General features: G+C 59.5%; 38 protein-coding genes and 1 tRNA gene (1 of these 39 running past the window's edge). 15 read left to right on the forward strand and 24 right to left on the reverse strand.

Going from position 1 to position 57671, the window contains the following annotated elements:
• Positions 1–22: 22 nt before the first annotated feature.
• Positions 23–97: transfer RNA gene (locus ACR0NJ_RS11890), tRNA-Lys, on the forward strand.
• 8 nt (positions 98–105) lie between these two features.
• Here the strand turns inward: ACR0NJ_RS11890 and ACR0NJ_RS11895 are convergent.
• The 8 genes from ACR0NJ_RS11895 to ACR0NJ_RS11930 all read right to left on the reverse strand — a co-directional run bounded on the left by ACR0NJ_RS11895 (position 106) and on the right by ACR0NJ_RS11930 (position 9074).
• A complete protein-coding gene (locus ACR0NJ_RS11895; protein WP_480817347.1) occupies positions 106–1947 on the reverse strand; it encodes a V-type ATP synthase subunit A in 1842 nt (613 codons plus the stop codon).
• Positions 1944–2636 carry a hypothetical protein gene (locus ACR0NJ_RS11900; RefSeq protein WP_480817348.1) on the reverse strand — a complete coding sequence of 231 codons (693 nt, stop codon included), beginning with the start codon at positions 2634–2636 and terminating at the stop codon, positions 1944–1946. The genes ACR0NJ_RS11895 and ACR0NJ_RS11900 overlap by 4 nt, the downstream gene beginning before the upstream one ends.
• 1 nt (position 2637) lies before the next feature.
• The gene (locus ACR0NJ_RS11905) at positions 2638–3315 is read right to left on the reverse strand and encodes a hypothetical protein (RefSeq protein ID WP_480817349.1); all 678 of its coding nucleotides are present in this window, start codon (positions 3313–3315) and stop codon (positions 2638–2640) included.
• On the reverse strand, positions 3315–3758 hold the full coding sequence (locus ACR0NJ_RS11910) for an ATP synthase subunit C (protein ID WP_480817350.1): 444 nt from the start codon (positions 3756–3758) through the stop codon (positions 3315–3317). The genes ACR0NJ_RS11905 and ACR0NJ_RS11910 overlap by 1 nt, the downstream gene beginning before the upstream one ends.
• Complete coding sequence (locus tag ACR0NJ_RS11915) at positions 3755–5551, reverse strand: V-type ATP synthase subunit I (RefSeq protein ID WP_480817351.1); 1797 nt, start codon at positions 5549–5551, stop codon at positions 3755–3757. Before ACR0NJ_RS11915 ends, ACR0NJ_RS11910 begins: the two co-directional genes overlap by 4 nt.
• A complete protein-coding gene (locus tag ACR0NJ_RS11920; protein ID WP_480817352.1) occupies positions 5548–6153 on the reverse strand; it encodes a V-type ATP synthase subunit D in 606 nt (201 codons plus the stop codon). Before ACR0NJ_RS11920 ends, ACR0NJ_RS11915 begins: the two co-directional genes overlap by 4 nt.
• On the reverse strand, positions 6131–7492 hold the full coding sequence (locus ACR0NJ_RS11925) for a V-type ATP synthase subunit B (RefSeq protein ID WP_480817353.1): 1362 nt from the start codon (positions 7490–7492) through the stop codon (positions 6131–6133). The genes ACR0NJ_RS11920 and ACR0NJ_RS11925 overlap by 23 nt, the downstream gene beginning before the upstream one ends.
• Before the next feature lie 178 nt (positions 7493–7670).
• Positions 7671–9074: an MATE family efflux transporter gene (locus ACR0NJ_RS11930; protein WP_480817354.1), complete on the reverse strand. Its 1404-nt coding sequence runs from the start codon at positions 9072–9074 to the stop codon at positions 7671–7673.
• Between the two features lie 291 nt (positions 9075–9365).
• On the opposite strand from ACR0NJ_RS11930, the gene ACR0NJ_RS11935 reads away from it, so the two are divergent.
• The 5 genes from ACR0NJ_RS11935 (at position 9366) to trhA (ending at position 15556) form a co-directional block, all read left to right on the forward strand.
• Complete coding sequence (locus ACR0NJ_RS11935) at positions 9366–9935, forward strand: TRAP transporter small permease subunit (RefSeq protein ID WP_480817536.1); 570 nt, start codon at positions 9366–9368, stop codon at positions 9933–9935.
• Entirely contained in the window at positions 9932–11260 is a 1329-nt protein-coding gene (locus ACR0NJ_RS11940; RefSeq protein WP_480817355.1) for a TRAP transporter large permease, read from the forward strand. The genes ACR0NJ_RS11935 and ACR0NJ_RS11940 overlap by 4 nt, the downstream gene beginning before the upstream one ends.
• 67 nt (positions 11261–11327) lie before the next feature.
• Positions 11328–12368 (forward strand): TRAP transporter substrate-binding protein, encoded by a 1041-nt coding sequence (locus ACR0NJ_RS11945; RefSeq protein ID WP_480817356.1) that lies wholly within the window; start codon positions 11328–11330, stop codon positions 12366–12368.
• A gap of 74 nt (positions 12369–12442) precedes the next feature.
• On the forward strand, positions 12443–14824 hold the full coding sequence (locus ACR0NJ_RS11950) for a fatty acid cis/trans isomerase (protein WP_480817357.1): 2382 nt from the start codon (positions 12443–12445) through the stop codon (positions 14822–14824).
• Positions 14825–14887: 63 nt separating this feature from the next.
• The gene (gene trhA / locus ACR0NJ_RS11955) at positions 14888–15556 is read left to right on the forward strand and encodes a PAQR family membrane homeostasis protein TrhA (RefSeq protein WP_480817358.1); all 669 of its coding nucleotides are present in this window, start codon (positions 14888–14890) and stop codon (positions 15554–15556) included.
• Positions 15557–15586: 30 nt separating this feature from the next.
• Here trhA and ACR0NJ_RS11960 read toward each other — a convergent pair whose 3' ends face one another.
• A complete protein-coding gene (locus ACR0NJ_RS11960; protein WP_480817359.1) occupies positions 15587–16531 on the reverse strand; it encodes an aldose epimerase family protein in 945 nt (314 codons plus the stop codon).
• Entirely contained in the window at positions 16528–17985 is a 1458-nt protein-coding gene (xylB, locus tag ACR0NJ_RS11965) for a xylulokinase (protein WP_480817360.1), read from the reverse strand. Before xylB ends, ACR0NJ_RS11960 begins: the two co-directional genes overlap by 4 nt.
• Positions 17986–18132: 147 nt before the next feature.
• On the opposite strand from xylB, the gene ACR0NJ_RS11970 reads away from it, so the two are divergent.
• The 3 genes from ACR0NJ_RS11970 (at position 18133) to ACR0NJ_RS11980 (ending at position 23908) form a co-directional block, all read left to right on the forward strand.
• Positions 18133–19782 carry a tetratricopeptide repeat protein gene (locus ACR0NJ_RS11970; RefSeq protein WP_480817361.1) on the forward strand — a complete coding sequence of 550 codons (1650 nt, stop codon included), beginning with the start codon at positions 18133–18135 and terminating at the stop codon, positions 19780–19782.
• A gap of 292 nt (positions 19783–20074) precedes the next feature.
• A complete protein-coding gene (locus ACR0NJ_RS11975; RefSeq protein WP_480817362.1) occupies positions 20075–22822 on the forward strand; it encodes a coiled-coil domain-containing protein in 2748 nt (915 codons plus the stop codon).
• Positions 22823–22849: 27 nt separating this feature from the next.
• Positions 22850–23908 carry a TAXI family TRAP transporter solute-binding subunit gene (locus ACR0NJ_RS11980; protein ID WP_480817363.1) on the forward strand — a complete coding sequence of 353 codons (1059 nt, stop codon included), beginning with the start codon at positions 22850–22852 and terminating at the stop codon, positions 23906–23908.
• Between the two features lie 23 nt (positions 23909–23931).
• On the opposite strand, the gene ACR0NJ_RS11985 is transcribed toward ACR0NJ_RS11980, so the two are convergent.
• From ACR0NJ_RS11985 to ACR0NJ_RS12000, 4 genes are all read right to left on the reverse strand, one after another.
• Complete coding sequence (locus ACR0NJ_RS11985) at positions 23932–25698, reverse strand: AAA family ATPase (RefSeq protein ID WP_480817364.1); 1767 nt, start codon at positions 25696–25698, stop codon at positions 23932–23934.
• Between the two features lie 227 nt (positions 25699–25925).
• Positions 25926–27944: a tetratricopeptide repeat-containing protein gene (locus ACR0NJ_RS11990; RefSeq protein WP_480817365.1), complete on the reverse strand. Its 2019-nt coding sequence runs from the start codon at positions 27942–27944 to the stop codon at positions 25926–25928.
• Between the two features lie 12 nt (positions 27945–27956).
• Positions 27957–29144, reverse strand: coding sequence for a patatin-like phospholipase family protein (locus ACR0NJ_RS11995; RefSeq protein ID WP_480817366.1), 1188 nt, complete (start codon positions 29142–29144; stop codon positions 27957–27959).
• 64 nt (positions 29145–29208) lie between these two features.
• The gene (locus ACR0NJ_RS12000) at positions 29209–30750 is read right to left on the reverse strand and encodes an N-acetylmuramoyl-L-alanine amidase (RefSeq protein WP_480817367.1); all 1542 of its coding nucleotides are present in this window, start codon (positions 30748–30750) and stop codon (positions 29209–29211) included.
• 485 nt (positions 30751–31235) lie between these two features.
• On the opposite strand from ACR0NJ_RS12000, the gene ACR0NJ_RS12005 reads away from it, so the two are divergent.
• The 3 genes from ACR0NJ_RS12005 to tssM are packed head-to-tail and all read left to right on the forward strand — an operon-like array spanning position 31236 to position 37122.
• The gene (locus ACR0NJ_RS12005) at positions 31236–32735 is read left to right on the forward strand and encodes an SIR2 family protein (RefSeq protein WP_480817368.1); all 1500 of its coding nucleotides are present in this window, start codon (positions 31236–31238) and stop codon (positions 32733–32735) included.
• Entirely contained in the window at positions 32732–34690 is a 1959-nt protein-coding gene (locus ACR0NJ_RS12010) for an nSTAND1 domain-containing NTPase (RefSeq protein ID WP_480817369.1), read from the forward strand. The genes ACR0NJ_RS12005 and ACR0NJ_RS12010 overlap by 4 nt, the downstream gene beginning before the upstream one ends.
• 2 nt (positions 34691–34692) lie before the next feature.
• Positions 34693–37122 carry a type VI secretion system membrane subunit TssM gene (gene tssM / locus ACR0NJ_RS12015; protein ID WP_480817370.1) on the forward strand — a complete coding sequence of 810 codons (2430 nt, stop codon included), beginning with the start codon at positions 34693–34695 and terminating at the stop codon, positions 37120–37122.
• 25 nt (positions 37123–37147) lie between these two features.
• Here tssM and ACR0NJ_RS12020 read toward each other — a convergent pair whose 3' ends face one another.
• The 4 genes from ACR0NJ_RS12020 to ACR0NJ_RS12035 are packed head-to-tail and all read right to left on the reverse strand — an operon-like array spanning position 37148 to position 41557.
• Positions 37148–38290 (reverse strand): hypothetical protein, encoded by a 1143-nt coding sequence (locus ACR0NJ_RS12020; RefSeq protein ID WP_480817371.1) that lies wholly within the window; start codon positions 38288–38290, stop codon positions 37148–37150.
• Positions 38287–38883 carry a hypothetical protein gene (locus tag ACR0NJ_RS12025; protein ID WP_480817372.1) on the reverse strand — a complete coding sequence of 199 codons (597 nt, stop codon included), beginning with the start codon at positions 38881–38883 and terminating at the stop codon, positions 38287–38289. Before ACR0NJ_RS12025 ends, ACR0NJ_RS12020 begins: the two co-directional genes overlap by 4 nt.
• On the reverse strand, positions 38876–40246 hold the full coding sequence (locus ACR0NJ_RS12030; protein WP_480817373.1) for a toll/interleukin-1 receptor domain-containing protein: 1371 nt from the start codon (positions 40244–40246) through the stop codon (positions 38876–38878). Before ACR0NJ_RS12030 ends, ACR0NJ_RS12025 begins: the two co-directional genes overlap by 8 nt.
• Positions 40247–40261: 15 nt before the next feature.
• Positions 40262–41557 carry a hypothetical protein gene (locus tag ACR0NJ_RS12035; RefSeq protein WP_480817374.1) on the reverse strand — a complete coding sequence of 432 codons (1296 nt, stop codon included), beginning with the start codon at positions 41555–41557 and terminating at the stop codon, positions 40262–40264.
• 431 nt (positions 41558–41988) lie between these two features.
• Here ACR0NJ_RS12035 and ACR0NJ_RS12040 point away from each other — a divergent pair, with 431 nt between their 5' ends.
• Entirely contained in the window at positions 41989–43758 is a 1770-nt protein-coding gene (locus tag ACR0NJ_RS12040) for an adenylate/guanylate cyclase domain-containing protein (protein WP_480817375.1), read from the forward strand.
• 2 nt (positions 43759–43760) lie between these two features.
• Here ACR0NJ_RS12040 and ACR0NJ_RS12045 read toward each other — a convergent pair whose 3' ends face one another.
• Genes ACR0NJ_RS12045 through ACR0NJ_RS12055 form a run of 3 tightly spaced genes read right to left on the reverse strand, consistent with a single transcriptional unit; the run spans position 43761 to position 49719 of the window.
• Positions 43761–45137, reverse strand: coding sequence for a hypothetical protein (locus tag ACR0NJ_RS12045; protein WP_480817376.1), 1377 nt, complete (start codon positions 45135–45137; stop codon positions 43761–43763).
• Between the two features lie 3 nt (positions 45138–45140).
• Entirely contained in the window at positions 45141–47975 is a 2835-nt protein-coding gene (locus ACR0NJ_RS12050) for a peroxidase family protein (RefSeq protein ID WP_480817377.1), read from the reverse strand.
• 13 nt (positions 47976–47988) lie between these two features.
• A complete protein-coding gene (locus ACR0NJ_RS12055; protein ID WP_480817378.1) occupies positions 47989–49719 on the reverse strand; it encodes a thiamine pyrophosphate-binding protein in 1731 nt (576 codons plus the stop codon).
• 221 nt (positions 49720–49940) lie between these two features.
• Between ACR0NJ_RS12055 and ACR0NJ_RS12060 the strand changes: the two genes are divergently transcribed.
• The gene (locus tag ACR0NJ_RS12060) at positions 49941–51512 is read left to right on the forward strand and encodes a formylglycine-generating enzyme family protein (RefSeq protein ID WP_480817379.1); all 1572 of its coding nucleotides are present in this window, start codon (positions 49941–49943) and stop codon (positions 51510–51512) included.
• A gap of 359 nt (positions 51513–51871) precedes the next feature.
• Positions 51872–53287, forward strand: a complete 1416-nt coding sequence (locus ACR0NJ_RS12065) for a peptidoglycan-binding domain-containing protein (RefSeq protein WP_480817380.1) — start codon at positions 51872–51874, stop codon at positions 53285–53287.
• Between the two features lie 65 nt (positions 53288–53352).
• On the opposite strand, the gene ACR0NJ_RS12070 is transcribed toward ACR0NJ_RS12065, so the two are convergent.
• The 3 genes in view from ACR0NJ_RS12070 to ACR0NJ_RS12080 are tightly spaced (at most 52 nt apart) and all read right to left on the reverse strand, a layout consistent with a single transcriptional unit that may run on beyond the window.
• On the reverse strand, positions 53353–56694 hold the full coding sequence (locus ACR0NJ_RS12070; RefSeq protein ID WP_480817381.1) for a CHAT domain-containing protein: 3342 nt from the start codon (positions 56692–56694) through the stop codon (positions 53353–53355).
• On the reverse strand, positions 56691–57266 hold the full coding sequence (locus ACR0NJ_RS12075; protein ID WP_480817382.1) for a hypothetical protein: 576 nt from the start codon (positions 57264–57266) through the stop codon (positions 56691–56693). Before ACR0NJ_RS12075 ends, ACR0NJ_RS12070 begins: the two co-directional genes overlap by 4 nt.
• A 52-nt stretch (positions 57267–57318) precedes the next feature.
• Positions 57319–57671 carry the end of a caspase family protein gene (locus ACR0NJ_RS12080; RefSeq protein ID WP_480817383.1) on the reverse strand. The gene runs 1789 nt beyond the window's last position, so only the last 353 of its 2142 coding nucleotides appear in the window; its start codon lies off the right edge, out of view; its stop codon occupies positions 57319–57321.

A 57671-nucleotide genomic window follows, 5' to 3' on the forward strand; every position in this document is an offset into this window, starting at 1 on the left:
CCTGCGCTTGTCTGGCTTAAATGGCCCGTTCGTCTATCGGTTAGGACGACAGGTTTTTAACCTGGAAAGAGGGGTTCGATTCCCCTACGGGCTACCATTTTTCTCTTACACACCGAACTTTTCGCTGCACAGGCCTTCGATCTGACCCCAGAGCGACTTGTATTCCGGCGTGTTTTCAGCCGCATAGTGGAAGTTCTTCATCAGCCCAGTCAGTTGCGTAAAGACCTGCCGAACCTCGGCCTTTTCCGCGAATTGCGCAGTGGATTGCGTGACATCATAGACCAGCTTGAAGGTCATCTTTTGCCGCTCTAGCGGGACGGTTGCATCGACTTTGTCAAAGGCGTCCTGCTGCAGGTAGACCATATCGACGAACAGCGCCTTTTGCTGGGTCACGAAGTCTTCGATGGTCACGCCCTCTTCGCCTGTGACCTGCATCATCTGATCGACCTGTTCGCCCTTTTCGATCAACGCCAGCAGATCGCGGACTTTCCCGGTCCAGCCCGGTTCGGCGTTTTTGTCGTACCAGGCCGATAGCTGATCCAGATAGCGCGACCAGCTGAGCATTGGATCGACCGCAGGGTAGAAGCGTTTATATGCGCGTTCCGACGACAAGCCGAGGAAGCATTTCACCGTAGAAAGGGTCGACTGCGTGACCGGTTCGTCAAAGTTCCCGCCTGCGGGTGAGACTGTGCCGATCAGGGTCAGGCTGCCCAAGTCTCCGTCGTTGGTTTTGACCGCCCCTGCCCGCTCGTAAAGCCCCTTGATCGAGCTTTCGAGGTAAGCCGGAAAGCCCTCTTCGCCCGGGATTTCTTCCAACTTGCCAGAGGTTTCACGCATCGCCTGCGCCCAGCGGCTAGTGCTGTCGGCAATCAGCAGCACATCGTAGCCCATTTGGCGGTAATACTCGCCTAGCGTGATGCCGGTGAAGATCGAAGCCTCGCGCGCGGCGACTGGCATCGAGGACGTGTTGCAGATGATGATGGTCCGGTCCATCAGGCTACTGCCCGTGGAAGGGTCGGTCATCTTGGGGAACTCGGCGATGGTCTCGACCACCTCCCCGGCGCGTTCGCCGCAGGCCACGACGATCACGATATCGACCTTGGCGTTCCGGGCGACCAGGTTCTGCAGCACGGTCTTGCCCGCCCCGAACGGCCCCGGAATACAGGCGGTACCGCCGCGCGCGATCGGGAAGAACGTGTCGATCAGGCGCTGCGAGGTCAGCACCGGTTCTGTCGGGTACAGCCGTTCCGACAAGGCGCGTTTCAGGATGCTTTCGGGCAGCGGTCTGCGCACCGGCCATTTCTGCGACAGGGTCAGGGTATGTTCGCCGCCCTGCTCATCCTCCAGCCGTGCGACGATATCGTGGATCGTAGCCGCGCCCTTTTGAACCCAGACCACTTTGTAATCGCCGACCCAATTGAACGGTAGCATGATCTTGTGGCTGAAATGCCCCTCTGGCACGGTGCCGATACTGTCGCCTGCGGTCACCGTATCGCCCACTTTCACGGTTGGCGAAAAGGACCACTTTGCTTGATCATCCAATGGAGCGACATCCGCGCCGCGGGGCAGGAAGGTGCCGAACTCGGCCGCCACTTTCGGCAGCGGCGATTGCAACCCGTCAAAGACCTGCCCCAACAGGCCCGGCCCCAACTCGACCGACAGCAACTGGCCGGATTGCTCGACCGGATCGCCGACGGCGACGCCATCCGTGCTTTCATAGACCTGCACATCCGCCGTGTCGCCGCGCACGCGCAGCACCTCGGCCTTGAGCCGTTCCTGACGCCCGCGTGGGCCGGGGCGGGATGGCAGTATGTAGACAACCTCATTCTTGACCAGTTGGCCGGGGTGGCCCGAGGCGTCGGGGTTGGCCTGAATTTGCACCAGCCCCTCCTGCACCGAGACGACTTGGGCCGTGGCTGTTTGGGCGGATGAGGTTGGGGCTGTCATGCGTATGCTCCCTCAAAATCGACTTCGGCGATGCCGGACATGGCCTGCTGCGCCAGGGCCTCGAACCGCGTGGCCGCCGCTTGTGCGCTGCTTTGCGCCCAGCGGTCAAAGATGTTCCAGATCAGGACGTATATCGCCACCGCTTCGAAATCGAACATATGGCGCGCGGCGTGGCGTTTGAGTTGCTTGTGACTGACCGACAGCAGCAGCCGTTCCAGACCCAGCGGATCATCGCTGTCCAAAAGCTGTTGCGCCTCTTTCACCCATGGCAGAGCCGTTTCCAGACCGAACACCGAATCGCCCCAGTGGGCAGGGATATGCCTGCTCCAGCGCCCGACGCCGATTGGACCGGACGGCGCACCTTCGCCGCGTTTGCGCAGACGCAGGGCGGCAATGACCGAGCGCAGTTCCATCCGCTCTAGAAACAGTCTCTTTAACGTTGGCTGAGGGATATCCTGCAGTGCCTGCTTACACCGATGAACCGCCTGCGCATCGGTGACGTCCATGTCGTAAGCACTCCAACTCAGGGTGTGTTCCAGAGTGTGTAACACCTGCGCGTCCTCTCGCGTAAGCGCCTTCAGGCGACGATCGAGCCGGATTCGCGACAGGGGCGGTTGTTTGGCGACGAACAACCGCTCGGACCCCGGCAGGCTGCAGATCAGCGCGATATAGGCGTCGGCGTCGGGCATCCTACCGGATCACTCCTTCCAGAACGGAGCGGAACCGGGGTTGCAAATGCTCCATCAGCAATGAGGCAACGGCCTTGTCCGTCAGGTCCAGCACCACGCCCTGATCTTCGGCGCGAACCCGGATTCCGTCCTGAATGTCGTCCGAACTGTGCAGTTCCACATTCTCCCGCAGCATTTTCGCTGTCAGCCCCAGAACATATTTCGTCAGCCTGCCTGACTGAATGTCATCGGCGTTTTGCTTGATATCTTCCTGCGTGGCGACCTTGGCGGGCAGGATGACCTGCACCTTGCCGTCCAGACTGGCTCCCTCTGCCGCGCGGCCAACCACTTCGAGGATCATCTGTTTCAACAGATCGGGATCGGCCATTTCCTTGGTCACAAGCCGTTCGACATCCTGTTTGAACCGATCTGTCAGCCCGGCCTTCATCGTCAATACCGCATCCCGCATGGCAGTGTTCAGCGCCTCTTCCCCAGCCGCGCGGTAGTTATCGGTATCTGTCCGGGCCTTTTTCTGAAACGCCTCGGCCTCGCGCTTGGCGTCAGCCAGAATGCGCGCGGCGTCGGCCTTGGCCTCGGCCAGCAGCTTTTCGGCCTCGGCCTGACCCGCCGCGACTCCGTCCTCCCGCAGCTTGTCGATCAGAGCGTCCACGCCATGGGAAATCGTGCTGTCCTGTGCCATCAGCTAATCCCCGCGCTGATGACCAGGGCAAAGACGAAGGCAAAGACCCCGAAGCCCTCAATAATAGCTGCAGGGGCCAGTGCGAGGCCGAAAATCTCGGGCTTTTCCTTGGTCGCATTGATTGCCGCCGCACAGGCCCGGCCCTGCCAGATGCCGCAATACATCAGCGCGATACCCGACAGGATGCCGATACCAAACAAGCCGCCTGCATTCTCGGGCGTCACCTCGCGGTTCAGGGTGAACATGATGACGATGCCGTAAATCACCATCGTCGACGGAAAGGCCGAGACGCCCACGAAACGGCCATATCCGCCTTCGGTCTCGGTCATCGCGCCGATACTGGCCATCCCGGCGATCGAGCAGCCAATGGCGCTGGCCGCCGCGCCCAGCGCCATCGGCGCATAGATGCCCAGCCAGCCCAATGTAAGAACAAGATCATTCATTCCTGAACCTCCTTGCGGGCGAACGGGCGAAAGACTGTGCCTTCGTCCGGCAGACCCCATTTAAAGAATTCGATGTAATTGAGGCGTAAGCCGTGAACGACGCCACTCATGATCGCGAGGGCGAAGTTCAGGACGTGGCCAACGATCAGGATCAGCAGCCCGAACAGGATGCCCGGCCCTTTCAGCGCGTGCATCACCTGCACCGCCAGATCGTTGAACGTGATCGCCAGCGAGGCCGAGGCCAGACCCAGCGCAAACAGGCGCATATAGCTGAGCACGTCGCCGAACGCGCCCATGGCCCCGGCGAGGCTTTGCAGCCCGTCGATAAACCGCCACAGCCAGTCGGTGGGTTTGGTGATCACCCGTTCGCTGGAGAACAGCACGATGGCCAGAACGCCTGCGCCGATAACCGCCGCACCCGGCGCCGGTGATTTGTCGTTCATATGGCTGAGCCACAGAACGAACCCGCCTGTCAGCGCCGCGATCCAGCCCAGATTGGCAATGGCTTTGCGCCGCCCCCACGCCGCCCGCGCCGCCAGAGCGTTTGCGAGAATCAGATGCAGCACACCCACCACGATGGACAACATCATCATCGCGTTGAAATTGTTGATATCCAGCACTTTGACCTTCGCCCAGACCGACCCGTCCGGCGGCGCGACGCCGAAATAGCTGCCGACCAGAACGCCATACAGGATCGTCGCGCCCGAGATGATCAGGCCGTAGCGCCGCCATGATCTTTGATCCGCCGAGCCGCCAAGTTTCTTCCAAAAGATCAGCAGGCCCAGCAGAATGACCGCGCCGTACCCCGCATCCGCAATGATCATTGCAAAGAAGATCGCGAACGAGGCCGCGACAATGACGCTCGGGTCCCAGTCCCGATAGCCGGGCACCTGATAGAACAGTGCCAGATCGACCGCGGCGCGACGGTTTTCAGGCTGTTCCAACAAGGTGGGCGGGGCGTCGTCCGGCCCCGGTTCCTCGATCAACGCGGCTGCGCCCTTCGCGTCCGCCATCTCCAGAACCGCATCGATGCGATCTTCGGGCACCCAGCCTTGCACGGCGAACACCTCCTCGGCGTCTCGTACCTTTTGCGTCGCATGGGCCAGTTCCGCAGCGCTTTCGGCAACCGACAGGTTGCGCCGCATCAGGGTCAGGTAGCGCGTCTGGGCGACCCGTTCGGCCTCCAGCGCTTCCAATTCGATTTCCGCATCTTCCAATTGCGCTTCCAACTCGTGAATGGGCAGCGAGCCGGTATGGGTGCGCGGGACCGGCAGAATGTCATCATCGGGCTCGTCCGGTGCGATCAGAACGGCGTAGAGATAACGGTGATCCTCTTCCAGAATCGCCCAGGGCTGCGTCAATTCGGACAGCGAAGCGCGATGTTTGACGGGCAGTTGGTAGAACCACAGCCGGTTGCCGGCTAAAGCGTCCGTCGGCGGGAAATCCAGATCACCCCAAGGGCGCACCTGTTCAATGCGATGCGCCAGAAAATCCCGGCGGTCCATGGTGTCGCGGGTGCGCTGCATCAGGTCGATCACCTTGGGCACGAACCGGTCCATGTCAAAATCGGGGTCGCGCTGTATCTGACGCCGGGGATCGGAGATTTCCGCAAGGAAACGCAGGGCCTTATAGGCGTCTCTTGCCGTGCGGTCGCTGATCTTTTCCGGCTCATCCGGCGGCGGCACCAGCGGCAGAACGTGCATGCAACCCAAATCCTGCAACGCCGTCAGCGTATCCCCCTTATGCGCAGCGGGCCCGACCAGAGACATCTTCTTGAGCCGCGCGACGGTCATGTCACCGCCTCCAGCGCATGTTTGCGTTTCGAGATTTTCGAGCGCACCACCGCCTGTATCTGCTCATCGCTCAGATAGATGCGGATTTTCTTGATGTTGGCCTTGGCGCGCGGAATCAGAACCTTTTCGAACAGGTTGACCCGTTGCGTGATCGTGGCCACCGCCTTGTCGAAAATCCGCACCCGTTCCTCGGCCACTTTGACGCGCAGGCGGGCTTCGATCATGTCGTGCAGAAGGCTTGCGGCGGCATCGACCCAATGCGGTTTGGCCAGCACCGAATAGGGGCGCACCGCAACCTCGATCCGGTCGAGATCGGGCATTTTGACGCCCACTACGTTGACCTCTTTGACCTTGTAGTCCTTGAGTTCGACCAGACCGTCCAGATCAATCCCCTGCTGCGCCAGCATGGGCAGCTTTTCCCCAACCTGCTGGGCCAGCGCATGCACCTCATCTTGCAGACGCTGCACATCCTTGCGCGCCTTGACCCGCTCGGCCATCAACTGCTGGCGCTTGAGGTCCAGCGACGGCAAGAACCGCTCATAGCTTTTCAGCTGCGTCTGCTCGCGCGCGAGCGACGATTTATTCAGCTGCAACCGCGCCATTGGCATCCTTGGGGAAATACTTGTCGATCAGGGTTTGCTTCATCAGCAGTTGTTCGGGCGCAAAACACTCGGCCAGAGTTTTCCAGCCCAGATCCAGCGCCTCCTCCAACGGGATCGAGACGTTGATGTCCATGAACCGCGTGCGGAACAGCCCGCCGAACTTGAGCAACTGATGATCGTAATCCGACAGATCAAAGGCCATCGCCTGTTTCTGCGCGGCATCACGGCTTTCGGAATAGAACCGGATCATCGTGTTCATGATCTGCCCGTGATCTTCACGCGTGGTCTTGCCGATCACATTTTGCTTGAGGCGCGAGAGGCTGCCAAACGGATCGATCACGCCGGAATGCAGGTAGAACTGGCCTTCGGTGATATAGCCGGTGTTATCCGGCACCGGATGGGTCACGTCATTGCCGGGCATCGTGGTCACAGTCAGCACCGTGACCGAGCCGCCCTTGGCATAATCACACGCTTTCTCATACCGGCGCGCCAGTTGCGAATAGAGGTCCCCCATATAGCCCCGCTGCGATGGCACGCGTTCCTGACTGATCCCCACCTCTTTCATCGCGTCGGCATAGGCTGTCATGTCGGTCAGCAGGACTAGCACGCGCTTGCCCTCCTCGACCGCGAATTTCTCGGCCACGGCCAGCGCCATGTCGGGGACCAGCAGGCGTTCCACCAGAGGGTCCATCGCCTGATTTACAAACATCACTGTGCGCGCGAACACGCCTGCGTCTTCGAAGGACGTACGGAACGTGTGATAATCGTCAAAGATCAGGCCCAGCCCGCCGAACACCACGATATCGGCATCCGCCTGAATTCCGATGCGGCTTAGGAAGGCGTTAAACGGCTCGCCCGAGACCGAAAAGATCGGGATTTTCTGGCTTTCGACCAGCGTGTTGAACACGTCGATCATCGGCACATCGGTGCGGATCATCTTGTTAGGCACCGCGCGTTCAACCGGGTTCACGGTCGGGCCGCCGATGTCGATGCGAGGCTCGGACGACAGGTCCGGCCCGCCGTCAATCGCCACACCTGCCCCGTCAAACACCCGGCCCAGAATATTTGCCGAATAGGGCGTCTGCATCGGATGGCCAAGGAAGGTCGCAGTCGCCTCGGTCGAAATGCCCTTGGTGCCGGAAAACACCTGCAGCGTGACCACATCCCGGTCGATAAAGATCACCTGCGCCAGTGTTTTGCGGCCATCTATCGCCTCAATCACCGCCAGATCGTTGAACCGGACCGCCGCGTCTTCTGCGCCGTCAAACGGCACGCGGACCTTGATCGTGTCCCCGACGATTTCCAGAATACGGGTGAATTTCAAAAGACTCCGGGACATTATCTATCCTCATGCGCCTAAGTGATTTTCTGAATGACACTGCGCAAATCAGCAGCGATTTTTGCAATCTTACGTGCAGCTTACAACGAATTCATGAATTGGCAAATGAAGATGGTCGGAGGCCGCCGGACCGCCCGATGATTAGCCTTTTGGATGCACGATCTACCCCGGCTGCGGTCTACCACCCTCGACGCCCGAACAGCGAATGAAGCCGGTTCTGATCCTCGAACGGATCAACCGCCTGCGCCCGTTCCATCCGGGACACAACCCGCCTGACCAGCACCCAGCTGATCACTGCAAAGACGACACCACCGAAGGCCTGCCCCAACAACACGCCCGAGGCCCCCGCCAGGTTCGAGCCGATCACTGCAAACACCCACGTCCCGACGGTGTGGCGGCCCCAGTTGACCCATGTGGAATACACCGGGTGGCCAAGGTTGTTGAAACTGGCGTTTGACACGAAGATGACCCCGTTGAAAAACGAGGCCAACGCCAGTGGTCCGCAGAACAGGTAGATCAGCACCCGCGTCTCACCTTGTGCCTGAAACAGATCGGCAATCGGCGCGCGCAGCAGGAACAGGATCGCGGCCATGCCCAGAACGTAGATGGCGGTGAATTTGATGCCCGCCAGAAAGGCGGCGCGGACGCGGCTGAATTGCTCGGCCCCGTAGTTTTGGCCGATGATCGGACCAATCGCACCGGAAAGCGCAAAGATGACCGAAAACGCCACGGGCATCAGCCGCCCGATCACGGCCATGCCCGCGACCGCATCTGTGCCGTATTGGGCAATCTCGCGCACCACGATGGCGTTGCCGATGGGGGTGGCGACATTGGTCAGCACGGCGGGAATTGCAATCGCGCGCACAGGCTTGAGGTCCTGCCGCACCTGCCGCAAAGACGGACGCGTGAACCCTTTGTGGACCCGCAAAGCCGGCCACAGCGCGGCGGCCAGCATGCAGATGCGCGCCAGAACCGAGGCAATCGCGGCCCCATCCAACCCCAGCCCGACCGCAAAGATCAGGATCGGGTCCAGCACCGCATTCACCACGCCGCCATAAATCGTCGCCATCATCGACCGCCGCGCGTCCCCATGTGCGCGCAGGACGGCCATCGCGACCATGGCGAGGGACATGACCCACATCGTCGGCACGATGATCGAGGCATATCGGGTCGCGAGCCGCAAAACCTCGCCCTCGGCCCCAAGTAGGGACAGAAGGAAGCTCAGGTTGAGCAGCACCAGAACCGGCGTGACAAGCCCGACGATGACACCCAGAACAGCGACGCTGGACGCGAAGTGTCGCGCTTGATCTGCCCGTCCTCCCCCAAGTTCGCGAGCTACCAGCGCCCCGGCGGCGATCGACAGGCCGATGTTGATGGCGTTGGTAAAGAACAGCAGCGTCGCGGAATACCCGACGGCTGCGGCCAGCGCGTCATTGCCCAGCATCGAGATGAAAACCATGTCGATGAAGTCGACGGCAAAGATCGCCATCAGCCCAGCGCTGGTTGTCAGGGACATACGCGTCACATGGCCCATCAGGCTGCCGCTGAGGAAAACCGCCTTTTCCGGTGACTGATTGGCCATTGCCCTGCCCGCTCTTTCCATGGCCCGCTTGGCCCAAGTTCTAGCCAGCACGTCAATCCATCAGCCGTCAACCGGGATTTCAGGAGGACCCTGCGCATTTCCCCGAAATACACTTTTTGGGGCATTCGCAAGAATTCCGTGACCTCTCAAGGTGTTCCAAGACCTCGTCGTTCTTGACAGACGCAAAACCTGCCGTTCTGATGCCGGGGTGAGCTACAAGATTCCAATCCGTGATCCGATGGCCGAAGCCGTGTTCCCAAGCGCGTATCCTGCAAAGGTTGCCGTCTCGTGATCGCTGCGATGAAGGCCTATATCCGGTTCGTGGACCGCTCGAACCGCATTCTGGGGCGGATCATCATGTACGGCATCTTCGTGATGATGGCGATCCTGCTATATTCCTCGGTGTCCAAAACTTTTTTTGTTCCGTCGCTGTGGACGCTGGAAATGGCGCAGTTTGCGATGGTTGCCTATTACATCCTTGGCGGGCCCTATGCGATGCAGATGGGCGCGAATGTGCGGATGGATCTGCTTTATGGGGAGTGGGCCGACCGGCGGAAAAGTCAGGTGGATGCGATCACTGTGCTGTTCCTGATGGTCTATCTGGGCTTTCTGCTATGGGGCGGCTGGGACAGTCTGATGTATTCGTTCCAGTATGGGGGCGAACGGTCGTCTTCAGCGTGGCGGCCCTATATATGGCCGATCAAGACGATCATGGTGATCGGCATTTTCCTGATGCTGCTGCAGACGATCTCGGAACTGTTCAAGGACATCTTGCGCCTGAAGGGCCACGATATGGGCCCGAAGGATGATGAGCCGGTGCACATGGCCCCCGAGGACCTTGAAGGAGGGCATCGCGGGTGAGTTACGAAGTGATCGCCGCGCTCATGTTCTCGACCATGATGCTGATGCTTCTGACCGGGCAGCGCGTCTTTGGGGCCATCGGTTTCGTTGCCGTCATCGCCGCGTTTTTCCTGTGGGGGGACCGGGGCGGGTATGATCTGGGTTTTGCCGCCGCGATCAAGGTGATGCGCTGGTATCCCCTGCTGACGCTGCCGATGTTCATCTTCATGGGCTACATCCTTTCGGAATCCCGGATCGCAGATGATCTCTACCGCATGTTCCACGTTTGGATGGGCGGGCTGTCCGGGGGGCTGGCTATCGGAACCATCGGGCTGATGGTTCTGATCTCGGCCATGAACGGGCTTTCGGTTGCGGGGATGGCGATTGGCGCGACAATCGCCCTGCCCGAACTGCTGCGGCGGAACTACGACAAGATCATGGTGACTGGGGTGATACAGGCCGGATCCTCGCTTGGGATTCTTGTGCCCCCGTCCGTTGTGCTGGTTCTCTACGCCATGATCGCGCGCCAACCCGTCGGGCAGCTTTGGCTGGCTGGCGTTGTGCCGGGTCTGATGATGGCGACCCTGTTCATCATCTACATCGCCATCCGCTGCCGCCTGAATCCCTCGCTCGGCCCCGCGATGAGCGAAGACGAGCGCGCGCAGGTCAGTCCCGGCGAAAAGATGCGGTTGCTGGGCGCCGGGCTGTTACCGCTAGGTATCTTCGCGGTGATGATGGTGCCTTTTGTCAACGGCTGGACCTCGCTCGTGGAAAGTTCGGCGCTGGGGGCCATCGCTGCCTTTCTGGCCGCCGTTCTGAAACGCCGGATGACATGGCAGGTGTTCGAGACCTCGGTCAAGCAGACGCTTGGGATCACCTGCATGTTCATGTGGATCATCCTAGCCGCGCTTGCCTTTGGCGCTGTCTTCGATGGTCTGGGCGCGGTGAAGGCGATTGAGAACCTGTTTACCGTTCAGCTGGGCCTGAACCCGTGGATCATCCTGATCCTGATGCAGCTTAGCTTTCTTCTTATGGGCACGTTTCTGGACGACACCGCCATGCTGGTGATCGTAGCCCCGCTTTACGTGCCGCTGGTTGGTGCGCTTGGATTTGACCTGATCTGGTACGGCGTCCTCTACACGATCACCTGCCAGATCGCCTATATGACCCCTCCGTTCGGATATAACCTGTTCCTGATGCGGGCGATGGCCCCGCCGGAAGTAACTATTGGAGATATTTATCGTTCCATCATACCTTTCGTATGTGTGATGGCTTTGGCTTTGGGGCTGGTTATGACCTTCCCCGAGATCGCATTGTGGCTTCCGGGCGTCGTCTACGGAAACTGAGCAAACAAGAACGAGAAACCGGAGCAACCGGATCGAAGTTCAACGAAAAGCACAGGAGAGGAAGACAATGACCACAACAAGACGCAGTTTCCTGCGGACCGCTGCCATAGCGGCCCCCGCAACGCTCGCCGCGCCCGCAATCGTCAAAGCGCAGGCGCCGATCAAATGGCGGTTCCAGACCTATGCTGGCGGAGCGTTGGGCGAACATGTGACCAAACCGGCCATCGACTACATCAACGCCAATGCCAATGGCGAATTGGAGATCGAGCTGTTCTTCGCCGACCAGATCGTACCGACCGGTGAGTTGTTCCAGGCGCTGCAGCGCGGGACCATTGACGGGGTGCATTCCGACGATGACTCGATGGCGTCTCCCACGCCGCTGCGCGTATTTGGCGGCTATTTCCCCTTTGCAACCAAGCATATTCTGGACGTCCCGGTGCTGTTCAACCAATACGGGCTGGCCGATATCTGGCGAGATGAATACGCCAAGGTCGGGGTTCAGTGGCTGTCGGCGGCGGGGCAGGACCCGTGCAACTTCAACACCAAGAAAGAGATCACCTCGGTCGCCGATCTTGATGGCCTGAAGCTTTACACCTTCCCCACCGCTGGTCGTTTCCTCGCCAAGTTCGGCGTGGTGCCGGTGAACATCCCCTACGAAGACGCCGAGGTCGCCGTACAGACCGGCGAGCTTGACGGTATGGCCTGGTCGGGCATCACCGAGGATTACACCGTTGGCTGGGCCGATGTGACCGATTACTTCCTGACCAACAACATCTCGGGCGCGTGGATCGGATCGTGGTTCGCAAATCAGGAACGCTGGAATGAACTGCCCGATCACCTCAAATCCATCGTGATGGCGGGGATTGAGGCGGGCCACACCTATCGCAACCAGTGGTATTGGGGCGGCGAAGCGGCCCTGCGTGCAAATGGCGACAAGCTGGAACTACGGTCAGTGCCGCCCGCCGAATGGGCCGAGGTCGAAAACGCGGCCAAGGAGTTCTGGAACGAGATCGCGCAGGAAGGAGAAGTGCACAAGAAAATCGTGGGCATCTTCCGCGAGTATAACAGCGTGATCAATCAGGCTGGCGTGCCCTACAACTTCGAATAACTAAAAGCCGGGGCGGCTTGCACGCGTTGGCCGCCCCAATGGCAGCACTCCAGCAGGTTTGGAGGAAGCGGATATTGAAAACGCGACCGTCGATCATCCGGGCAATTCCAAAAGGCTTTGCCGCTGCGTTCTTTCTACTGTGCTGCACGCCTGTTTGGTCGCAGTCGGATGGCAGCAATTCTGAATCCGAAGGTTTCATCACACCCGCCCCTTTGCCCGAAACGGATTGGGCCAAAGTCAAAGGGGTTTTGGATCAGCGCTGCGTGGTCTGCCACAGTTGCTATGACGCGCCTTGCCAGCTAAAACTGACATCCTCCGCAGGGCTGCTGCGTGGCGGCTCAAAAGAGGCGGTCTATCACACGCAACGCCTGAATGACGCGCAGCCGACGCGGCTGGGGACTGATGCTCAATCGGTGACGGAATGGCGCGATTTTGGTTTCCACACTGTTTTGCCGGGACCCGGAGCACCAACGGGTGTTGCGAACCTGCTTGAGCGCTATCTCAATCTAGGTCGCGACAAGCCCTTGGAACCCAACGCCCCTGTTCCCGACGAACTTGCCCTTGCCCTCGACCGCCCCCTCTCCTGTCCCACTCCCCAGGAGTTCGAGGCGTTTCGAGACAGTCACCCGCTTGCCGGGATGCCTTATGCCACCGCACCACTTTCGGACAGCGAGTTTCAGACCCTGATCACCTGGCTGCGCGACGGGGCATCGCTGCCCGCTGCCTCAGCCGATCTTCCCGGCGACATCACCGAACAGATCGCCGCGTGGGAGGGATTTCTGAACACGCCCGCCCCCCGCAACCAGTTGATGAGCCGGTACCTGTACGAGCATCTATTCCTCGCCCGGCTTCACTTTCCGGGCGACGACCCGCGCCGGTTCTTCCAACTCGTCCGCTCAGCGACCCCGCAAGGCGAAGCGGTCGAAGTGATCGCCACGCGCCGTCCCTTTGACGATCCGGGCAACGCCCCGTTCTACTATCGCCTGCAGCCTGTGGACGAGACCATCGTGCATAAAGAACATCTCGTCTACAGCCTCGGCCCGGACCGGATGGCGCGCTTTCAGGACTTGTTCCTGACCCCCGACTGGGCATTGACGGACCTGCCGCCCTACGGCGACGCCGAAGGCGGCAACCCGTTCAGCACCTTCGCGCCTATTCCGCCTCGTAGCCGCTATCAGTTCATGCTGGACGACGCCCTGTTCTTTGTTCGCAGCTTCATCCGGGGACCGGTCTGCCACGGCGAAACCGCCGTTGACGTGATCGAAGACCGGTTCTGGGTCAGCTTCCTTGATCCGGACTTCGATCTGTCGATTACGGACCCAGACTATTTAGATGATGGTGCGGTGCATCTTGAACTGCCTGTTGCACAGGTCGAGCGTGGGCTATTGGGCAACCTTCAGGGGGTCTCTCACAAAAACCAGATCCGGTATCTCGAATTCCGAGATCTGCGGTATCGGGACACTCCGCTGCACGACGCGGGCTTCGAATATGATGCCATCTGGGACGGTAACGGAATAAACCCCAACGCGTTGATCACCGTGTTTCGCCACTTTGACAACGCCTCGGCCATGACCGGGTTTCATGGCGGCATCCCCGAAACGGCGTGGGTTATCGACTACCCGATTTTCGAGCGGATTTACTACGATCTTGTCGCCGGATATGACGTGTTCGGACGTGTGGAACACCAGCTTGCCACTCGGCTTTACATGGACGAGCTGCGCATGGAGAGCGAGGATTTGTTCCTGACCTTCCTGCCGCGCGAGGTCCGGCCCGCACTGCACGCAAGCTGGTACAAAGGCCTTTTGGCCGAGATCCACACCTACTGGCACCAACGCCGCGTCGATGACAGTTTTGCCACCGGGATCGACTTCGCGACAGAGACCCCGAAACAAGAGTTCCTGTTGGCCCTGCTTGAACGCGGCAACGGGCTATGGGCGACCACGGACCCAATCAACCGATGCCCGGACGGCAACTGTCGGCCTGACCAGACCGGTCGCGTTCTAAGCACACTGGCCAACAAACCCGGAGATTGGGTGAAGTTCCTGCCGGACCTCTCTGTTCTTGTTGTGGAAACCGACGGCCCTGCCGAGATATTTACGCTCGCCCATGACAAGGCGCATGACAACGTGGCCTTTCTGTTCAACGAACAGGCCCGCCGGACGCCCGACGAAGACACTTTGACCATTCTCCCCGGGATAATCGGCAGTTATCCGAACTTCTTTTTCAAAATTCAGGACAATCAACTGAAACCGTTCGCAGAGGTCCTGACGTCGATGCGCACGCCAAAAGACTGGATAGATGTGGTCGCCGAATACGGCGTGCGCCGGACCAGCCCCGATTTCTGGGCCGTAAGTGATCAGATAAACGCAAGTTTTTTACAGAACGACACCATTCAGGCGGGGATTCTGGACCTCAACCGTTATAAGGATCCCAAACCAGACGACGATCCAACCTGATCCCTACGGCACGATTTCGTTATTGTTATTGAAGCGTTAGGTCTTCCGCCTTACCTTATACATATGTGGTCAGTTGCGCACATCCGACCGGCATACAGCCGGGCCGAGCGCCTGAGTGACGGTGTCGTCCATGTTTTGGGCATAGGCCTTGCCTTGGTCGCCGTCCCGGCGTTGATTGCGCTGACTGTTGCCTACCGAACCGAGACAACCGCCATCCTCAGCGCCAATATCTATGGCGTCTCACTCCTGTTGATGCTGGTCTTTTCCGCCCTTTACAACATGGTCGAAAACGACCGGTGGAGCGGGCTTTTGCGGCGGCTGGATCACTCGGCAATCTACGTCAAGATCGCGGGCACCTATACGCCGTTCATCATGCTGTCCAGCGTGCCCGCGCCGGGCTTTCTGGCGTGGCTCTGGGGGTCGGCCATCATCGGTACTGCGCTCAAAATGGTGGACCCCGGCCGCTTTCAGTGGTTCGCACTGTTTCTCTATCTTGCGATGGGCTGGGCCGCCGTTTGGGCGGGCAGTTCGATCCTGACCGAACTGCCCCTGACGGTTGTGGGCTTCATGCTGGCCGGCGGCGGAATGTACACCACCGGCGTGGTCTTTTACCTGATGGACCGGATGCCGTTTCACAACACCATCTGGCACGTCTTTGTTCTGATCGGCAGCGTTCTGTTTTTTGTCGCGGTCTCAATGCACATCTCGAACCTGCCCGCCCCGAGCGGTTAGGGCGCGCCACACTGGCCTGCCCTTTCCTCCTCAGCTTTTACCGGAAATCTCCAGCGTGAGCGTCTGGCGATACGGGTGATCCGGAGAATAGATAATCGACGGAAACGCAGGGATGTTCGGCGCATTGATATAGCCCGAGGGCTCGACACACAGGCCGGCTCCACTGTGGAACGGAACCGACAGATGCGCCGAGGAATACACCTGTGCGCCCGGTTGGTCGGAATAGACGGTCATGCTAAGGCCGGACGGAGCGTGGACGTCTGCGACCGGATCGCGATGATCTCGGTCGGGGACGAAGACAAAGTAATGGTCCAGATCCGTTGCCGCCTCGCCAACAGGTTTCGAGTGAGTGAAATCCAGCGCTCTTCCCTTCACCTCTCGCAGCGCGCCCGACGGTATCCCTTGATCGTCAACCTCTAGGAAGCGGTCCGAGGCCAGTTTCAGCCTGAACTCTGACACGGTGCGCCCACGACCCAACGTATAGTAATTGTGCTGCGCAATACTGATTGGCGTCGGACGATCCGGCTGCGCGGAGATCGAATAGGTCAGACGCGGATGTTTCAGTTGAACGCGCAGGTCAAACCGGACCTCGCCGGGGAAGCCGTTCTCTCCGTCGGGTGAGGTGAGGTTCAACACAGCCTCAGTCAGCGAGGTTTGTTCAAGGGTCCAGTACCGATGCGAAAGGCCAACCGTCCCGCCATGCAGCGTGTTCTCGCCCTCATTCGCTGTCAGGTTACACTGGGCACCCTCCAACTCGAACCGCGCGCCGCTGATCCGGTTGGCGACCCGGCCGACGATTGCGCCCATATAGTACGGGTCTGTCAGATAGTCTTCGGGTGTCTCATAGCCTAGGATCAGCGGCGTCTCCCCCAGCCACCACCCTTGGGTGATCGCGCCGTAGTTCAGAAGGGCCACGGACATGTCACCGTCTTCCAGCACAACCCTTTTGATCTCCGCGCCCTGTCCCATCGTCATCGTACCGCCAGAGGCGATAGCGCGGCGTAAAACTGCCTGAAACGCTGATACTCGGCTTCATATGCGGTAACCAGATCGTCACGCGGCTCAATGAGTTCGGCAATATCGGGCGGTGTCATGATGTCGTCCACATCCGCCCCGCTCGCGGCGCAGGCGGCGAGTTTGGCGGCTCCGATGGCCGCTCCGAATGCGCTGCCTTTGGGCAGGGCCAGCGGTGTATTCAACACGGTCGCCAAGGTTTCCAGCCAAAATCGGGATCGCGCCCCGCCGCCCACTGCCAGCAGACTGCCCGGCGCGGTTCCGGTGCTTTTCAACGCGTCGAGGCAATCGCGCATGGCGAACGCAACGCCCTCCATCACCGCGCGGGTCAGATCGGCGGGCTCGGATGAGACATCCAGCCCCAGAAAAGCACCCCGGATGTCGCTGTCGTTATGCGGAGTCCTCTCGCCCGACAGATAGGGCAGAAAGGTGATCGCAGACGGCCCGCCAACCTTGTCCGGCAGAGCCGAGGCCAGCGTGCCTACCGGCTGCCCAAGATTGCGCGACAGCCAGTTCATGCTGTTTGTCGCCGACAGAATAACGCCCATCTGTATCCAGCGCTCGGGCACTGCGTGGCAAAAGCAGTGCACGGCGGTCTCCGGCGCGGGCGCGTAGCGGTCTTTCGAAACCAGCAGAACGCCCGAAGTGCCCAAAGACAGAATTCCGGTGCCCTCATTGACACTTCCGATCCCGCAGGCTGCCGCTGCATTGTCCCCGGCCCCGCCTGCAACAACGACCGGTCCGGGCAGACCCCATTCCTGCAAAAGTTCGGGCCTCAGCTCTCCGCCCGGTGCGCTGCCTTCGACCAGACGCGGCATCTGATCTGTGGTCATGTGGCTCAGCCCAAGTGCCGTGTCCGACCATTTCCGCTGCCCGACATCCAGCCATGCGGTGCCGGCGCTGTCGGATAAGTCGCTGATGTAGTCACCGGTCAGCCAGAACCTTAGATAGTCTTTCGGAAGCAGAACTTTTGAGACCCTGGCAAAGATATTCGGTTCGTTCGCGCGCACCCATTCCAACTTGGGGGCGGTGAAGCCGGGGAAGACGATATTGCCGGTCACCGCGCGCATCTCAGGAATCCGGTCAAGCGCGGCGGCTTCCTGCGCTGACCTCGTGTCGTTCCACAGAATGCAGGGCCGCAGGACCGTCCCGGCTTCATCGAGCAAGGTCGCCCCGTGCATATGACCGCTCAGCCCGATACCGCGCAGGGCGGAAAACGCTGCTGGGCTGGTATCCCGCAGGACCGCGACAACATATTTGCAAGCCTCGATCCAATCATTCGGGGATTGCTCGGACCAACCGGGATGCGGAGTCGAGGTTTCAATGGCCGCTTCAGCCTCGGCTTCAACCTGACCGGCCTCATCGACCAGAATGGCCCGAAGACCTGACGTTCCCAAATCCAAACCCAGATACACGCGCGTCTTTCCTTTTTGACCGTGCAGCAGCCCCTAAGCTCAGGGCGCATAGTACTCACACTATAAGGCAACCACCGCAATCCTGTGCCCTTTTGTGGACCTAGGCGGATGGTGTACCCTGACCGGATACAGGGGAAGGAGGCCGCTATGATGGATTATTATGATCTTGGCACATACTCTCGACCGGTTTCGACGTCGTCCACGGAAGCTCAATTGTGGTTCGACCGGGGATTGGCCTGGACCTACGCCTATAACCATGAAGAAGCGATCGAGTGCTTTCGCAAAACGCTCGCCGCTGATCCCGACTGTGCGATGGCAAGTTGGGGCATCGCCTACTGCATCGGCCCCAACTACAACAAACCCTGGGAGACCTTCGAGGACGACGAAAAACCCGATTGCATCGAAGTCGCAAAAAACGCCATCGAAGCGGCGCACAGGATGCCGGACAAAGTAACCCCAGTCGAGCGCGCGTTTATCGAGGCCCTGCCAGCGCGGTATCCAGCAACCTCGGATATCGAAGATTTCAGCCCATGGAATGATGCCTTCGCCGACGCAATGCGCAAGGCCTATGAAAAACACCCCGATGATCTGGATATTTGCGCGGTTTTTGCCGAAGCGATCATGAACCGCACGCCTTGGCAGCTTTGGGATCTGCCAAGCGGCGAGCCAGCCGAAGGCGCGGATACGCTAGAGGCCATTGCCGTGCTCGACAAAGCTTTCGACACGCTACCCGGTGCATGGCAACATGCCGGTCTGCTACACATGTATATCCACCTGATGGAGATGTCGCCGCACCCCGAACGCGCCCTGCGGCATGGCGATGCGCTCAGCACTCTGGTGCCGGATGCGGGGCATCTGTTGCACATGCCATCCCATGTGGACGTGCTGTGTGGGGACTACATGAACGTGGTCCTGCGCAACGAAGCGGCGATTGTGGCGGACCGGAAGTTTCTGGCGCGTGCCGGGGCAGACAACTTTTACTCGGTCTACCGGTGTCACAACTACCACTTCAAAATCTACGGCGCGATGTTTCTGGGCCAACCCAACGCGGCGCTGGAAGCTGCCAAGGAGTTGATCGACACCCTGCCGACAGACACGCTGCGCCCGATGGCGGATTGGTTCGAGGCGTTCATTCCGATGAAGCAGCACGTGCTGATCCGCTTTGGCCGCTGGCACGAGGTTCTGGATCAGGCGATGCCCGAGGATCAGGACCTCTATAGCGTCACCACCGCCATGATGCGCTATGCACGCACGGTTGCTTTAGCCAATACCCATCGCGTTGATGAGGCCGAGGCTGAAAAAGCGCTGTTCTATGAGGCCCTTGAACGTGTGCCGGACAGCCGGATGCTGTTTAACAACACCTGCCGCGATATCCTGCAGGTCGCCGAGCAAATGATGCTGGGCGAACTGGCCTATCATAAGGGCGAGCACGAAGCCGCCTTTGACCATCTGCGAAAATCGGTGAAGATTGATGACGCCCTGCCCTATGACGAACCTTGGGGCTGGATGCAGCCCACCCGGCACGCGCTGGGGGCGCTTCTTCTGGAACAAGGGCAGGTCGCAGAAGCCGAAGCGGTTTATCGCGCCGACCTTGGACTGGACGCAACGCTTAGCCGCGCCTGCCAGCATCCGGGTAACGTCTGGAGCCTGCACGGGTTGCACGAATGCCTGACCCGTCGGGGTGAAACAATCGAAGCGGCGCATATCAAGTTGCAACTGGACAAGGCCCTCGCCCGTGCGGACGTAAAGATCAAGGCCTCGTGCTATTGCAGACAGAAAGACCTGGCGGCTGAGTAAACTCGAATCCCGCAGCCTGGCGCTGTCGGTTCAACGTCATTGATCCATGGGAACCGGCTTTCTGACTGCATGCGTGATTCGACTTTTTCACGAACTTGTGAGAGACTTGCTAAGCCGTTTTTTGTTTGGAGAGTGGGGGATGGCACGGCTTCCTCTGGTTTGTTGTGTAATTTTTAGTGTTTGTTTTAGTGCCTGGGCCCCTGCCGCATTGGCTGAGGACCCCGTTGAGCCATCGGCGGTTTCTGATGACTCACCGCAAACAGCCGCGTCTTTGCGAAAGATATTTTCGCTGTTGGAAGACGAAATCGCCCAAGCGCAATCCACCAAAGACAATCTGATCCAAGAGGTTGAACAGGCAGAAGGTGAACTGTCTGCCCTGCAAGCTCAGATCACATCTGCAGATGCCCAAAGGTTGGACCACGCTGCGCGTATTGCCGAACTGGAAGAAGCCCGGACCCAGTTGGAAGGCGAAGTTGACGTTAAGGGCGCGTTGCTCGCCGAAACCAATGCCGAACTCGAAGAGGTCGAGGCCAAAAACCAGACAGCCAGCGCCGAGCTTGCTGAGCTTCAAATACAGATCGAGACATCAAGGGGCGAGGTCAGCACCCTTGAGCAGTTGAAACTCGAAATGCAAGAGCTTGAAAGCCAGATTGCAGCAGACCGCACGCTTGCCGATGAATTGCAGACCGAAGTCGATGCGTTGCAGGACATTCAGGCCCAAGCAAACGCCGAGATGACGGCCTTGGACGAAGCCCTTGTCACCTCGCGTATTGATCTGGAATCCGTCACATCAGACCTTTCTGCCAAGCAAACCGAGCTTGAGACATTGAGTGCGGCGCTAGGGCAATCCCGATCCGAACTTGAGAGTTCTCAGTCCGACCTGTCGAACCTGCACGAGGAAATCGTCAGCGCAACAACGGACCTGACGCGCTTGCAGACGGCAGCCCAGCAACGTCGACAGGAAAAAGACGCGCTGGAAGCCGCGATCGGAACCGCTCAGGATCAGGAACAAGACGTGTCCGCAGCCCTGGGCGAATTGCAGCAGCAAGAGGCCGACCTGCGTGAACAGGTGCAAGCGCTGGCCTCGGAACGGGACCAACTGGCAACTGAGGCCGAAGAGTTCGCAGCCGTCATTGCCAATGCGGAACCGTCGCTTCAAGCGATGGAGAAGCGGAAGGAAACGGCGGGCCTTGATCTGCAACGCGCCACCGAGGAATTCGAGGCGTTGCAGACGGAAATCGCGACCGCCAAGGACACGCTGCAAGCTCTGCAGAATGAAAAGCTTGCGGCAGAGGACGAACTGGCGCAGGGATCAGATACACTTGCGTCCCTTCGTGCCGAAACGGAAAAAGCGCAGCAGGCATTGGCGGCATCAGCCTCGCAGGCTTCGAACGCCGCTACCGAATTGGAACAGGCAAAAACGGCCCTGTCCGACACCCGATCCGAGATGGCGACACTGGAAGATGAAATCGCCCAGCGCCGGGAAGAGTACCAAACCCTCGCCACATCCATCGAAGAAGCACGAGCCGCCGGGGCAGAGTCCGAGGCAGCCTCGTTGAATTTGGCGGAACTGGAACTGGAACGCCAGACCGTGGAAGATGATCTAGCGGTGCTGCGGCAAGAACTACAGACCGCCCGCGCCGAAGTTGATCAATCCCGGACCGAACTCACCAGCTTGTCCGACCGGCGCGACGCGGTATCCGCCGAGTTGGAAACGCTGGCGGCACAGCGCTCGGAACTTGAAGATGCCGTCCAGTCGGCCGCCGAGGAAAAATCCGCAGCAGAAAACGCGGTGAGCGCTTTGCAAGACGACCAGCAAGCGCTGCAGGATCTGACGGCCTCGATTGAAGGTTTGCGCCAAGAGCAGGACCAATTGACGGCTGAACTCGCTGCTTCGAACGAAGAATTGGAAGGATCGCAGCGTTCGATCACGGAAGCCAATGAAACTCTGGTCGAACTCAATGCCAAGCGGGATGAACTGCAGGCGCAGCAAACGGACCTTCAATCGGCAATCGAAGGGGAAACGCAGGCCAGATCGGACCTGCAGGCCGCGCTGGAAGATATGCGCCTTGAACGCGACAACGTTGCCGCCGAAATCGCCGACGCCGCCAGCCAGCGCGATGCCGCGCAGGCCGAGCTGTCAGAGCTTGAGGCCCGGCGGGACGACCTTACGGCCACAACCACTGCCGCGAATGAAGAGCGGGACCGGATGGTCGCCTCGCTGCAGCAGACATCCGAGGCTGCGGTCGCGGCAGAGGAAGAACTGACTCAACTGCGCAGCGACGTGGATGCGCGCCGCGCGGAACTGGTTCAGTTGACCGCCGAGGTGGAACTGGCAAGCGACCGCGCCACCGAAACCGCTGCGGCGTCGCAATCGCTGGAGGACGTGAACGCGCAGATCACCAATGCCGAGGCCCAGCTACTTGGGACGCAAAAGGAAATCACCCTGGCCCGCGAGGAATTGGACCGCGTGACCGCCGAGATTTCCGAGGCGGAAGCGCAGCGTGAACGTGCCGCCGCGCAGGTTGCGGAACTGGAAGCCCAAAAGGTTCAGGCCGCTTCCGACGCCGAGGCGGCTCGGCAACAGCAATCGGACCATCAGGCCGATCTTTCGGAATCCGAATCCAACGTCGCCACCGCCAAGGCCGAGCTGGATTCCCTGCGTCTGCAAGCGGCAGCCTACCGGGATGAACTGTCCAGATTGTCTGCAAATCTCGAAGAGTTGGAACGCTTCGCAGATGAGGCGGATTCGCGGTTCTCGTCGCTCAATACTCAGCCTCAGAACGCGCCCGAGGCGGAACCCCAACAGCCCGCATCGGTGACAACCCCGCCTGCCGCCAAGGTCGCCCGACCTGTGGAACGTGTCCGTTCACTATTGATCGGCGCACCGGGGCTGAGCGAGTTGTCTCAAGACACTATCGAGGACCTGATTGCAGAACTGGCCAGCGGCAGTTGCGCCACCGAGGCGCTAAGATCCGCGACTGGCGAGATCAACCGCCAGACCCTGCTTCATTTGATCAGGTCCGGAGAAATTTGCTAGTTTTCAAGGTTATTTTGGGAGGGTGAAATGAAATTATTTAAACTAAAGAGCATTTTAGCCAAGATTTCGACAGTCGCAGTCTTTGGGCTGACACTGCCGGTCCCGGCTTCGGCATTCGAACGGAACATCCTGACTGGCGGACCGACGGGCACGTACATTCAGATCGGGCGCGACATGAGCGATCTGGCCTCGGCCTGTGGCATCGACCTGATCGTGCAGGAAAGCGCGGGGTCGCTTGAAAACTTTCTGGGTGTCCGAAAGCGTCGCCACACGCAATTGGGCATCGTACAGAGCGACGTGTTGGAATACCTCAAGACCTATTCCAGCGAAGACCCCGAGATCGCACGCGCCATTTTCGGCGTTCGCATCGCCTTTCCCCTGTACAACGAAGAGGTCCACATTCTGGCCAAGCGCGATGTGAATTCGCTGTCTGACCTGAACGGTCGCCGCGTTGCGGTGGGTGTCGAGGATAGCGGTACATTTCTGACCGCCTCGCTGGTTCTTGATCTGGCAGGTGTGACCCCAGCCGAGCGTCTGACCATCAACGCCGACACCTCGCTGCAAATGCTGCTTGCCGGGGATATCGACGCATTTTTCTATGTGGCTGGGGCCCCAACAAAGATCTTCCAAACAGATCAGATCGACCCGGAAAAACTGCACCTGCTGCCTATTACCGACCCGACACTTGCGGCGGTTTATACGCCTTCAAAGATTGATGCCGGCACCTACCCGTTCCAGCAGGACACCATCGATGTGGTCGCCGTGAAGGCCGTGCTGATGACCTATGAATACGACCCAAGGCGCAACGCATATCACCGGCAAAGCTGCCGGGCGGTCTCGGACACTGCGCATCTGATTGTGAAGCAGTTCCAGACCCTGCAGCAGTCTGGCCATCCGAAATGGAATGATGTGGACCTGAACGATATTCCGCCGGGTTGGAACATCTCGGAATGTGTGAATGCCGGGCTGAGCGCGGACTACAATCTGGCCTGCGAACCCGTTACCGCAGCACCAACGCAGGACAGCATCGAAAGCGAAGCCAATGCCGCCTATCGCAGCAGAATTTGCGCTGTGATTGGTTGCTGAGACCAAGCTTTGCTGTGGTCGGCCTAACCCGGGCCGATTGCAACCCACGGCGAAGCGACCTGCGTCCCGCTGTTTTCGTCCACCGCCACAACACGCCATTGCTGCGCATCCTCGGGCGCTGTCAGCCGGATCGCCGAGATCGCAACGGGCTGCACGCTCAGCGTGATGTCCCCGTCAGCGGTTGCGAGTTCGATGCGATAGTAAGACGGGTCTGGCCCCTCTCCGCTGGTCCAGACAAGTTCGACCGTGCCGCCGGGCATTTCGTTCGAAAACAGTGGGATCGGTGAGGACGGCACGCCACCCTCGACTGGCGGCTGCAAGTCGCTAAGGCGGCTGGCCGCCCCGCTCACTTCTGGCCCGGCGGCTTGGTACCATGCTCTTGCCAGTTCCAAATCCACCGGCACGCCTTCGCCGGTCTCAAAAATCTGGCCGAGGTAATAGGCCGACCGGTCATGACCCGACAGCGCGGCGCGGGCAAAACCGACAACCGCCGCATCCGCGGTGGAGTCGGCAAGGTCCAGCGCGGCCCGGTACTGTCCGCTGGCAGTCAATTCGGTTCCGGTCAACGCATCTGAAATCCGGGTCACGCGAGCCTGTGCTGCGGCAATCTGGTCGGGATCAAAACTGGCAACGACTTCGCCGCCGCCAGAGAGGCCCGCCCAAAGCCGCTGCGAGGCTGCAACGGCGTCATCGCGCAAAGGCAGCAGGCGGTCGCCCACAGGTGTCCCGGTCTCGGGCAACAGCGCAACCGCCGCCACACCCGCCAGAACAACCGCACCAGCAAGAACTGTTTTCCGCCGCCCCGAGCGTTTTGCGGGCGCTGGCGCGTCCTCGGCTTTGACCTCATCCTCATCGGGTGCCGCTTGCGGGCTGTCCGGTGTATCCGACATGGGCGTTTCCGCCTGCTCGATCCCCAAAGCCGTTTCGACCTCCGAGCCCTGCTCGTCTTCGTTCTCAGGAGGTGACGCGGTGGGTGTGAACCGGCCCGTGCCGAAAATCCGGGTCAGCGCGACGACGCGGCGAATATGTTCGCGGTTGAGGGCGATCAACCCCTCTTTGGCTGCAAACTGCCGCACCCGATCGCACAAAGCATTGATGCGCGACGGAATGCCGTCGGTTTGGGCTGCAACCTCGGCAACAGCATCCTCGGTAAAAACGCTGCTGTCTGCACCCAGATTGGAACACCGCGCCTTGAGGTATCCCGCGACATCCTCTTCGCTCATCCCGCTGAGCGTAAAGGCCGGTCCAGTCAGGTCGGGGCGTTCGTAGGCCAGCACGTCCGTCAATCCGGGCTGCCCGACCAGAACGAGTTTAAGCATGGGTCGCATTCCGGCGCTTTGGTCGCACAAAGCGCACAAGGCCCCCAGGTATTGGTTGGGCAGCATATCGGCATCATCGACGATCAGAACCGGGAACCGCTTCTTGCCGTGAAACTTGTCCAACAGGGTCGACAGCTTCTGACGCTCAGTTTCGATGTCGCCGCTGGGTTTGTGCTTGGGGTCAAAGACCGACAGCACGTCGGCGTATACTTCACCCGAAAATGCGTCAGGATTGTACTGCGTTCCGATCGCCACATCCGAAAACTTGCGCTTGGTCAGTTCACGGATCAGGCGAGTTCGCCCGGTTCCGATCTGTCCGATAAATATCGTCAGCGGTGCCTGGCTGGTGACCGCAAAACGCAGACGATCAATGGCCAGCTTGTGGGCTTTGCTCCAATAAATCGGCCCGAGCGCTTCGGACCCGGAGACCGTGCCCGAGGATAACGCGGTTTGCGCCCTGGTGCCTTCCATATTCCCCCAACTCGTCAAAAGTAAAAATCAAAACATTCGTGGTTGGCCCGATAGCAGCCTGTGGTCATGTTACCGGTCAAAAATCCGGATCACATCCCTTGTGGTGACGAGGCAGGTCATCTTTGCCCCTTTGACTGAATAGAACCGTTAAATAACCCGTAGGTCGGCAGCATTGTGAATTCTGCCGGAAAACAGGCAAAAAATCTAGGAATTACTGGGGCGGGCACCTAGTTGACCGCAGCGGCAAGCTCTGCCGCAGGCAACAGTTCGATGCCCATGCCGTAGTCGCGCGCCAGGTCAACCATCTCTTGCGTGCCGCCCGGGCTATCGCCCGGCGCCTGGTTCCACAACGCGATCAATCGCGCCTGACCCGGTGGCGCAAGCAGGCCGAACCCAAGGGTCCAGATGTTGTTGCGTTGCCAGACGCTGTAATTGTCGACCTCGGATAGCCAAGATGGCAGGTCCGGTTCTTCTTGCAGAACCAGAACGCGGTTTTGGTCAGAAAGCGCTGCATAGATCTTGTTAAACCGGTCTATCCACTCAGCCCCGCCATCGTTTACTGAAGCTTTCATGTAGTCTTCCCGTGGCAACGCCAGCAACAACGTGGTTTCGATACCCAACTCGGCGCATTGCTCGTGAAAGATCAGGTCGCCGCCGCTCGCGCCGCCCGCAAAGCCCATAACGTTGTCGAGCCCGCCGGTGTTTTTTGCGATTGCGTCGCGTATCATCTGCGTTGCAGTCCCGATTGCTGCGGGCGAGTTCGGGAAACGCGGCGTTTCCCTGTTCGGCGCATCAACCCGGTGACCGGTGAAGATCAGCGGAATTGGATTGTCCACGGACTGGGCCCGTTCGGTCCCCATATTCTCGACTGTTTCGGCGGCTTTCGCGGCGACCTCGGCACGAACTCCGAGCCCAGTGTAAATCTCCAACTGCCGCAGAACAGTATCCCGTTGCTGAGCGCTGAGCCCCCCCAAGGCGCGCTGGTACTGACGGGCAACCGCATCGGGCCTGTCGATGGTGAGCAACGCCAGATCAATGCGGGTCAGAAGCAGCCATTCATCCTGTTCGTCCGGTTGTGTGGCCGCGTCCAAGGACACTTGCACCGCAACCGCCAACTCGTCGCGTTCACGTACAAGTTTTGCATGGCGAGCGTCGGCCTCCTCCTCGGACAGGAATGCGGCGCGCCAGGCTTCGACATTTGCGTTTGCGAGTTCCAGTTCGATGACCGTCAGAGCCAGTGCGTTAAAGCCCGAATAATAGTGGTTCAGATCGCGTTTGAAGGCAGCAGAATAGAGCTTCCGCGCCTCTTCCAAATGGCCTGAGGCCAGCGCGGCGTCGGCGCGGTCATCGGCTGGTTTGTCCTGCCAATCGTCAATCCACTGGCTTTTCTTGTTGCTGGCCATCAGCGACAGGCGTTCCGCATTGTCATTGGCTGTCTGCCGGTCCGCCTCGACCCGAGCCAGCGCCAAGTTCGACCGACCCGGCGCGCCGAGTTTCTGATAGCAGGTGCCAAGTTTCAGGTTCGCATGGACATTGTCGGGCTCAAGCAGCAACACGTGTTCCCACGCCTTGGCCGCGCGCCCATATGCGCCCAGTTCGAACAGAGACTTGGCGATCATGAACTGCCCCAACAACCCCCATTCCGGTTTGAAGCGTGCGATTTCTTCGGACAACAAAGACAGTTCAGACCGCCGTCGATCATGCAAGTATACTGCATGGGCTTCGTTGAAATCCCGTGGCACAGACTGGAATTTCAGTTTCTCCTGCGGTTGCACGCCGGGCAGCATCTGGAACACCGGGCTGTCGGATTCGTGGTTTCGGTGGCTTGACTTGATCACATGGGTCAAATCGTCCACGGATGCAGCCGGATCGTCCAGATCATAAGAGAGGTAACGGTCGGTTTTCAGATCGAAAGGCACCGGGTCGGGTTCCGGCGTGCCCTCAGCCGCCGTTCCGCGCAAGAGTATCGTGACCCGGTCACGCATCGCGTGGCGGATGCCAAGTTCGTAATACGCATTCGCGTTGTCGACGGTGATATCGGCAACAACCACATCCGCCGTCAGCAAGCGTTGGAACATGTCGCGCCGGATATTGCCTTGCGAGATGATGTCGCCAGTTGTCCGCCCCTCAATGTCGGAGGCCGTCAACGCCGGGCCGATCAGGGTGTCTTCGATCAGGTCGAAATCGATTTCCCGCCCGCTTTTGGCGGTTTTCGTCCCAAAGGGCCGGATGATGAAGGCGCGCATTCCAAGGCCTCCTTAGTCGCCGCCGAAATGGCTGAAAATGGACATGTCCACGTGTTTCTGCGCGTATGCCTTGCCAACCTTGCGCATGTCGCCAAGGAATTCCACCTTGTCCATCGCCTGCACGTTGCGTTCCGAGATATCGTGCAGGCCAAGCGCATCCAGACCGGCGCGGCTGACATCCGGGTTGTACCGCCCATACAGGAAATCCCTGCCGGTTGGCGTTTCGCGCGGAACCTCGGCGCCGGTCACCGGATCGCCCTCACGCGGTTTCATATCGCCAAGCTCCCGGTCGATCACGTCGCCAAACAGGCACCGGCCAAACGCGCGGCAGTTGATATCTTGATCCACGGCAGAACCGCCCATCAAAACGCCGGGCATCGCGGCTGCGTTCTTGGGAAGCAGTTCTCCGCGATCATCCAGATCAAGCTCGACCTTCGCGGCCGATCCCGTCCCTACCGACACCAGCATCAGCTTGTCTTCCCCTTTGGGCCAGTTCAGCCGGTAATGGGGCAAAGTGGCCATACGGTACAGCAGGAAGGCCGGGTTGTTGTACGGGGTCACGCCGCCATCGACAAAGGTGAAGGACATGTCCTTGTCCATCTCAAGCGACTCGGGCGGGAAATAGACCGGGGCCGCTGTTGAGGCGCGCACAAGTTCCCACAGGCGAATATCCAGGTTGTTCCGGTCGGCGTAGCCCGATCTGTCATTGTACTTGGCAAAAGGATTGTTCGACACCGGCCACGCGGAATCCGTCGTTGCGTTTCGTGTTACAACCAGCAGCAGGCAGCGCAAATCCTCGGACCCGAGGGTTCTGTCCATGTCTTGATCATTCACAAGCACCTTCTGCAGTTCTTCGCGCAGGGGGTCGGCCTCATAAAGCGCTCTCGCCCGTTTGAGCAGCCATTGCTTTGTGAACATCCGGCTTCCGGAGTTCACATAAAACTCGGTCAGCTCATCCACGGACATGCCAACCGCCAGACCGGTCGAAATAATCGCCCCGGTCGAGGTTCCGGCGATGTAGTCAAAGTAGTCCCCCAGCCGAAACGACGCGCCCTGACCTGTCTCATCGGCCAGTTGGCTTTCGATTTCCTTGAGGATTTCCAGAGTGATAATCCCCAAAATACCCCCACCATCCAGCGCCAGAAGGCGTCGTGGGCGTTCAGTGGAGTATTTTTCGCTCCAAACGTTCAAATGCGTCATGGCATGCTCCGATAATTGTCGCCGGAACGGGTCAAAGCCTGCGGCCAGACCGTAGGACCGCCGCTTATTTCCGGCTACTGATCATTCCCATCAGACGAATTGCCTTGTCGAGTTTACCAAACATGCCCCACCCGGTGATCAGAGCAAAAACACTGATCAAAGCTTCCGCATTGTTCGAAAGAAAATCGACGATGTCGCCCGAAAGACCCAGCTTCGGCAAAAGCACCGTCAGCAACAGCCCAACAATACCCGAAACGGATTTCTTTCCGTTCAAGGCATTGCCAATGGTCTGCCCCAATGCCGCGTTAATCGGCGTCAACGGAGGTTTACCGTCAGGTCCCTTGGTAACCGTTCCCGCCACATCCGCCGGAATGGGCGCGCCATCGTTGATGCCAAGGATCATCCGCGCCAGCGCTTTGTTGCGCGTTCTGGAGTCACTGTCATCGGAATCGTCCCGCAGCAGCAGGCTGGCGACCTTGGCCAGAGAACCTGCGGTATCCCCGCTTTTGGCTGCACCGGCGATTTCCAGAATGTCTTTCAGATCAATATCTCTGTCGGTAACGTCCATTTTCTTGTTCGGGCGCACGCCCGCTCCCTCAGGCAAGGTGTTCACAAACTCACGAAGGGCCGCCAGCCGGGTCAGACCGTCCGTATCGTTGGCAGCCCGCAGGCGCGTTTCTTGTGCGTCCATGAACGCCTCGGCCAAAACGCTTGGGTCGGTCTTTTTGATAGCCGCTATTGTCAAACGTCCGTTGATGCCATCAACGTCCAGCGGCTCTCCGTCGACGGTCAGCCCCAGCGTGTTGAATGCGGTCTGGGCCAGTTCGATCGCCGGTTTCACCCCCGACTGCGTCGCCGCGTCGTAGACAACCAGTGCCATCCTCTCGGGCATTTCACTGCAGCGGCACGCTGTGTAATAGAGGGCGCGGAATATCTCATCCGCTTCGGCCTGCGTCAGCGCATTCAGATCGTCTATCGACACCTCGGTCTTCCGCCACTCGGCCAGGGTTTCGATTTCAACCCCCAAATGCCCGGAGGACCGGGTCGCCCATTGTCGAACAAACCCATGCAGCTTTTCAAATCGGGCGTCCGGGGCACCACCAACCGTGGATGCGGGTTTCGGACCAGGCTCTGCCAGAGCAAGCAGTGAGACCGGCAGGCCACTTTTGAACCAATCCGACACATTGAACCCCGGACAGGCCTTGGCCGCGTATTCGTTGTGCCCGCTGATTTTCGCGATTGTGGGGAAGCGTTCTTTCTGGGTTCGGATATATTCCCTCAGCGCCGCGTCCTGCTCGGGCGTAAAATTATCTTGAAAGTTGTCATTCTCCGAAGACCCGTGCCCGCCCAACAGGCAAACCCCGATGGAATTGGCGTTGTGTCCTTTCGCATGGGCGCCGGCCTTGTCAATCGGACGACCCGCTGCAATCGTGCCGTCCCGGTCAATCACGTGATGGTAGCCAATATCGGCCCAACCCCGCCCCTTTGGTTTCGGGTCGGTATGCCAGCGGCGAATTTCCTCAACCTTTTCAGTGGTTTTCTTGCCTTCCATCCAGTTCGGGCGCGTCGCGCTGCAATGAACAATGATTTCCGTGATATTTCGCATTTGCTTCCTCCTGAATCCCTGTTCGGCCAGTCGGGCGGAACAGGCCCTTACTCTGATAAGGGGACATGTTGAGCATCAGCACCGGGCACGTTCCGGCATTTGTGCGTACGGGCGGCATCAAAGCTTCGTAGACAGAAGACGCATATATCAATTTCTTGCGTATCAATTTCTGAATTCCTTTGCCCCCACAAAACGCGTTAACGACTTGAAAAATTTACCTTTCCGAGGCCCGGCTTTGGGCACTACTTTCAAAATAAAAAAGCAATCCAATTAAATTAGTTAGCAGTTTACACGATTTGGCGCGGAAAGAGAAATCGGGACAAATTTAGCGTTCAGTTTCAGAACACCGTCGGTTGCAAAACCCTAGCAAAAGGCCTGAATTGATCTGGAAATTCACCTCGCCGACCGAAGCTATTGGCGACAAGTCACATTTTGATGTAATTTGGATTTACGTTGTGAACCAAACAGGTTGAACGGACGCTGCTTTGGATAGTGGAATTTCATCACTCAAGGTATTTGTCAGCTACTCGCATGATGATGAGGAGCATAAGGAAACCTTCCGCCAGCAATTGATCGATTTGACCCGTGGTGGTGAAATTGATCTGTGGGATGACCGTCAACTCAGCCCCGGTGACGCCTGGCTGCAGCAAATCCGCGAACGCGTCGAGTCCTGCGATATTGCGGTCCTGCTGGTGTCGTCCAACTTCCTCGATTCAGAGTTTATCTTTTCCGAAGAATGGGGCCGCCTGCTAAAACGCTGGAAAGCGGGTAACGTCCAGATGTTCCCGATCATTCTGCGCCCCTGCCGCTGGAAGGCCAGCGAAATTGCGGATTTGCAGGTGTTGCCGAAAGACGGCTTGCCAGTGGTTTCGTTCTCGACCGAAAACGGCGCGCGGGATCAGGCCTGGACGGATGTTGGCGATGCCTTTGCCGCAGTGGTTCAGGACATGAAATCAACCCCGGCGGCCCCAGTGCAACGAGTTGCGGCCACGCCCGTGCAGCCCGCGCCGGTCAAGACCGAGCCCACGTCGCCCTATGCGGATAAGTACAATACAATACTCCGCGCGCTGGATCTGGGGCGTGTCGCGGTGTTTCTGGGCGAAGGCGTGAACCGCCCCGACCCGAGCGTGTATTCCGGATGGCAGCACGGAAACCCAGATATCCCGCCGCTGAATGGTGAGATCGCCCAGTTCATCGCCGAAAACAACTCTCTGCCCATTGATGCTGACGCCTGCCTCGCCGAGGTCGCGCAGCGGGTTGCGGTGCGGGACGGCATCGCGCCGATTTATTCAGATCTGCACGATCTGCTGAACTTCGACTACGCGATAAACGACATCCACCGCGCCATGGCGCAGTTGCCGGGTGCGTTACGGGCCTCGGGGCGGACTGATCCCAATCCGATCTTTATCACGGTGAACTATGACGATCTGACCGAGCGTGCTTTTGCCGAAATTGGCGAGCCGCTGGATGTGTTGGCTTACTCCGTGGATCAGAACAATCGCGGCATATTCAGCCATATCTCACCGGATAACGAGACCAAGTTGCTCAAGCGCCCCAATGAGAATTCGGAATTCTCGCTGGGCGAGCATGAACGCCCACTGCTGCTGAAACTCGCCGGAACGGTCGACCGGGCCGAATCCGGGATCGAGCATTTCGTGGTCACCGAAGACGATCATTTTTCCTATGTGGTCGATCGCGACATTAAGCAGTTGCTGCCGCCAGCGCTGAAGACGCGGCTGTTTCGGTGCCACTATCTGTTTCTCGGCCATTCCCTGTCGCATTGGACATTGCGATCTATCCTCAGCCGGGTGTTCGGGCATGGCCGCCTGCCCGCACGCAGTTGGGTTGTGGACCAGACAAGCGACGAACAGGATCGCGATTTCTGGACCTATCGCAACGCCGAACTGATCGAGGCCTCGCTGCCCGAATTTGCCAATGGTTTGGTAAATTGGATCGGTGAAAGCTCTTCGTGGAAAAGGTCATGAGGTCCGATCCCTATCGCGGCCTGATGCCTTATCAGGAAGAAGACGCCGCTTATTTCTTTGGCCGCGACCGCGAGCGCAAGGTGATTGCGTCGAACCTGTCGGCCTCCAGATTCACGCTGCTTTATGGCCCCTCGGGCGTCGGCAAAACCTCAGTCCTACGCGCCGGGGTTCTGCGCGATATGCGCACCGAAGCACGCGCCAATCTCGACCGGCTGGGGCTGCCGGAGTTTGCTGTCGCCTGGCTGAGCGAATGGCGCGGCGACCCGAGCATCCGACTGGAACGGGCCGTCCGGGACGCCGTTGCGGACGCGATGGGTGGGGATGGCGGGCCTGTGCTCGGAGAATCGACGATTGACCGGCTGGAACAGTGGTGCGAACGCCTGAACGGCGAGCTTTTCCTGATCCTCGACCAGTTCGAAGAGTATTTCCTGTATCATCCGACCGACATCCCCGGCGATTTCGCAGATACGCTCGCCCGGATCGCGTCGGCCAAAGACCTGCCCGTCAACCTGCTGGTCTCGCTGCGCGACGATGCGCTCAGCCAGATGGACCGCTTCAAGGGCCGCATCCCCAAGCTGTTTTCCAACTACTTGCGCATCGACCGTCTGGATTTCGAAGCCGGGCGGTTGGCCATCGACGGCCCGGTGGAACGCTGGAACGAAAACCGCGAGGTTGACAAGGATCCCAGCGTATCGGTCGAGCCCGAGTTGCGGGAAGAGGTCCTGCGTCAGGTTCAGCTTGGGCAGCAGGGATTTGGCCATCGCGGCCGCGGCGTTGCGCAGGACGACGGGCGGAGCCGCGAGGAAATCGAAACTCCCTATCTGCAGCTGGTCATGCAACGGATCTGGAGCGAAGAGCGCGAGGCCGGGTCCAACGCCCTGCGGCTGCAGACCCTCAAGGACCTTGGCGGCGCGCAAGAGATTCTGCGCACCCATCTGGGTCGCGTGCTGAACCGTCTGGGGACAAGCGATCAGGATATTGCTCGCAAGGTGTTTTACTACCTTGTAACCCCCTCCGGGGCGAAAATCGCCCACTCTGCCGAGGATCTGGCGAACTACACGGATTGCGAAACTGCCGAAATCGAGGAGGTTCTGAAGCGCCTGTGCCAGCGGGAATCCCGCATCCTGCGCGAGGTCGTCGCCGCCGACGACACCATGGGCAACCGGTTCGAGATTTACCACGACGTTCTGGGCAGCGCGATCCTGGAATGGCAACGCGACATGATCCACCAAGCCAAAACCGCCGATCTGGTTGCCGCCAAAGCAGCGGCTGAGCGGCATCAGAGCATCATGCGGGCCGCGACACGTTTCAACTTGCTGCTTGCCTGTGCGGGGCTGGTGCTGCTGGGGGCCTTCTACGGAACCCGCGTCGCACTATTGAACGGTGCCCGCGATGACCTGGCTATTCAGTTGGATAAGCTTCAGGCCCACGCCCTCAGCACACAAATCCAGGCGGTCGTGGACCTGCAAAGAGAGAACTTTTCAGCCGGGCTCGGGCAAACTGCAGTGGCGTACCGGTCGGACCCTTGGACCGCCCTGACCAGCGCACTGCATCCCGAAATCGAGGCGGGCAGCGTTACCGTGCAGTCGCAAGGCCCATTCGTGGTCATCACGCTTGGCGCGGAAGATTTGTTTAGTTCCGGGGCAACCGAAATGAACGCAAATTACATTCCGGTCATTGAAAAGCTGGCCGGCGTGTTGAACACCCTGCCCGGCCCCATCGGAATTGTCGGCCATACAGACAGCGTGCCCCTGCGCGGTATCCGGGGGGGCAATACGCAACTGTCGTTGGATCGCGCGCAATCTGTTCTGGACGCGATGAAGGACAGTTTTCAGGACAACAGCCGGTTATTCGCCGAAGGTCGGGGAGATTTGGAAGCCATAGCGCAAAACGACACGCCGGAAGGGCGCGCCCGCAACCGTCGCATCGAAATCATCGTAAGAAAGGGGTCCTGACGATGCTCCGCTTTCTTTTCCGCGTTCTGATGGCTCTGGTCCTGACCGGGCTGATCGCGCTTGTGGCGATGTTTCTTTATCTGATGCTGGTGACGGATGGCACCGTTGCCGCCGTTTTGATCCTGGCCTTTCTTTTGGTCGTAGGGGCATTTGTCTATTTCCGTCGCAACAAGAAGCCCAAGTCCAAGGATGAGAAATCGGAGGCGGCCCGCCAGATGCGGCGCACCCGGTTCTACGTCGCGCTTCAACTGGCCCCGACTATTCTGATCGCCATTGCCTGTTTCTGGATCATCGAACGATCCTACCGCCACAGCATCAACACCATGGTTACGCTGCAGCAAGACCTGGACGGCCTGTCCATAAGCGCCAACCAGCTTGGACCGGACCGTCGGCTTGAGCAGACAGGCCTGATTTTGAACCGAGCCCAGAATATGCAGCGGGTCGACGAGAAGTTCCTGTCTCTGCCCCGTCTGAACCCGGTTTCCGAGGCTGGCAGGCTTCGCAATCACTATCACGAATTAATCGGCAGCCATTTCCGCACCAGCCTTATGTATCGGCTGGAACAGCAAATGACGCAGAACCTGAACAACCCGCGATATCTAAATCAGGCGCTGCGCGTGTATCTGATGTTGGGTCAGGCAGGCCCAACCAATGACGAAACCATCCGCGTCTGGATGCATTCCGACTGGGCCACTTCCCTTCCGGGTCAATTCACCGATCAGGAGGTCCTGCAAAATCACCTGAACGTCATGCTCAGCAACGCCCGGCGCAGCCGCTATCCGCTGAATCTTCCGTTGATTGAGAACGTGCGGGCCGTACTTGCGCGCGAACCGCTGGCATCGCGCGCATATTGGGAAATCATCGACGGCCCCGAAGCCAAAAGACTGCCGCAGTGGGAGATCAGCGAACAAGGCGGCCCCGACACCGCACGGGTGTTCACACGCGCCTCGGGCCGCCCCCTGACTGCCGGGGTGGAAGGGTTATTCACGCGCCGCGGATTTCACGAGGTCCTGCTGACCGGTCTAGCCGGTGCAATTGACGAGATGCAGCAGCACAATTGGGTTTTGGGCGAATACGGACAACCCGACCTGACCGAGGTCCAAAAAGCCGAAATCGCACAGGATGTCTTGTCGTCATACTATGACGACTACGTCCGCCTCTGGTCCGAACTGCTGGCTGATATCGACATCGTTCACGCCGACTCGCTGGGACAGGTGGTCCAGATCACAAGACTTGCCGCACGCCCGACCTCGCCGATCCTGCGGCTGATGAATGCGATTTCCGCTGAAACCAAACTGGCGGAATTCGAGGAACCCACAGCGGGGATCGGTATAGCCAAGGCAGACCAGCAGATCACAAAAAGCCTTAACGTTCCCCAGACGCGGGCGTTAACCCGGGTCACGACACTGCTGCAACAGCAGCAGCAACAGGCACAACTTCCGACCGCGCTGCCAGGGCAGTTCGTTGACGACTATTTCGGCTGGCTGCATCAGATGGTCGATGGCAACGCGGGCACACCATCCGAACTTACCGATTTTGTCGAGGTCGAACTCGGATCGCTATACCGCGAACTTAGTGTTCTGGGCACGTCCGCTGGCTCTCAGCCAATCCCCAGTGAACTGACGGCTGCAGACAACCTGCGCAGCATCGGCCAAAACCTGTCCGCCCCACTGAACCGCTGGTCGGTTCAGTTTGCGACCCTGGCGACCGATGCGTTTCGCGCGCCCGTGCGGTCGCGGTTGAATTCTGATTTCCAAGCGCAGGTCTCTGCCCTTTGCGAGGTGACCACGCAGGGGCGTTACCCATTTGCTCCGGAGTCCTCCGTCGACACCAACCTGCAGGACTTTAATACTCTGTTTTCTCCCGGCGGGATCATCGACTCGTTTTTCAACGCGAACCTGAATTCTATGGTCGATCGCAGCCGGAAGCCCTGGCGTTGGCGTCCTGCGGCGGCAGATTTGCAAATGTCCGACGCGGCGCTGAGAATGTTCGAAAACGCAGCTGAAATTCGCGACGTTTTCTTTAGCGCAAGCGGCTCGGCCAACGTGGCGTTTTCCCTTTCCGTCGAGGCGCTCGACCCCAAGGCCTCGGCCGTCGCGATAGATTTTCAGGGTAGTAGCTTGTTTATCTATCAGCACTCATTCCCCGGCCGCGATTACATGTTCAGTTGGCCCCAGACCGGCGGGATGCTGTCGATGGAATTGCTGTCGGACGCACAAGAGGTCGTATATGGCGTTTACGAAACGGGCGATTGGGCCCTGTTCCGTTTATTCGACAAAATGGACATTCACCGCGAAAAATCTTTGGACATATATCGCGCCACTGTAGACCTCGATGGCCGGTTGGTGATCTTGCGCATACAAACATCGTCTGTGCTGAACCCGTTCAACAGTCAGGCGGTCCGAGACTTTAGCTGCGTCAATTCACTGTAAGTTGGACCCGCAGCGGGTTGTTCTGTCAGCCAGAGAATAACTCCTCAGCTAAAGACACCAAATCGAAGAGAAGAACCAACACCGACGCAAGCGCCAAAAGAGCGATCCAAACTGCCGAGCCGCCATCGATCCCTTTGTTGCCCGACAGATTTCCGATGCGGGTCGAGGCAATGCGACCGGCTTCGCCTGCAACCAGTACAGCCATCGTAAACCGGTAAGGGTCTGTCATGCCGGTGCTCAAAGCGACAGGCATGGCTATAGGAACAATGGTCAGAACCGCGACGATTGGGCCGCCGCAGAACCCCATGAACGCCGCAAAGAGCAACGAGATATACGGCATCATTTGCACCAGATCGAAATCCATGTTTCGGATCGGAAGGCCCATGACGGCGAACCCAGCGAAGAACGAAGCCGTCAGGAAGGTGGCGATCAGCGAACCGGCATCGATCGCCCCTGTTTTCAGCGTATCGGACAAAACCGCAAAACCGGCGCGCTGGTACAGGACGTAAGCCAGCCACAAAACCGAAAACGCCAACGCCTCGGACGGTGTGAGAACGCCCAGAAGAACAGCCGCCGCGAATGATGGTATGGCCAGATAACCAGACCAGTCGGTGCGAGAGTACCCCTTTGACTCCAGCGGGTGTTCCCGTGGTCCCAGGTACATTGTGAGGAAAACAAAACTCCCCGCAAGGATAAGTGGCGGGACGATGTTCCGAGCGATGCTGGTTTCAGAAACAAGCGCCACCACAATTGGCCCAACGGCCAAGGGGGCAAACTGCGCGATGGTCGACAGATACTGGGATAACGGTGCCGCCGTGGCAAATTCGGCGCTTGTAGGTGCTTCGTCAGCCGCCAGCGCCCCCGCGCCGCCGCCCACAACTGCGGCCCAGCTATTAGGCAGGGGGCCTTCTCCATTGGGTGGCATGTAAAGCGTTGCAAAAAGTCGCGCTGCGAAGATGGCAAAGAACAGGACCATGATCGTGTAGCCGCCTAGCACCGACAGAATGACTTGCTGGCTAAACCCTAAGAACATGCGCGCTGGCAGGCCGGACAAGACAAAGAGCACTGCCCCGCCAACGGCAAAGACAATAGGTGGCCAAATACCAAAGAGAATGGGCAGGCCGATCCCTAAAACAACGGCAATCAGAGGGATCAGATCGGCCGTCATGGTCCCTCCTGACCACGCAACAGGCGTATGAGCGCAACAATGGCTGCGACACAGAAGATGACGACTACGGCAAAGTAAGTCGGGAAAAGCTCAACGTCGAAAACATCGTGCCGCCATCGGCGCAGATAGGTGCCCAGAGCGATCTGATACTGCAGATAAACAAGGATCACTGCAAACCCGACGGCTCCTAAACGGTTGAGCCACAAAGCCGTTCCATTGCGGCGGGCGGCTTTGCCAATCAAGGCAAACCGGTCACTGCCAATCGCGACCGCGATTACAAGCGCGTTTGCTACCAGAAAGATAAGATCAAATGGAAGAAGAAGCGCGGTTTTGAAGACATAGCGGCTCACCACGGCGCTGGCTACGACAGCGGCAAGCAGCAGGAAAGCAACGCTGAGTGCAGCGCCCGCCCCGGCCCGTTTGCCTGCACGTATCAGGCGTTCGGTCCGGTCGGCATTGTCCTGAAACAACTCGCGGGTCGGTTCGTCAAAGCTCAGCTCGACACGCCGGTTTCGCCATCTTCTGAACGACCAGTACAGCACCGCCAAAAGAAGCAGCGGAATGAATGAAGCAAGAATCGAGGGTTCATTCATACGTCCCCTCCTGCATCATGACTTTGGCTGCGCCGTACAGCTTGTCGACCACCAAATCATGATCCATCGGCACGTATTGGCACGAGGCAAAAATCATCGCCAGCCCATCCGACAAGGTCGCACTTTCCTCAAGCGCTGCCAGAATGGGCTTGTCCAATGCGTCGGCGAATTTGATCTCGCGGCGGCAATACTTCGATTGCACAAACGCGTCCGTGACCACGCAGAATATCCCCGCCGCGCCACGCACTTTTTGCTCAAGCGCAGTGTCCCATTCCTGTGCGGGCTGTATCTGGGCATCGGTCCAGATGCGGATGCCTTTTTCCCGCAGGGTCAGAACCAGCGGTTCGACCCGATCCCAGTCGTCACGGGCATAGGACAGAAACAGAAACGGCTCGCCCTGCATATCCGGCGCTTGGGTTTTGGGGGGAGAGGCGATGGGGCCAAACGCCTCGGCTGCGTCAGGATCGGGAACACCCAGATGCTGCGCCAACGGGTCTAACAGCACCCGAGCCAGCCGTGCAGGTTCATCCAGAAAACCGTTCGCATCCATATCAGCACCGGGTTCGAGAATGCCGGGATGGGTCAGATAACCCAGCGCTTCCGCTTCCAGATCATCTGCCGGTTCCAGCTTGGGCACATAGCCTGATGCGCCCAGAGGGTGCCCGGACACGGCGCGTTGCGCCTCTTCTTCGACCACACGCAAAAGGTTTGGCGGTGCGACCAGAGCCTCGACCACATGGGCCGTCGCATTGGCCAGCGCCTCGCTTCTGGCGACCTGGTCTTCGGCAATCGCATCGGGGGCACCTTGCGCCTTAAGCGCGGTGGCGGCGTAACGCGCTTTGCGCATCACTTCGGGATCGGGGCGTCCGGGGGCCAGGGCGCATTCGTAGCGAAACGCGGCCCCCAACTGATCTGCGCGGGCCAGATTCTGCCCCAGAAGCGTGAACAGGTTGACCGGTAAATGCAGCCGGGCACTACCGTCGCCGGTGGTTACATCGGTGTGGATACTCCACTTTTCAGCTTCCGGGTCCAGAAAGGCCTCGCCGAAATCCTCAGCCGAACCGGGTGAACTGACCTTGACATCCCCATGTCCGTCCAACCGAAAGAACCCGGCCAGACTGTGCCGGAGCGCATCTTCGTGCCGGGTCTCGCAGACCGCGCCAAGCGTCAGGCAGACCGGACCGTCCGGGTGCGATTGGACAGACAAAAACCGCGACAAGGCAGGCAAGCCTGCAAAACCCCGCAACGCGACCCGCATATGGCCCCAGATACGCACCGAGCGATCTGTTTTCTTGGCAAATTCGACCCGCAAGGCGCCCTGAATAACGGTGTCATCTTGCCGGTCAATCGTCAGAATATGCATTGCGCACCCAACAGCTTAACGGATCGACCAGCGTCGCGAGTTGTTACTGCGTTCGCTGTTCTTCCTCTTGTCAAAGCGGTCTTTGTCCAACGCGCTGTCGCGATCACCCCGAATGATCTGAAAGTCGATCTCCTGATCAATTTCGAACTCTTTCATCATCGCTTTGACGACGTCCGACGTGTCCCGGTGCACAACCTCGGACAAGCTGTTCAGGTCGATCAGATCGAACTGGTTCGGGATGTACAACTCTTCCTTAACGGCCCGGAACTCGACGATCGAGGTCATGTCGGACAGCGCCGAAATCGCTCTGGTCTCGCCCCATTTCGCCCAGTTCACAAAGCTCTCCCAACCGACATAGATATCTTTGCCGAACTGATAAATGTGGATCTGCGCCACGCCTTGCCCCTTGGTGACGACGATGCGGTCACGCTCTTCAAAGCCGCGGGGCGTTCTGAAGCCATAGGTTTCTTCTTCGACCATAAGCCCGTTTTCCGCATGATCTCTCAGCGCTTTAAGGATACGGGCCTTCATATCCGCCAGACGTTCGCCCAATTGCGGCACAACCGTTTGCCACGAATCCACGGACAATAGCGCCCGAGGCGAGGTATCGGGTGTGTTGATGACCGAGACCTTTTTTTGCCGCCGCGCCAGGATCACCAAAGCAGCGGCGATCACCAGCAGCCCGAGAACAAGGACGATACCGCTGGATGACCCGACAAAGGCAATCACAGCCCCGGCAATCAACAGAAATCCGGGCCCCGAGAACCGCAGTTTATTGCGATAGATATCGCGTATGCGATTGGAATGCCGGGTTCTGGCAAAAGGAATGAAGGCCAGAAAAAAGGATTCAAACCTGTCCTGCCACGGGGTATAGCCGCTTGGCTTAGGCCCCTTCTGGATGGTGTAGGCAACCCATTCCGCCGCTTGCTGTTCCCCGAAATACAAGCGGTTGAAAACGGCGATCTTCTTCCGCCCATCGTCGGCCCGTGCGGTGGTGACCACATCATGTTCGTGATACGGGCGGGTGTCGATGATGATCTGCATCTCACAGCGCACGCGGGGGTCGCTGCCCTCGGGCCGGGCTGCGTTGTCCGGCAGCCAGGCCTCGACCTTGAGCCAGGGCGGATAAACCCCGTTGACCGACCTTGTCACCAGCGCCTTGACGTTGTGCCGCTCCAGTTCCGCTTCGATGGCGGCGATAAAGCGTTGCCGCTGTTCATAGGCCCGAAGCCAGGCCGAGCTTTGGGACACCCGCAGTTCTGGCCGAGCATCAATCAGATTGGCCGGGTTGTTTTCTGCAATCTGGTCCATCGCAAACTCCTGTCGAAATCTTTAATGGCGAAAGAACTTAAACCTAAGAATCCTTGTAAAGCTGTGACCTTGCCCAAGAATATGAGCAGTCTTATCGTTGCATTGTATACTAAATCTTAGCAGCACAGGCCCGATCTGTCACGGAAACAGCTTTCTGTGTCTTTCGTCCGATACCGAATGGAATCCCAGACAAGTTGCAAAAAGCGTGGTTTGCAGGCGATCCGTTTCGTGACATGCTCATGTGGGGATTCCTTCAACCGGAATGGACGGATCGATGGCAGGAAACTGCGGTCGGTCCCGGTTTTCGTACTTTCCTGCGCCATATCAGACGGGCTGGGAAGTTAACACGGGGGCTTCCACTGACCGCCCAGAATGATAACAGGGCCCTATACGACCTGAACTCTGAATAAAATCACGACCGAGTACCGTTAGTGACGCACAGCAGACCAGAAACCCAGATCACGCAAAAGCTCGGCGCAGTGCTGTTTGCGGATGTTGTCGGGTATTCGCGTCTGATGAACGAGAACGAGCTTGATACCTACAGCGCGCTGAAGTCCCTGCTGTCCCGGCTTGAAGACACCTGCACTCAGTATCAGGGCACCATTGTCGAGGTCCGCGGCGACGGCATTCTAGCCCTGTTCGACACCGCAACCAGCGCGGTCGAGTTCAGCGTCGAACTGCACCGCATTGCGGCGGAGCACAATCAGAAGCGCGACAAGGACCACCGGATCAAGTTCCGGGCCGGTGTCCATATGGGCGAGGTTCTGCTCGACGAGCGCGGCGTTCATGGTGACAACGTAAACATCGCCGCGCGCCTGCAAGAGATTGCCGAGCCGGAACGAGTATTCATCAGCGCCGCTGTCTATGAGCAAATCCGCAACCGCCTGCGCTATGGCTATGAATTCCTTGGCCCCAAGCACCTCAAAAACATCCTGGCCCCGGTGGCCACCTATTGCGTCCGCAGTGAGGTCGAGGGCGCGACGATGGCGGCAACTTTGCGTCCTGAATTGCATGAGGGCAATATGCAGCGGCCCGACATGCCCTCGGTCGCGGTGCTGCCGTTTTCCAGCGCCAGTGGCGACCCAGAGGACAGCTGGATTGCCGAGGGGTTGACCGACGACATCATCATGAACTTGTCGAAGTTCCGGAACCTTTTCGTAATCGCCCGCAACTCGTCCTTCTTCTTCAAGGCCGAGACGATGCCCCCGAAAGAGGCCGCCCGCAGACTGAACGTCCGCTATATCGCCAGGGGTAAAATCCGTCGGTCACAAAGCCGCATCCGGATCACTGCGGAACTGATTGATGTGAACTCGGAACGCACCATCTGGGCCGAGCGCTTTGACCGAAAGATTGATGACGTTTTCGACATTCTGGATGAAGTGACCGAATGCATCGTCGCCGCCGCCGCCGTGATGATCGAGTCGCAGGAAAAGCAGCGGATGGCGCAGGCCACACCCTCGGACCTTGAGGCCTACGGCGCGGTTCTGAAGGGCCAGCATTACATCTTCAAATACACTCGCAACGACAATCAAAGGGCGCAAAACTGCTATGAGTTCGCCCTTGAACGCGACGATGGCTATGCTCGCGCCTCGGCAGCGCTGTCGCGAACGCTGAACATCAATTGGCGGTATTCATGGGACAACAGCGCGGAAAACGCGCTGGATCAGGCGCTATCTTATGCCCAGCGGGCCATTGATCTGGACCCGACTGATGCACGGGGGTTTGGTGAACTGGGCTTTGTTCAGCTTTACCGCAAGGAACATGACTCGGCGATCCAGTCCTACAAGCGGGCTTTGGCGCTGAACCCGAACGATGCAGACCTGCATTCGGACTTTGCCGACGCGCTGGCGCATTCCGGCGATAACGAGGGCGCGATCTCACATCTCAAGCAAGCGATGCGGCTGAACCCCTATTTCCCCGACCAGTATTTGTGGCATCTGGGTGGTGCGTATTTCAACTTGAAGCGCTACGGGGATGTTATTGAAACCGTGAACAAAATGCACAACCCGACCGAGGGTCAGCGCATGCTCGCCGCCAGCTATGCGCAACTGGGTGAGCTAGAAATGGCGCGGCAGGTTGCCGACAAACATCGCGAAGTGCATCCAAATTTCTCGCTGTCCCGCTGGGCCGACATTCAGCCCGACCGGCTGGAAACCGACACGCAGCATTTCCTTGAAAGCCTCAAGATGGCCGGTTTCTGAGGTCACGCTTCCCAGTTGTCGTCATGCGCGCGCTGCGCTGCCGTCAGGCCGTTGTCGAAATAGGTGTCGTAGTATTCGTTTTCCACGCGGTGGGTCTGCAACCAGATGCCCGGCGCGTGGATCGCCTCGCAATGGGCGGGGAAGCGACCGTGCGTTTTGTGAATATAGGTGCAGATGTCACGGGCGCAGTCGATGACGTCTTGTTCGTACTCGCCTGCCTCTTCCAGATACTTGTCGCCGAATTCGCCTTTGTAGATGCGTTCGAACAGCGCCTCGTTCTTATAGATACCGTCGGGCCCGAACTTGCCTGCAATCACCGCGTCAACCGCGTCGGACATGGTCGGATAGTACGGCGGGCATTTGCCCTTGATCAGATGTTCCCCGTGATGCCGCAACCCAACGGCATGCGCCCGAACATGTTTCATCGCTGCAACCGGCAACGTGTGCCAGCGCAACAGGTCCATCACACGCCATTTCGGCGTCACATAATCAAAACCCAACATCTTGCCGTATCGGTCACTGAATTTCGGATCGCCCATCAGCACCGGTGGGGAGATCGCCGCGTGAATCCACCCGCCTAGCCCCAACGCCTCGGTCACCAGAAACAGGTTCTGGATTAGCAGGTCGGCCTCGATCTGCGTGCGCATCTGGCCCAGAACGCCCAGCGGAATTTTGATGTCGGGGTTCAGGAATCCTTTCTCAATCCATTTCTTTACGCCCGCAGGCTGATAGAAGTTGCGGTCATCCACGATAACAGGCCGCGCGTTTTCCGGCTGCGTCAGCAGGTACATCAGCGCGTTGATGTACTGGTGTGACAGGTCCACCACCGGAAAGAAGATGGTCGAGCCCGGTGTGTTCGACAGAAAGCGGTTCGAATCCAGATAGGCCGGGAAATCGCGCATGTCGCCCGGTACATCGATGCGGCGGTCGAGGATTTGGACCTTCGCCTGCTCGGCCCGGTCAATCAGCACCTCGGGCGTCCAGGTGTTGGTCCCGCCTTCCAGCGGATCAAGACGGCGCAAGAAATAGGTGCCGCTGTCGTTGATCATGAAGAAATGCGTGCCTTGGGCGTTGTCGGGGCTGCCCGCCGTGCGCCCCTCCATCACCAGATTGGGTTTCGACATGATCGGATCACCGCTTTCATCGTCGAAAAACGGCCGGTCCGGCATGGTCATGCCCGAGGCCCCGGTGGCGGCGATCAGGATCGCCTCTTGCAACGGTGACAGGGGTGAGCGGTCGTTCTTGGATTCCCAACTCAGCGACCCCGCCACCACGTTCGAGCCCCGGCTGACACGCTTGGTGCGCCGGTTCCACAGGGTTTCAGCGGTCTTGGCGAACACAAAGGATTCAAGCCCCTTGGAAATTGAGTTTTTGGCCATACCTCAGCCCTCCTGCACGACAGACCACGGTGCAAAGGCCGTGGCGTTCTTTGGCAGCACCGGCGCGAATTCCGGGAAGTGCCGCAGCAGCACCGATTTCATCCCGTTCTGCGCGATCCAGTCCATGCCCAGCGGCGTGTAAATCTCGGGCCGGAAGTCGGTGGTCAGGAACCGATCCGACTGCAACCGGCGCGAGGCCATCAGGATGAATACCCTGAACGCAGTGTCCGAGAAGCCAAACCCGTCCGGGGGCGTTTCGCCCAGCAGGCCGATCACCGTATCGACCTTGCCGATATCGCCATACAGCTCTTTCAAGATACGGTTGGTTTCCGGGCTCGCGGTCAGGTCGTCCCACTCGGTCACCGGCGGCATGTGCAGCCCTTTGCGGAATTCGTTGTACCGAGGCACCCGGCGGGCGCGGGTTCGGACGATATCGACCACCGAGAGGTCAATGATCTCACCCTCACGCTCCATGTTTTGCAGGGTTTTCGGGAAATTGTGCAGGGTGATTGCACCCGGATGTGCGATGCCCTGCGAATAAAGACAATCGCGCAGACCCAAATCGCGCAGTTGTTCGTCCGTTTGCTCTCCCTGAATGTCCAGAAAACTGCGACGCGCCTTTTCCTTGCCGGTTTCGAAATTGTAAAAGATGTAGTCGTCCGGGATCAGGGGGTGCATCCGGTAGACGGTGGCGAATTCCTCGGTCAGGGAATAGCGCGCGGTGTGATGATCCGGCTCGGTCTCGGGGATGCCTTTCAGCGCATGGGTGTCGGTCAGCCAGATGCCCAGACGCGTCAGCCAGGATTTCGGCGGGCCATACCAGTTGGTCTTCATGCCGATATCCAGCGCCTCGGTCCCGAGGATCGCCGGTGTCCATTCCACAGTATGTATCTTGGCGATCAGCGCCGACACGATCAGTCGCGCGGTTTGATAGACGCGCTCATCATCCATCGTCGGATACGCGGCCTTCAATTCATCGCACAACACATTGTGTTCGCGGGCAAAAAGCGTGTGTAGCGTTGACAGGCCAAGCCACCAGCTTTCGTTGAAGCCAGTCAGGGAAAAACCGTGAACGTTCTCAGGCAGGTACTCACCGTCCTTAAATTGATCCAGCCTGATTTTGGGCCCGTCCCGCAACTCCATCGCGGCCTCGGTGCTGACGCCGTACACCTGCGAGCCGTCCCACCAATGCGAGTTCTGATTGGCGAACAAGAACGGGTCATCCGCCCCTTCTTTCGGGACATTGCCGCCGATGCGCATCTCGCGCTCAGGCTTGCCGTCGACAGAGTTCGTCCAGTCGGGATAACCGTCCGGCACAGGCACCACATCGTCGTCTTCACCCAGCTTGCGCCGTTCATGTGCCACCCAATCGTGAACCTGAAACTGAATCCAGGACGCGGCCAGAATGTTGAGGATCTTGGCAGGGATAAAGGCCTGTCGGTCCATCAACTTGCGCGCCACCTCATACGGATTGGGGCTGCCGTCGGGTTGCACTTGCGGCGGCATATTGCGGCCAAACGTGGCCCCCGCCGCCCCCATCTGCGGATCGGACAGGTCGTTATAGCTGCCGTCATGGGTGCGGTAGACCCGGTGTTCTGCTTTGGGTTCCGGCGGCACCGCGCGGGTACTTGGCACAGGCTCTTCCGGGTCGGTGTCAATCAGGCTTTTCTGCCGCAGGTCATGGCGCAAAGCATCCAGGTTCAGCATCTGCAACAACACGCTGGGAATCCGGTGCCACGGCACCCGCCGGTTCACCACCCGCAGGATCGACCGCGCAGCAGTGCCGAAAATCCGGTTCTGCATCGGCGGCGGCGGGGCCTTGAAGCGTTTGCCCTGCCGATGCGCGGCCGAGGCATCATACGCCGCCCTCCGCGCCCGGTTCAGATTGCCTAGCGGGCGGAACTCATCGGTTGTGTTCCACGGGTTGAAGCCCATTCGCTCAATCTCAAGCGCTTCGGCCAGAGCGTCGGGCGTTGACAGATCGCGCTGCGGCAGGACCAGTTCGGCCACTTTGACCGGGGGAGATACCATCTCGCTCCATTCATGGGCAGCGTCTTCGATGGGTGTCTGATCTTCTGCATAGAAGCGCTGCACAAACAGATCGAAGGTAATGTCCCCGCTGGCCTGCCGCGCGGCGTATTCCGCCGATAGCCGCCCTGCCCCGGTGAACGCTCCCTGGAACCCGGACATCCCGGGCGCAGGTTTGAATGTGTAGCGTACCGCCTCGGACCCCCAGGCAATCGCGCCCCGGCTCCAATAGCTTTCCAACGCAACGCTTTCGCATTCGCGCAGCGCGGTACGAACATTGCCCAGCATCCGGCGCGTTTCCGACAGGCCCAGAACGAAGCACAGCCGCACCAACCCCACCAGTTTCGACAGCCGTCCGCCGGCCAGCGCGTGGGCGAAGACTACGAACTGCCGCGCATTGCGGGCATGGGGGACCGCGAAGTTGGTGGCCAGCAGGTCGTGATCCACGCCCTCACCCTCGGTCACGCGGACAGCCAGACCGCGCAGGTCCTTATCCTCGTCCGACTGGGTCTGCGACGAGGCGTTCGAGAACCGCACCATCGCCGGAAAGCACGCGCCGGGTTGGGCGAAACCGACCTGCAGGTCGTCGGGCAGGTCCTCGACAAAGCGCAACTCGGCCCCCTTGAACGCCGCAATCGGCTTTTTGTGAAAGGCCCGATCCACGCCCCGCGCCTTGGCCGCGGCCATGGATTTGAGCTGCGCAGCCATCATCATCTGGGCAAGCTCTTTGGTTTCCTTCAACTCGGCTTCGGGCGATCCGCCCACATAAACCTCGCGCCATTTCGGCTGTTTTTTCGGGCTGCCGTCCATCGGAACCTCCTGCTTACAATCCAAACCGGTCGCGCACACCTGACCAGATCGCGGCCAGCACGCCCTCGGGATGCGGTGAGTAATTGGGCAATGCCAGACGCGTGATCCGCGCGTCGATCAGGCAGGGTTTTCCGCTGGCCAGCGCGGCGCGGAACGCGTCTTCGAACTCGTCCAATCGGTCCACCGCATAGCCTTCGGCCCCGCAGGCGCGGGCGTAGGCAGCGTAATCGGGGTTATCGAATTCGACCAAACCCGTCTTCCGGAAGGCTGACAACTGATACAGCTTAATCAGTTTGAATTCGCGGTCGTTGAAGATCACCCAGATCACCGGGATGTCGTACTGCACGGCGGTCATCAGTTCGAAACCGCTCATCAGGTACGAGCCATCGCCCACGGCGGCCACCACCGGGCGGTTCATTTCGGCAAACTTCGCGCCGATCGCGCCGCACACGCCGATCCCCATCGGCCCATAGGTGCCCGGCTTGCGGAAGTTCTGTCCCTCTTTCAGTTCCAGATAATACCCGGCCCAGGCCGCATGCGCGCCCGCATCCGCCAAAACGATCCCGCCCGGAGGCAGCATCTGGGAAATCTTCTGCACCATCTCACCCGGATGCAGTTGCTTCTGCGGAGAGATGATGAACCTTTCGTCATAATCCTTGGGCCGATAGTCGCGTTTGGGCACCGGGCCGATATCGGCATCCATGCGGTCATACAGCCCCTGCATCACCTGCTTGGCATCGCCCAGAACCACGTGATCGGGTTTGTAGAATTTGTCGAACTCTCCGGCGTCGATGTTGACGTGGATCAGCGTCTTGCCGTCGAAAAGCCCGTCGTGGAAATCAAAGGTCGCGTGTTGCGCAAACGAGTTGCCAACCGCCAGCACCACATCCGCGTCCGAGAACAGCTCCCACGCCGCCTTGTGGCCGGAATCGCAATAAAGGCCGATGGCCAGAGGGTTCTCCTCATCCACGATGCCTTTGCCGTCCATCGTGGTCAGCAGCGGGATCTGAAACCGTTCGATGAATGTCTCGGTGATCTCATTCGCCCCGGCCCGGATTGCGCCAAATCCAGCCAGCAGCACCACGGTCTTTTCGGTCTTGATCGCGTGTTCCAGAACCTCTGCTGCCTTGTCCAGCGCGGCGGGTTCAGGGGTGACACCTATCTGCGGCAGGCGCAGTGGCCGGAAATTGGTAACTTCGACCTTGGGGTCAGTGATGTCTTCGGCGATTGCCACATGCACCGGGCCGGGCCGCCCTTCAAACGCGATGTCGATGGCTTTCTGCAGCGTGTCGATCAGATCGTCCGGATCCGTGACCAGAAAATCAGCGGGCTCGCCCGTGGCCGGGTCTTTCTTGGTTGCGGCACGGAACATCATCCGCGAATCCGGTGTGCGCGCCAGCCCCGAGGTTTCGTTCAGCCCGCCCCGCCCCTGCCAGGCGACCGTCGAATATCCGCTGACGGCCAGCAATGGGTAACTGTCGGTCAGCGCCACGCACATGCCCGAAAGCAAATTGAACGCCCCCGGCCCGGCGGTTGCGAAACAGAAACCCAGCTTGTCGGTGAACATCGCGTGACCGCAGGCCATGAAGGACGCGCCTTGTTCGTTCTTTGCAATGACGGGTCGGATTTTGTCAGAAGCATCCAGCGCCAGCATCATCCCGGCCGCGTTCTCCCCCGCGCCGCCATACGCTGCATCAACGCCAATTGTTTCTAAAGCAGCGACAACTGCTTCGTAAACTCGCATAATGTGCTCCAAAAAATTTGAACAATAATTGCTCACGATAACAAAAATTAACGTTTCGCGAAACAGTCTCGGTGCGAATGCACGCAAAAGCAGAGTGCGACCGGCCTGCGAGCCCGCGCAGTCAACCGAAATGCCCCGATCTTGTCGGTTGAAGTTCAACCGATTTGTGCAAAACTGACCAGCGCGGTTCATGCGGACTGCTGGTTGAAGGAGGCCCCGAGTTGCCCGTTTCCATTCGTTTCTGCCTCGGGTTATTCCTGACCTGGTGCGTGCCTGCGCTGGCAAATGACGGGCAATGGCCCGAGCTTCTGACAGACCCCTCCAGCAAGTTCCACGGCCCGGCGGACCTGATCCTGCCCATGCCCTGCGGCGGCGGGATGGCGTTTCAACGCGTGAACGTACCTGTGGATGTTGCAAGCCCACTGTCCGACAGGCCGTTTCGTATGGGGCAGTCTGATGCCGATACCGCATTCTCGGATTACCTGAAGCCCACATATTTGCGAGGTGCTTTCGACGACCCGGAAACTCAGGTCAGTTATTATTACATCGCGCGCTATGAACTGAACGAAGGGCAATACCGCGCCATCAACGGCGACTGTGATGGCGGTTTCAAACCTGTTGACGCCCGTGCCAAAGGCGGGCTGACTTGGTTTCAGGCGGTGGATGTCTCGCGCGCCTATTCGGAATGGCTGATGCAAAACGCGCGCGACAGCTTGCCCCAGCAAGGGGACAGGATCGGGTTCTTGCGCCTGCCGACCGAGCCGGAATGGGAATTCGCCGCCCGTGGCGGGGCCAAGGCGGATGCCTCGGTCTTTGCGGCGCGGCGCTTCTTTTCCGAAGGGTCTTTGACGGACTATGCGGTCTATCTTGCGCCGGGTACCGGCAGCAAGAAACTGTCGATCATCGGCGCGCGCCGCGCCCCGAACCCGCTTGGTCTGTTGGACATCTACGGAAATGCCGAGGAACTGATGCTTGAGCCCTTCCGCCTGAACGCCATCGGCCGCACCCACGGCCAACCCGGCGGGCTTGTGACGCGGGGTGGCTCGGTCGATCAGGAGGACGCCCAGATTTACACGGCGCGGCGGAATGAATACCCGATGTTCAGCAACCTGACCGGCAAAGCGCTGGCCGGAGAGTATTTCGGCGTCCGGCTGGTGATCAGCGCAACCGTGGTCTCGGAAGACCGGTATGACGCCATCCGCACCGGCTGGACAGAGGAGGCTGACAGGTCAACGGAGTCCGAGGCTGACCCGCTGTCCACGCTCAAAGCGCTGCTGGAGGAGGAAGTCGACCCCCGCCGCCGGTCGGCGCTGGGTGATTTGCAATTGGAATTCCGCATTGCGCGGGAAGAGGCGGCTGAGTCCCTGTCTCAGGCGGCCAAGTCGACCTTGCTAAGCGGCGCGGCTTTTGTCGAAACGCTGATCGAGGGCAGCCGGGAAATTCAGCAACTGGAGCGTGACAGCCGCAGGCTGCTGGACACCGTTCAGGTCACGGTGGGCGATCAGCGGGCGCAGTTGATGCAGACGCTGAACCTGAATCTCGACCGGCTGGATGCGCTGCGTGCCAGCCGGGATACCTATCTGCTGTCTTACCGGGCCGCGCTCGAAACGCTGGGATCGGATGTTGAGACCGAGATGCGTGAAACCGCCTATTCGGTACTGGCGCAAGACCTAGCCGAGGCCGAACAGCTTCAGCTTCTGGATATGCTTAACCGGTTCTGGGACGACATGGGCGCGTATCTGGAGTCTCCGGACATGGAAAAAGACCAACTACTGCAGACCGCGATACAATAGCGTACGTAAAGCCACGTAAGTGGTTGGTTTTTCGTAATGCCCCACGCTGATGCGAATCATTTTGAGACCTCAGTCCAGACTGCTGCTGACTCACTTTTAGCGAATGTCGCGCCCGCAGATCGAACTTTAAGGAGAATCACGGACGCGTGAGCACACCAGGGAAACACATATCGAGAGCGCGTTTTTTCAATTTCTTAACAGAGACTTAATTGACGGAATCGGCCTCAGAACCTTGCCTGGGCCAAACAACCCGCTAGAAATGGTTGGATGCAATGCGGTGACATTTTTTGTAACATGCATTGAATCACATGTTTACGTAAATATTACGGTGCAACGTATTTGGTATGGAGGTAACTGAAATGCGGTTTCAGTTTGTTAGTAAATCAATCGGTGGCGCGCTTCTGGCCTCCATGTTCATCACCACCGGGGTAAGTCGCGCTCAGGCTGATCTTGCGGATGTTATCATCGGCGCGGGTGCGGCGGCCATTATCGGATGTGCTTCGGGTGCCCTGAATTGTAAGGGCAAGCAGCAAAGACAGCGGACAACCCGGACTCAGCCCCGCGCGACCGTGAATTCTGCGGCACGTCAGCAAAACCGTCAGATTCAAACCGCGCTGAACGGGTTTGGCTGGAATGCAGGTACCGTCGATGGCGTAATGGGGAACCGAAGCCGTGCGGCGATCCGGGATTATCAGGGATACATGGGCTACCCGCAGACCGGGCAACTGTCGGATTGGGAACGCCAGAACCTGATCGACGGCTGGCAGAAATATCAGGCCGGTGCCGGTGGTGCCTATCCGCGTACCATGGCCGCCGAAGGCCCGCGTGGACTGCTGAACATTGGCCGTGATCCGAACTATGCGTCGCGCTATGGCGATCTGGTGGGCACAAATTACGGTGCCAACAACGAAGGTACGATCAACCGCTGGGGCGACAATGGGACTCAGAACGCGGCCATTCAGCCTCAGACGCAGGTGCCTCAGGTCCAGCCCGTAGCGCCGCAGCCTCAGGGCGGTCAGGTGATCGGGAATGCCGGTGGCGCGGTGCCCAAGCTTAAACCGTTGCAGCCTCTGGGTCAGGTTGCGGCCTCGGCGGCGGCCCGCTGCGAGTTGGTGGATCAGACCACGCGCATTCAGGGCGGCGTCGTTCAGGCGACCAACATGACAGACCCCAACCAGGCGCTGAGCGAGAAGTTCTGCGAAGCGCGCGGATTTGCGATCACGCAGGGCGGCACAGTAGCGTCGCAATATGCGGTTTCTGAAAATGAAATGACCGCGCTGTGCGAACAGATTGCCACAGGGTTTGGCGACACGATTTCAGGTCTTGGAAACGCCGCTCCGGCGCAGATCATTCCGAGCGTTCAGTCCACAGCACAGCAATTGGGCCTGAGCGATCCTGCGACGATGGGCGTCTACGGGCAGATTTGTATCGGCATCGGCTATCGCCTCGACAATGCGGAAATGGCTCTGGCGGGAGCGCTGACGATGATGGCAGCCGGCAACGAGCCTTACGGCGAACTGGTCGGACACCATCTGCGTGAAGGTTTTGGCGTACAGACCTCTGCCACAGCGGCAACACCTTGGTACGTGAACGCGATGGATTCGCTTGAGCGCGGCGCAACGCCGGTCTTCGTGCCCAGCACGACGCCCGAGCGCATTCAGGTCATCCGCACAGCGTTGCAGGTCCAGAGCCAGCGCGCAAATGGTGGCAACCATACGTTGCCGAAAGTTGTACCGGTTTCGAACACGCTGCCGGCCCTGACGCCGAAGAACTGAGCGATATCGACAAACGTTGCAAAATGGTCAGCCTTCGGGCTGGCCATTTTCCTTTTGGGGCACGGTCAACCGCCGCCAATCATCAGAAACGGGGCCCATACAGACGGGTGCGCATTGGTCAGCAAAGACTGATCGCGCGTCTGATCTTCTGAGAGTTCCAGCATAGCACGGCGCAACGCCTCGGCCTTGCCTGTCCCGGTCTGCGACAGGCCGACCGTGCGGGTAATTAGCCGCTCAGCCGCCTGATCATCGACCCTCCAATGTGAGGCCAACACGTTGCGCGCACCCGCAGCGAAGAACCCCTGGACCAGCCCGCCCAGCCCCTCACCGCCCAGCGTGTCCTCGCCTGCGGTGTCACAGGCCGAAAGGATGACCCAGTCGGCATCCAGGTTCAGCCGGGCGGCCTCGGACGCCGTCAAAAGACCATCGCGATCACCGGTCAGATCGTTTCTCGCAGTCAAATCGGGGGTCAGCGCCAAGGCCGGTTCCGACAACCCCTCGAACGCCCCGGAAAGCAGGCCATGCGTTGCGAAGTGCAAAATATCCGCCTTCGCCAATACGCCTGCGTCATTGAGCGCCTTGATCTGAACCTCGTTCGCCTCGGCCCCCAGCCGGACCTCGCTGCGGCCAATGCCGAACACGTCGGCCAAGGTTTCTATTTCACGCCGGGTTCCGGGCAAGGCCGGTAACGCGCTAACCGCTTTCATCCGCTCGGACGCAGACCGCAGCATGACCGTATCCGTGCTGGGCAAGGCCGCATATTGAGCGCCTGAAAATTCAGGCGCGCCGATCCCGACATAGGCCAATCGGCTGGCCTGCGGCTGCTGCGCCCGACCCACGCGCAACGCTTTTAGCGCGTGTACCGAGGGCACGACCTGCAAGGCCCTCTCATGCCCCAGCCACCGTATCCGGCGCAGTTCTTCCGCAGTACGACGCTGCACCGGGGCGTTGGCGCGATCATCGCTTGCAATCAGGGCCGCAAAAGGGATGCCCATCGTCTCGCCATAGGGCACCAGCGTCCAGACCGGCTTGGAATCGATCAAGGCCGCGATCTCAGGTTCACCGAAGAAGGCTTCGTGCAGGCGCTGCGCGGCATCGAAAGCGAAAGGCGCTGAAAGCCTTGGTTCCGCTCCCGAGCTCTCCTGAACACTCGCCAGCGGTGCCCTGAGCGCCGCCATCCGTTCAGGTCCTTTCGGGTCGAGTGATTGATGCAGAGCGCTTATGTCTTGAACTACCTGCGACCAATCCAACGGTATCTCGGCCAGCACCGCTTTGTCCTGAGTGACCGCCAGCACCAAACCTTTGACCGCGTCTTCACTGGCGCTTTGTGTCGTTGCGGTCAGAAGCGCGATCAGGGCCTCATCCGGGTTCAGAAGGTTCTTCTGCACGTCGATCAGGTCCGCCGGGGCCGGAATCTGCCATTCGAAATACTGGGCGAAATCGGCGGACATTCGGGATCGCAAACGGTCGAGGTCCGTATTCTGCCCTTCGGCGGGCGTGTTCAGAACCGCCTGTTGCCAGTCCGCCGCCAGTTTGACGAGTTCCGGATCCTCGGCAGCCTCGCGGATCGCTGCGCGTGCAACCGCCACCGATGCCGGGCCGTATCCGGCCAGTTGCATCGCCTCGAACGCCATGTGGGTCAACCGTTCTTTTTCAGCAGATGTACCGCCTTCAGCCGCGCGCAATACTGCCGAGGCGTAAAGCTCTCCATAAACTTGCCCCTGCAAGTTCAACGCTGCTGAGTTCACCTGACCTTCCAGCCATTGGAGGCCGCGCAGATACAGCAAAAGCGCATCGGTGCCCTCGTCAAAGACCTGCGCCGCAGAGGCGTAGCGCCCGCTTTTCAGCAAAGCCGAACCCTTGGCATCGGCCAGCCTGTAGTCGATTTCCGGGTCGGCCACAGAGCGTTCTGCCCGGCGCTTGTTGATTTGTGCGCCGATCACAGACAGCGCGCGGTCAAACTGCCCCGCTTCCGACAGATAAAACGCATAGCTGAGGTGCGAGGCATAGGCTTCGAACCGCGTGCCGTGCCTGCTTTCTTCATCAGCGAGGCGACGCAATACCTCCAGATCATCCGGCGTCGGTCTTTTGCCTTCGTCGGTTCCGTCCCAAAACACCGCGTGACTGCCGGAAGTGGGCAACGCGGCAACCTGAATCTCCTTATCTTTCGCCTGAATTCTGCGGGCTTTGACACGCAGAGTTTCCCGGTGATGCGGCCCCAATTCCTGCGTCATGATTGCGATCGAAAGCTCGTAAAGCGGTTTGGCTTCGGCAAACATAAGGCGGTAACTGACCAAGAAATCCGCCAGCGAGAACAAAATCTCGGCCCGGCGTGTCGGCGGCGCGGCTTGAGGATGCTCGGTTGTCAATTCCAGCGCTTCCAGAAGCGCCTTTTCGTAATTGTCCAGTTCGCCATTGGCCAGGTTGTGAGCGGCCAGATTCAGCAGCGCATCCAGTCGAACGGAAGGGTCCTCGCTGGTGAGAGCCCCGTCGGTGATCTGGCGGTTCAGCGCGCGCGCTGCGAACTTACGGCCTTCCGCACGCTCGATCTTTTCAAGCGTCCGGCGGGCGAATTGCGTCACGTCATGGCCCGGAGGCAGGCTACGCAGCGCGTCGTCCAAAACGGCCTGCGTGACGGACCGGCCCTCGGTCAACTCCCCCGCGCCTTCCAGGGCCATGCCATAGCGCAGACGGGCGAACAGCCCCTGTTCGGTGTCCGACGCGCCCTGCCTATGGTCGATGACAACAACCCGCCGGGCCGGGCCCAGCGCCGCTTCGAATGCACCCAGTTCCGTCCACACATTCGTCAGACCCACAAGCGCCAGTCTGAGTTTCTGGCCGTTGTCGCCGCCTTCCTGCGCAGCGTCAACTGCCGCTTGGAAGGTTCGGCTCGCCTGCTCGGGGTCGCCCATGGTCTGCTGCGCCATGCCGACCAGAATGGCGGTGTCCAGACCTGCAGGACCGGCCAGTTGCCCGAGATTGTCAAGATCAGCCAGAAGCGCCTGCCCCACCTCCAGCGCCTCCGGAGTTCGGCCCCGTACCAACAGCAGGCTTCCGTATTCGTAGCGAACGTAAAGACCCTGCTGGTTGGTCCAAAGACCTTCGGACCGCGCCGCGCCGACAGCTTTCTCATAGGCGCGTTCCGCGCCTTCGGTGTCGCCCATGTGGAACAGCATCTCGGCCACAAGACCATATTGCGACACGCCGCTTGTCCCTTCTGGGCGCTGGCCCTGATCAATCATCTGCTCAAGTTGAACGGCCAGTTTCCGGGCGGTCGCGAAGTCCTGTGCGACAAGCGCATGAACGGCTTGCTCGCGCAACGTCTCCACCCGGGTCTGTGCCGTCAGGGGCTGACTTAACAGCAGCAGGGCGCAGACACATCCTATCAGCCCGACACGTGCCCTCATCCCGGCACCTCGCATTTCGGGCGGGTTGTCTGCGGAACAAATAGCGCGACCCGGCCAGCAGCCGTCCCGGCATTGGTGATCCGCAATCTAGCGCGCGTACAGGATTCGACCCAGACATACAGCAAGGCGGCAACCCCTTCGACGCCTGTCTGCGGCTGAGTATCAGCGGCCAACCCCGTGCCATCGGTCCCGGTCAGGACGACATCTATGTTGGCACCCTCTGACCCGCGCCACAGGCGGGCCTCGACCCAGGTCAGTTCACGGCCCACAAGCACGACCTCCACCTCATGCGCCTCGCCGGGGGCAAGCTCCAGATCCAACCGGGCCGCCCCGCCCAACTGACCACGGGATTTTGAGGCAACAATGGCCTCGAGCAGGTCCGCCCCGCCGGGCATGGCCGCCAGTTCATCGGCGAAGTGAGAGACGGAAAACGGGTCGTCGCGATCCAGCGTGCAGCCTACCTCAAGCAAAACCGACAAGCTGTCGGCTAGCGCATGCGGGTTGCGTGTTTCGACCGCCCAATCCGCTGCGATCTGTGCGCTCTGCCTGCTGTCCAGTGCAATTGCCGCCACGGCCCAGACCATCGAGGTCAGGCAAATCAAGCATAGGACGACTGTTTTGTAACTACTCCGCAACGCGATCCATCCCTTCTTCTCCTACCGTCTTCATCGGCAAGATCACCGCCCCGCTTTGGCGCAGGACCGTATGCCCGATCGAGCGGCGCGTGGATTGTCCAAACCCGGCCTCGGTCAGCAGCGCGGTCAAGGACGCGGGGTCTGCCGATCTGGTGGCGGGCGGCGCAGCGGGCGATTGAAGATACCGGAAATCGACCGGAACAGCACCCGGAACGCCGCGCTCGGCCAGTATAACAAGACGCATCGGCCCCGTAGCAAGCGGTGAACCATCGGGCGTTTGCGTCGCCTCGACATAGCCGAGGGTATCTGTTTCACCCGGCCCGATACGCCAACCGCCCTTCG

This window comes from Ruegeria sp. F11 (genome assembly GCF_056533855.1).

Bases quoted from the DNA above. Each gene is read 5' to 3' on its own strand.
- ACR0NJ_RS11895 (WP_480817347.1), bottom strand. From the start codon at position 1,947: ATGACAGCCCCAACCTCATCCGCCCAAACAGCCACGGCCCAAGTCGTC.
- ACR0NJ_RS12035 (WP_480817374.1), bottom strand. From the start codon at position 41,557: ATGGACCAGATTGCAGAAAACAACCCGGCCAATCTGATTGATGCTCGG.
- trhA (WP_480817358.1), top strand. From the start codon at position 14,888: ATGTGGTCAGTTGCGCACATCCGACCGGCATACAGCCGGGCCGAGCGC.
- ACR0NJ_RS12010 (WP_480817369.1), top strand. From the start codon at position 32,732: ATGAGGTCCGATCCCTATCGCGGCCTGATGCCTTATCAGGAAGAAGAC.
- ACR0NJ_RS12045 (WP_480817376.1), bottom strand. From the start codon at position 45,137: ATGGCCAAAAACTCAATTTCCAAGGGGCTTGAATCCTTTGTGTTCGCC.
- ACR0NJ_RS11995 (WP_480817366.1), bottom strand. From the start codon at position 29,144: ATGACGCATTTGAACGTTTGGAGCGAAAAATACTCCACTGAACGCCCA.
- ACR0NJ_RS11905 (WP_480817349.1), bottom strand. From the start codon at position 3,315: ATGGCACAGGACAGCACGATTTCCCATGGCGTGGACGCTCTGATCGAC.
- ACR0NJ_RS11985 (WP_480817364.1), bottom strand. From the start codon at position 25,698: ATGGAAGGCACCAGGGCGCAAACCGCGTTATCCTCGGGCACGGTCTCC.
- ACR0NJ_RS11925 (WP_480817353.1), bottom strand. From the start codon at position 7,492: ATGTCCCGGAGTCTTTTGAAATTCACCCGTATTCTGGAAATCGTCGGG.
- ACR0NJ_RS11910 (WP_480817350.1), bottom strand. From the start codon at position 3,758: ATGAATGATCTTGTTCTTACATTGGGCTGGCTGGGCATCTATGCGCCG.
- ACR0NJ_RS12070 (WP_480817381.1), bottom strand. From the start codon at position 56,694: ATGAGGGCACGTGTCGGGCTGATAGGATGTGTCTGCGCCCTGCTGCTG.
- ACR0NJ_RS12000 (WP_480817367.1), bottom strand. From the start codon at position 30,750: ATGCGAAATATCACGGAAATCATTGTTCATTGCAGCGCGACGCGCCCG.
- ACR0NJ_RS11980 (WP_480817363.1), top strand. From the start codon at position 22,850: ATGAAATTATTTAAACTAAAGAGCATTTTAGCCAAGATTTCGACAGTC.
- ACR0NJ_RS11970 (WP_480817361.1), top strand. From the start codon at position 18,133: ATGATGGATTATTATGATCTTGGCACATACTCTCGACCGGTTTCGACG.
- ACR0NJ_RS12050 (WP_480817377.1), bottom strand. From the start codon at position 47,975: ATGGACGGCAGCCCGAAAAAACAGCCGAAATGGCGCGAGGTTTATGTG.
- ACR0NJ_RS11945 (WP_480817356.1), top strand. From the start codon at position 11,328: ATGACCACAACAAGACGCAGTTTCCTGCGGACCGCTGCCATAGCGGCC.
- ACR0NJ_RS12025 (WP_480817372.1), bottom strand. From the start codon at position 38,883: ATGAATGAACCCTCGATTCTTGCTTCATTCATTCCGCTGCTTCTTTTG.
- ACR0NJ_RS12065 (WP_480817380.1), top strand. From the start codon at position 51,872: ATGCGGTTTCAGTTTGTTAGTAAATCAATCGGTGGCGCGCTTCTGGCC.
- ACR0NJ_RS11990 (WP_480817365.1), bottom strand. From the start codon at position 27,944: ATGCGCGCCTTCATCATCCGGCCCTTTGGGACGAAAACCGCCAAAAGC.
- tssM (WP_480817370.1), top strand. From the start codon at position 34,693: ATGCTCCGCTTTCTTTTCCGCGTTCTGATGGCTCTGGTCCTGACCGGG.
- ACR0NJ_RS11920 (WP_480817352.1), bottom strand. From the start codon at position 6,153: ATGGCGCGGTTGCAGCTGAATAAATCGTCGCTCGCGCGCGAGCAGACG.
- ACR0NJ_RS11930 (WP_480817354.1), bottom strand. From the start codon at position 9,074: ATGGCCAATCAGTCACCGGAAAAGGCGGTTTTCCTCAGCGGCAGCCTG.
- ACR0NJ_RS11960 (WP_480817359.1), bottom strand. From the start codon at position 16,531: ATGACGATGGGACAGGGCGCGGAGATCAAAAGGGTTGTGCTGGAAGAC.
- ACR0NJ_RS12055 (WP_480817378.1), bottom strand. From the start codon at position 49,719: ATGCGAGTTTACGAAGCAGTTGTCGCTGCTTTAGAAACAATTGGCGTT.
- ACR0NJ_RS12020 (WP_480817371.1), bottom strand. From the start codon at position 38,290: ATGACGGCCGATCTGATCCCTCTGATTGCCGTTGTTTTAGGGATCGGC.
- ACR0NJ_RS11915 (WP_480817351.1), bottom strand. From the start codon at position 5,551: ATGACCGTCGCGCGGCTCAAGAAGATGTCTCTGGTCGGGCCCGCTGCG.
- ACR0NJ_RS12030 (WP_480817373.1), bottom strand. From the start codon at position 40,246: ATGCATATTCTGACGATTGACCGGCAAGATGACACCGTTATTCAGGGC.
- ACR0NJ_RS11900 (WP_480817348.1), bottom strand. From the start codon at position 2,636: ATGCCCGACGCCGACGCCTATATCGCGCTGATCTGCAGCCTGCCGGGG.